Below are 55,692 nucleotides of genomic sequence, written 5' to 3'. Positions count from 1 at the left end.
CGAGATCGGCGGGCATGCCGTAGATCGGCACGTCATAGCCGGGCAGATGCTGGCGGGCGCCGGCAATCTCCGGCTCATAATAGCCCGTGGCGAAGCCGCGCCCGTCGCCGACTTTTACCGTCTCAAAATAGGTCTGGAAGAACTGCGTGGCACTGGCGCTGGGCCATTTCGCAGCGGCGGCACAGGCGGGCTGCCAGTCGGCGGGGCGGGTCAGGCCGCTGCTGTCGGTGCGTTTGGAAACGCTGGGGCAGCTTTCGCGGAAAGAGGCCAGCGCGGCGGCGCCATCGGCCGCGCCCACTTGCAGGCTGGCAATGGGCGGTCCAGCGCGCACGCCCAGCGCCACGGCATTGGCGGGCGGCGGCGGAGTGGGCGTGGTTGGCGAAGTCGGCGGCGAAATCGGCGGCGGGGCCACGCCCGGCCCGGTGCCACCGGGGATCACGCGCGCGCAGCCGGCCAGCAGCGCCATCGCCAGCAGAACCGCTCCCATACGAACCGGGAACGGGCGGATCGGCAAATCCGTCCCGCGTTTCACCAAAGCTGCCTGCAAGTCGATCCTCCGCACCACACAACAAGAGGCCGGACCTTTCGGCCCGGCCTCTCGATCCTTGTGGGATCAAATTCCTGAAATCAACCGACTAAGCGGCGTTTCGAACTTACCCTGCGTCCGTTTCGTCGAGCAGCCAGTCGGGGCCAACGGCATCGACGCGGCGGCTGAAGGTCCAGATGTCCACCGCCTCGATCGCATCGTCCAGCGAACCGGCGATCACGTGACCTTCGGCATCGCGCGTCACCGCCGCAATGTCCGAACGGAAGCGGATGGTGATGCGGGCAAGCCCGTTGTCGACACCGGCGCTGACGATCGCGGCTTCCTCGATGCGGATCAGGCGGTTGTCCAGCGTTTCGCCGGCTGCAAGCCGCGCATCGATGGCGCCGCTGAAGCTGTCGTAGACGTCGCCGTCGCACAGGGCGCGAAGCTCTGCCTTGTCGCCCTTCCAGAACGATTCCAGAATCAGGCGGTAGGCGCTGCGCGCACCTTCGACGAAAGCGAAAGCGTCGAAGCGACGGTCCGCATTGGCGATTTCGGCAAGACCACGCTCAACCGAGGGCGGCGCAAGGGGCATTTCCCGCTGGCGCGGCGCGAAGGGCTGCCGTTCGGCCTGCTTGGCGTCGGGCTTTACCTCGGCCTTGGGCTGCACGGGGACGCGCGGCGCACCGGGCTGGCCCTGGCGGCCCTCGAAGCGTCCCTGGATCGGCTCTTCCTCATGCTCGGCACGACGGCCGAGTACCGAATAGAGCCGCAGGCCAAGGAAGGCTGCGATCATGGCCAGGATCACGATTTCCGGTGTCACGTTCCTTTGTCCATCCTTTGCTTGGACGCTTCTTTTTCGGGTGGTGCGAGCCTCGGCAAAGTGCGGAGAGGGGGCGAATCGCCCAAGTCCACATAGAGGCCGGGCACGCGCCCGGAAGCGTCATCATAACCTCAGATAGGTACAGTTTACAAATGAACAACGTGTGAGCGGCGGAATCGGGGATTTTTTCGTCAATCCGCGCGGCGATCCCGCTTTTCCTTCCTTGTCCAACGCGCAGACCTGCAACGGGTTGCCCCTTTCGGGCCAAAAAAGCCCCCGCAACAAAATCCGCACCGTACCTTCCACCGCCCGCGAAAACGCGCTACGCGCCCCGCTGACTTTTACCAGACTTTCATCCGTATCCTTATAGACGGGACAGAATCGAAATGGCCGACGAAGGCAACGTCATCTCCGACATCAACCTCGGCAATGCCGACGATAATGCGCCGGCCGCCGGCATCATCTCGCAGTACGTGAAGGACCTCTCGGTAGAGAACCCGAATGCGCCGCAGAGCTTCTCGTGGCAGAACCAGCCGCAGGTGGACATCCAGTTCAACATCGGCGCCCGTCCGATCGACGGCGAAGTGCACGAAGTCGAACTGAAGATCACCGTCGCCGCCAAGGCTGACGAAGGCACCGCCTATGTCGTGGATCTCAGCTATTGCGGCCTCGTCGGCATGCGCAATCTGGACGAGCCCAGCATGCACGCCTTCCTCTATGCCGAAGCGCCGCGCATCCTGTTCCCGTTCGCCCGCCGCGTCGTTGCCGACGCCGTGCGCGATGCCGGCTACCCGCCGCTGATGCTGGAGCCGATCGATTTCAACGGCCTCTACTTCCAGCAGCTCGCCGCCCGGCAGCAGGCCGAAGCCGAAGGCATGGGCGAACCGGCCGGCCACGCCTGAGCCGCGCGCCAAAGCCGATGACATTCAGGCCCGTCCGCACCCTGCCAGCAATGGCGAAGGGCGCGGGCGGGCCTTTTGATATTTGGGGACCCCGAGGGGCATGAATCTTACCAAGGCGCTTGCCAGTGTCGGCGGCCTTACGCTCGCCAGCCGCGTGCTCGGGCTCGTGCGGGACAGTCTGTTCGCGCGCTTCGTCGGTGCGGGCTTCGCCTCGGACGCGTTCCTGATCGCCTTCCGCCTGCCCAACATGTTCCGCGCACTGTTCGCGGAAGGGGCCTTCGCATCGGCCTTCATCCCGATGTTCAACCAGAAGGTGGCGGACAAGGACGGGCCCGGGCTTCCGGCAGGCATCACCTTTGCCGAACAGGCGCTTTCGGTGTTGTTGCCGATCCTGGTGGTGATGACCATCATTCTGGAAGTCTTCGCCTGGCCGGTGACCTTGGTGCTCTCCGGCGGCTTCAACGGCGTTTCGCATGACCAGTTCGCCTTCGCGGTCATGCTCAGCCGCCTCACCATTCCCTATCTGGGGCTGATCAGCGTCGTTTCGCTGCTAGGCGGCATCCTGAACTCGCTCAACAAGTTCTGGGTCAACGCCGCCGCGCCGATCCTGCTGAACGTGACGCAGATCGTTGCGATACTGGGCTTCCACTCCGCCGATCCGTTGGTGACGGCGCGCAATCAGGCCATCGCCGTCTCGGTCTCGGGCGTGTTGCAGCTGATCTGGCTCTACTTCGCCTGTCGCGCCAACGGTGTACCGATGCGCCTGCGCGCGCCGGTCTGGAATCCTGACGTCAAGCGGTTGCTGGCCTTGATCTGGCCCGCTGCCGCCGGTGCCGGCGCAGTGCAGATCAATCTTGTGGTCTCCACCTTCCTTGCCGCCACCTTCCTTGCCCACGGTTCGGTCACGTACATCTACATGGCGGACCGACTAAACCAGCTGCCGCTGGGCCTGATCGGCATCGGCCTTGGCACCGTGCTGCTGCCCACCATCTCGCGCCAGCTTGGCGGCGGGGAGGATGCCGCGGCGATGGACACGCAGAACCGCGGCATGGAACTGGCGCTGCTGCTCACCCTGCCCGCCTCGGTGGCGCTGATCGTCTGCGGCCAGCCGATCGCCGCCGCGCTGTTCGGCTATGGCAAGTTCGATGCGGGCGACGTGGCCCGCACTGCAGAGGCGCTGGCCGCCTTCTCGGTCGGCCTGCCCAGCTATATCCTCGTCAAAGTGCTGACGCCGGGGTTTTACGCCCGTCAGGACACCCGCACGCCGGTGCGCTATGCGATGATCTCGATGGCGGTGAACCTCGTGCTCAACCTCGCGCTGATCATGCCGCTGCAGCACATGGGGCCGCCGCTGGCCACCGCCATCGCCTCCACCGTCAACGTCGCCATGCTCTACTGGACGCTGGTGAAGCGCGGCCATTTCCAGGTCGACGCCCGCCTGAAGCGCCGCGCGCCGCGCCTTGCGCTGGCCGCCATCGCCATGGGCGTGGTGCTGTGGTTCGGGGAGGACATGCTGACGCCCTACCTCCACGGCAGCTGGCTGATGCGCGGCCTTGCGCTGGCAGTGCTCGTTTCGGCAGGCGGCGTGGTCTACGCGCTGGCAACCTTGGTGACCGGCGCCTTCACCCGTGACGATCTGGCCCTGCTGCGCCGTCGCAAGGCGGCGTAAAGCGCACCGAATGGGCTCCTTCGGCAGCCATGACCTAAAACTCCGTCGCCCCCGCGAAGGCGGGGGCCCCGCTTCCTATTGGCCCAGCCGAAAGAACAAGCGGGATCCCCGCCTTCGCGGGGATGACGGGGTGGGTATTGGCAACGGGACGGACGCTCTTCCCTCAGCGGTCAACTATGCTATGAGCCACGCCCATGCAGAGCCTTTCGCATCCGAAGTCTGCCGAAACCCGTCGCCTCTCGTGGCGATGGCGGAGTGTCGCGCGCGTTTCGCGCTGACCCTGCCTGCCTGCGCGCCCCAACCGGCGCACCCAAACCACACATCTGACAACCCATAAATCGCGAAGGACGCGTCCATGCGTATCGTCTCCGGCATTCAGCCCACCGGCAACCTGCACCTCGGCAACTACCTGGGCGCCATCCGCAACTGGGTCTCGATGCAGGACGACGCCACCGCCAGCGGCGGTGAGTGCCTCTACTTCCTGGCCGATCTTCATGCGATCTCGATGCCGCACACCCCGGCCGACCTTTCGGCCAACACGCGCGAGATGGTGGCCGCCCTCGTCGCCTGCGGGATCGATCCCGATCGCTCGATCCTGTTCAACCAGGCGCAAGTGCCCCAGCACGCGGAAATGCAGTGGCTGCTGAACGGCACCGCGCGCATGGGCTGGCTGAACCGCATGACGCAGTGGAAGGACAAGGCCGGCAAGAACCGCGAAGGCCAGTCGGTCGCGCTGTTCACTTATCCGGTGCTGCAGGCCGCCGACGTGCTGATCTATCAGTCCACCCACGTGCCGGTGGGCGAGGACCAGAAGCAGCACCTGGAACTCGCGCGCGACATCGCGCAGAAGTTCAACAACGACTTCTGCGCCGAAGACGCGCCGCTGTTCACGCTGCCCGCGCCGTTCATCCCGCCCGAAGCCGCCCGCATCATGAGCCTGCGCGACGGCACCTCGAAGATGAGCAAGTCCGACCCTTCGGACATGGGCCGCATCAACATGACCGACGACGCCGACACCATCATGCAGAAGGTGAAGAAGGCCAAGACCGATCCCGAGCCGCTGCCTTCGGAAAAGGCCGGTCTGGAAGGCCGTGCGGAGGCGAACAACCTCGTCTCGATCTATGCGGTGATGGCCGGCACCACGGTCGATGCGGTGCTGGCGCAGTTCGGCGGCCAGGGCTTCGGCGCGTTCAAGCCGGCACTGGGCGAACTGCTGGTGGAGAAGCTTTCGCCGATCAACGCGCGCTTCGTCGAACTGCGGCAGGACCGTGCGGCGCTGGACGCGATCCTGAAGAAGGGCGCCGAAAAGGCCCGCGCGCTGGCGATCCCGACGCTGGAGAAGACCTACGAAGCGCTGGGTCTGGTTCGCGGCTGATCGCGTTATGGTGGGGGCGGTCCGGCATGGATCGCCCCTCCACCCTATCCTATCGCGCCATGGTCGCAGGCGCGGCGATCGTCATCGCCAGATGCGACTGCGGCCCACCCGGACCGATCGCGGCCATTCGCGGCGTGACCGACGCGTAAGTATCGTGAAAGCAATCCAGCCTCGCACGCTCCGGCGCGGCGACCTGCTGGTGCCGGGACGGATCGAACACGGCATAGCTGCATAGCACCCTGACGCCGCGCCGCACGCGCGACGCCATTTCCGCCTGCCCCGCTTGCCCGTTCAGGTCGAGGCCGGTCAGATCGATCCGCGCGGAGTAGATGCCATCGCTGCCGGGCCCGTAGATGCCCAGCCATTCCGGCCCCTGATTGCGTTGACCGATGGCGGTGATCTCGCTTTCAGCCGGCGCCGAAGCCGCAGGCGTCGCCGGCGCACATGCGGCAGCCAGCGCCAGAACATATCCCAATCTGACCATGAAGCCCTCCACCTTAGAGTCACTTTCCGATCCCACATCGAAAAGTGCGGTGGCGCCGATGCCGTGAAGTCGGGAGCTGTAGGTCACAGCAAGACTTCGCCCGGCCATCACGCAGGGGCGTCGGACGAAGCGGCTACGCCCGCCCGAAGGGAGGTCAAACGGATATTCTTAAGTCGTTATTCCGGGATGGAATAAAGCGTCGATGGCGTATCCATTTAATTTCGCGAGATATTATTGGCCACTCGCACCCAACACCTTGATGGAAAATGGGAAGCTGACACCGGCCATTCCGCCGTGACAGGTCAAGCCAAAAGCTTTGCCCGCCGCCGCGCCCACGACTCGGCCAGCGCGTCCACTTCGCCCAGTGCCTCCAGCCCTTCGCGGTCCTTCTTGTGGTCCCCGGCGATCAGCAAACCGAACACGCGCTGCACATTCCATTCGGGCCATGGCCGCGCGACCAGCTGCATCGCATCCCCGGCGGCGACGTCGCCTTCCTCGATCACCCGGTAGTACCAACCCGCGCGGCGCGATTTCACTACGCCGGCGTTGACCGCCGCTCCATCGAATCGATGGTCCAGCTTCCAGCACGGCTGGCGGCCCTGGCTCACTTCCACCAGCGCACTGCCCAGCCGCCAGCGATCGCCAATGCAGATCGCATCCTCGGTCAGGCCATCGGTGGCGATGTTCTCTCCAAAGGCGCCATAGTCTGCCAGCAGCGGGTGATCGCCCAGCACGCCGCGCCAGAAGGCATAGTGATCGTGTGGATAGTGATGGATCGCCTTGTCCGGCCCACCGTGGACCGTCAGATCCGCCTGCGCGTCCCCCTCCAGACCCAGCCGATGGACGCGCACCGGGCCGATCACCGAATGCTTGCCGATGGCGCTGGGCTCGTCCGCCCCGCGAAAAGGCGCGACCGGGCCGCATTGAACCGAACGAATCGGCACGGAAATTAAGGGGGTGGCACTGGTGGTCATGCCCGATGAGTCCTACATAGCGGTAGCTAACTCAAGCCGGGACCGATCCCCTGACCGGCGAATGAACGCAGCAACGGTCCATCACAGTTGTGCCACCATTCAACCGCTATTCAGGGCATTGATAATAAGGCAGAGTCGCAAGGAATCGCGGGCCGCGCTTGGGAAAGGGCGTTTCGGGCCTAAGGGTTCATGGAGTAAGACCAATGACAAACAATCCCGGAACGCACTTCGGCAGGCTTAGGGTCGCAGCCGTCGCCGTGCTTCTCATGGCGCTGGCCGCTTGCGCCACCCCCTTCAATGCCAACGTTTCGCGTTTCCGGACGCAGCTTCCGGCGCCGGAAGGGCAATCCTTCGTGGTCGTCGCCGATGATCCCAAGCTCGCCGGCGGCCTGGAATTCGCCACTTACGCCGCGCTGGTGCGCGATCGCATCGCCAAGCTGGGCTACACGCCGGTGGACGATCCCGCCAAGGCAACGCTGATCGTGCGCTTCGACTATGGCGTCGATACCGGCCGCGAACGCGTGCGCTCCACCCCCGGCATGGGCGGTTTCTGGAGCCCGTGGTACGGCCCGGGCTTCTACGGCCGCGGCTTCTACGGACGCGGTTGGGGCGGCTGGGGCGGTGGCCCCTGGGCGATGGGCTGGTACGATCCGTTCTTCTCGGGCGGCGTGGATAGCTACACCGTCTTCACCAGCGGCATCTCGCTGAAGATCGACCGTGCGGTGGACAACCAGCGCCTGTTCGAAGGCAAGGCCGAGGCGGTCTCCACCTCGAACCGCCTGCAGTATCTGGTGCCCAACCTGATCGAGGCGATGTTCACCAACTTCCCCGGCAATTCGGGTGAGACGCTGCGCATCTCGGTGGCGCCGGAAAAGAAGTGATCCGATAGGACTGCCCCCGCCGCGACGTGGCGGGAGGTAGTCCGGAACGGGGCAGAAGCGGGCTCGCCGGGCAACCGGTGGGCCCGTTTCTGCTTTATGGGGCTATCTCCCCTAGGCCGTGCCGGATATAGCCCCCCACGAATGAATACCTTCATGGCCATCATGTCGCAGCTCTTCTGGGGGGTGACCGTAGGAGCGCTGACATCGGCCTTCTCAGCCCTTGCCAAAGGCTTGGCGGCCATTGCGGGGGTCGGCGGCGTGGGCTGGTACAGCCTCAAACGCCACCGCGAGAGGCGCGCGCGAATCAATCGCGAGGATTGAGAGCGAGGATTGGTAGCGGCGAATTTTGCCGATCGCGCCGGTTTGCTTCAAACAAATTAGCTTCAAACACCCTGTTAGCCTCAAACATTTCGTCGCCCCCGCGCAGGCGGGGGCCCCGCTTCCTCGCGCGCTAAAGAAAAGCGATCCCCGCGTTCGCGGGGATGACGGGATTGGTTTGTGGAGGTCATCAGACAGAGAACAACGCCCTGACCTTTCAGTGCTTTCACTTGCCAATCCGCGCGGAAAGCAGAACGGGTCGCGCATGGTCGACGACATTCTTGGACAGATCGCCGGTGGCGTCGCCGAAGCTGCGATGGATGCAGCCTCAGACGAAATTCAGCGCCGTTGGGGCTGGAAGGGGTGCCTCAGTACCATCGCAGCGCTAGCGCTGATCATCATGCTGGGGCTGTGGGCGCTCGGCGTCTTCTCGAACGCCTGAGCCCCCACCAAAGCCGGGAAATCAGTTCCCCAGTGCCACCACGCCGCCGGTCGAGCCGAAGCCGCCCTCACCGCGCAGGGTTTCGTCCAGTTCCTCCACCTGCAGCCACGAGGCGCGGGTGACGGGGGCCAGCACGAGCTGCGCCACGCGGTCGCCGCGGCGGATATCGAATGCCTCGGCACCGTGGTTGATCAGGATCACCTTCAGCTCGCCGCGATAGTCGGAATCGATGGTGCCGGGCGAATTCGGCACCGAGATGCCATGCTTCAGCGCAAGGCCCGAACGCGGGCGCACCTGGATCTCGAAGCCTGCCGGGATCGCCATGGCAAGGCCGGTGGCGACGGCATGGCGGCCGCCGGGGGCCAGCGTCACATCCTCGGCCGAGACGATATCCATCCCTGCCGCGCCGTCGGTGGCATAGACCGGCAGCGGCAGGCCCTCTCCGTGCGGGAGGACCTTTACGGCAACGGGAACGTCATTGTCGGGGGAGTGCATCGGTGAACCTTTCGACGAGGAGGCGCGCAACCTCCTCCTTGGGCATTTCGGGAAGAGAAATCACATCGTCACCGCGCACGATGTGCACGGCATTGACATCGCCGCCCATCACATCGCCGGAAACGTCGTTGGCAATGATCCAGTCCGCGCCCTTGCGCTTGCGCTTTTCCTTGGCGTAGCGGATCACGTCTTCGGTCTCGGCGGCGAAGCCGATCAGCAGCGGCGGCCGGTCTGGCCGCGCGGCAACGCTGGCGAGAATGTCGGGGTTTTCGGTCAGCAGCAGTGCCGGCGGGGCCGATCCGCGCTTCTTCAGCTTGTCCTTGGCAACGCTGATCGTGCGCCAGTCCGCCACGGCGGCGACCATTACCGCGATGTCTGCCGGCAGCGCCTGCTTTACCGCATCGGCCATCTGCTGCGCGCTTTCCACGTCCACCCGGTCCACGCCCGGCGGCGTCGGCAGATGGACAGGGCCGGCCACCAGCGTGACCCGCGCGCCGGCCTGCGCGGCAGCGGCGGCGATGGCGAAGCCCTGCTTGCCGGAAGAACGGTTGGCGATGTAGCGCACCGGATCGATCGGCTCCCACGTCGGGCCCGCCGTCACCAGCACATGGCGGCCCGAGAGCGGGCCATCGGCCGGCTTTTCGAACGGCACTTCGGGCGCGGCGCCGAAAGGCTGCGGCACGGAGGCCTGCGAAACGGTGTGGTTGATCGCATCGGGATCGGTCGGCGGGGCTGACCGCGCCGCGCCCTTCTTGACGACCAGCAGGCCTGCCGCCGGATCGGCAATCGCGCCGCCATCCGCGAGCGGGTCGAACATTGCACCATCATTGTCCGGCGCGCCGAAACTGATCGCGCGCTTGGCCTTCTGGAGGCCGCGGCTGATCATCGATCCGCTCAGCCCGCCAAGGCCGTAGCCTTCGCTTTCGGAGGGGCTTTCCTCGGCGGTAGGCTCCGGTTCCGGCGCGGCGAACTGCGGCTGCCACGGGAAGGGATTGGCGAGATCGAGGCCCACCTCGGGCTGCGGCAGCGATGGCACCGAACCGGGCAATGGCGCCACTTCCACCGGGCCAAGCCCCAGCGCCCAGGCAATGCGCTGCCAGATCGCAATGGGATCGGGCAGGCGGCCGGGGCCGAACTCACCGCATGCCATGGTGCCCTCATCGGGCTCCATCACATCCACGCCGGCATCGCGCAGCGTCTGCACGTTGCGCACGGTGGCGGCGTGCTGCCACATGCGCACGTTCATCGCCGGCACGGCCATGACCGGCTTGTCGGTCGCCAGCATCATCGTCGTGGCCAGATCGTCGGCAATGCCGGAGGCCATCTTGGCCATCAGGTCCGCCGTCGCCGGGCAGACCACCACCAGATCAGCCTCCCGGCTCAGCTGGATATGGCCCATCTCGACCTCGTTCTTGAGGTCGAACAGCGAGGTGTAAACCGGCCGTTCGGACAGCGCGGCCAGCGCCATCGGGGTGACGAAATGCGATCCGCCCTCGGTCAGCACGCAAGTCACCTCGCCGCCTTCCTTGCGGATATGGCGCACCAGTTCGCAGGCCTTGTAGGCCGCGATACCGCCGCCGATGACCAGAAGAATACGGGGACCACTCATGGTCCGGGCTTGTGCAACAGCGTTCATGGGTGCGCAATCAGTTTAGGGTGTTTGCCGGAGATTTGGCGAGCTTTGCAGCAACCACAAGCCCTGCCACCGCACGTGGCGCGAAGGCGATGCCAGCGAACATGGCAGGCGCGATCATCGCCCCCCAGTAGAAATTGTCCCACCGCCCCGCCGCCATGAACAGCACGCCGTAGCCCGCCGCCAGCAGGAAGGCGAACGCGCCCTCCGCCCGGTTCCAGCCGAGCCAGCCGAAGGTCATCAGCACCACCGCCGGGCCCGCCAGCCAGTGCGGCAGCCAGCGCAAATTGCTGGACTGGACGACATTGGAGAGCCAACCCGGCAGCCCGCGCATGACCAGCCAGGGCGCGGAGTGCGCATCGCTGGGCAGCACCTGCTGCGCAATGACCGAAAGGTGCCAGGCGAGCACAGCGAAGAACACCGCGATCAGCGCGCTCCAAGCCGCCGCCTCGCGCCAGTTGCGCTGCCATAGCGCGGTCGCGGCCATCAGCGCGACGAAAGGCAGCGAATGCTCGCGGATCGCCAGCGCGAGCGCGGCGGCAGCGAAAGCGGCATGCCAGCGGCCGCCCTGCCCTCGCGTGCCGATCCGATGCAGGCCCAGCGACAATGCGATCAACCCGCCCGCCCAAAGCTCGTGCAGCGGGAAGTAATGCCGGTTCAGGCCCAGCGACGCGCCGACGAAGGCCAGCGCCACGGCCATGCGCTTGAGGCGAGGCGAGACGCCCGCCTCGCCCAGCTTGCGCCACCATACGACGATGATGCCCACCATCAGCGCGACGGCGGCGGCGATCTGCCCCGCGCTGCCCAGCCAGGCATCGAGATAGGCCAGCGTCGGCAGGCGCACCGCGATGGCCGGATTCACCGGATAGTCGCGCGCGCGCTGTTCGGGGACGATAAAGCTGTAATAGTTCTCACCCTTGGCCACGCGGGCGATCGCCACTTCGTAGAGGGCGATGTCCTCGTCATAGGGCTTTGCCGCAGCGGGATTGCCCGCAGCACCCGGCTTTGCGGATGTCGAGACCGGCCCTTCCACCGGTCCGGCCCAGGGCGAGCGATTGCCGGACTTGGCCACCGGCACCATGGCCGAAGCCACCAGCAAGGCCGCCAGCAAAGCCAGCGCCAGCCGCGCCAGCCAGACCGGCCATGCCGCAAAGCGGGTCACAGAGGCGGGTGTAGGAGCGGGCACAGGCGCCGCTCCTTCGGAAAGGCTCAATGCCCCAGCAGAGTCCAGTACGTCAGCGCCCATGCAGCAACACCCCCAAGGATTGCCGCCAGACCATAGCCTAACCAGTGGTTACTTTCGGGTTTACGAGATTCCCCCAGGCCGAGAATAAGGTCGACATCCGGCAGCGGCGCCTGTTCGGGCGCGCCGCCCTTGGGCGGGAACTTCTCCTCGATCCGCCGCACCAGCGCGGGCAGGCGGAACAGGGTGCCCAGGTCTTCGCGCAGACGGTCGGCAATGACCGCCTCCGGCCCCAGTTCGTCGCGAATCCAGCTCTTTACGAAGGGCGCCGAGACGTCCCACATGTTGATGCCGGGATCGAGCGCGGTGGCCAGCCCTTCGACCATCACCATGGTCTTCTGCAGCAGCAGCAGGTGCGGCTGCACGGCCATGTCGAAATCGCGGGTGATCGCGAACAGCCCGTCGAGCATCTGGCCCACCGAGAGTTCGGACACCGGCTTGCCGCGCATCGGCTCGCCCACGGCGCGCAGTGCGGTCGCGAACTCTTCCACCGTGTGGTAGCTCGGCACGTATTGCGCCTCGAAATGGATCTCTGCCACGCGGCGATAGTTGCCGGTGGTCAGGCCATAGAGGATTTCCGCCAGCCACAGCCGCGCCTGCCGGTTGATGCGGCCCATGATGCCGAAATCGATGGCGACGATCGTGCCGTCCTGCTCCACGAACAGGTTGCCCTGGTGCATGTCGGCATGGAAGAACCCGCAGGAAATCGCCTGCGTCAGGAAGGTGAGCACCAGCTTGTGCGCCAGCTTGGGCAGATCGTGCCCGGCCGCGCGCAGCCCCTCGATATTGCTCATCTTGGTGGCGCCGATCCATTCGATCGTCAGCACCTGACCGTTGGTACGGTCCCAGTCGATATCCGGCACGCGGTAGCCATGCGTGCCCTTCATCGCATCGGTCAGTTCCGATGCGGAAGCGGCCTCGCGGCGCAGATCGAGTTCGCGCAAGGTCCAGCGCTTCAGATTGGCGACGACCGCGCGCGGGCGCAGGCGTGCGGCCTCCCCGCCCAGCGCTTCGAGATGCGCGGCGGCCCATTCGTAAGTCTCGACATCGCGCGCGAACTGCTCGCGGATGCCGGGGCGCAGCACCTTTACGGCCACCTCGCGGCCATCGGGCGTGACTGCGCGGTGGACTTGCGCGATCGAGGCGGCGCCTACCGGATTCTCGTCGATAGAAGCGAAGATCTGTTCGAGCGGACGGCCGAAGCTGCTCTCGATCACATGGCGGATTTCGGAGAACGCCACCGGCGGCAGGCTGTCCTGCAAAGTCAGCAGATTGTGCGCGGGGCCTTCGCCGACCAGATCGGGCCGGGTGGCCAGCGCCTGCCCCAGCTTGATTGCCGCCGGGCCGATTTCCTGAAAGGCACCGGCATAGTCCGGCTCTACCGGCTGCCGCGCGCCGAAGCGGGCGATCCGGCACAGGCGCTTCACTTGCGCCGGGGCATTGCGGTCATTCTCGATCCCGCGCAGCGCCCCGTGGCGCGCAAGGACGCGGCCCCATTTGAGGAGCCGCAGGATATGCGTCGTCGAACCCGTCACGCGCCTGGTTACACTTTCCAGCCCGAATGGATTGCGACCAGGCCACCCATGATCGGCTCCACCTTGGTGTGCTTGAAACCAGCCGCGCGGATCATCTTCTCGAATTCCGGCATCGGCGGGAAGCGGCGGATCGATTCGATCAGGTAGCGATACGATTCGGCGTCCCCGGCAATGGCCTGCCCGATCTTCGGCACCAGATGGTGCGAATAGACGTCGTAGACTTCCTTGAAGCCCGGCCATTCGGTGGTTGAGAATTCCAGGCAGAAGAAACGCCCGCCGAACTTCAGCACGCGGTGCGCCTCGGCCAGTGCCTTGTCGATATGGGTGACGTTGCGGATGCCGAAGGCGATCGTATAGGCATCGAAGTGGCGCGCGGGGAACGAGAGTTCCTCGGCATTCTGGCGCGACCAGACGAGGCCGTCGATGCCGCGCTCCATCGCGCGTTCGATGCCGACGTCCAGCATGTCCTGATTGATGTCCGACACGGTGATCGAGGCGCCCTGCGCGGCCATGCGGAAGGCGATATCGCCCGTGCCGCCCGCCATGTCGAGGATCTGCTCGTCGCGATGCGGCTTCACGCGGCGCACGAACTTGTCCTTCCAGAGCCGGTGCATGCCTGCCGACATGGCATCGTTCATCACGTCGTACTTGCGTGCAACGCTGGAGAAGACCGCGCCGACGCGCGCCTCCTTCTCGTCGGTGGCCACATCCTCGTAGCCGAAGGAAACCGTTTCGCTCATGGCGCAGTCCTCTAGCCGTCCGGCCGCGCGGGCGCCACCGGAGTTTTGAAGTCAATTTGTCCTATTGGGGGTTCCGCGAAGCGCCAGCGCCGAGAGCACGATCCCGGCGAGAATCAGCGCCATGCCCGCGAAGTGGTAGGGCATCAGCCGCTCGCCCAGCAGCAGGGCTGAAAGCAGCGCGCCGAACAGCGGCATCAACGTGATCGCCTGCCCCGCCCGCGCGGCGCCGAGTTCGCCCGTCGCGCGGTTGTAGATGAAGTAGGCGATCGTCGAAGGGAACAGGCCGACATAGGCGAAAGCGGCCAGCACGGCCGGGCTCCAGTGCACCACCTGCCCGCTCGCCGCCTCCATCGCCGAAAGCGGCGCCATCGCCAGCGCGCCCAGCGTAAAAGTCAGCAGCAGGAAGACCACCGGCGGCACCGGCGGCCGCTTGCGCAGCAGCACCGTATAGAACGACCAGGCCACCACCGCGCAGAAGACCAGAATATCGCCGCGCCCGAAGCGCAGGCCCATCAGTGCGGCCGGATCGCCCTTGAAGACGATGGCGACGACACCCAGCGTCGAGACGAGCACGCCCAGTCCGTGCAGCTTGCCCGGCCGCCCGCCGAACAGCACGCGGTCCAGCACCGTCACCACGGCCGGGATCGCGGCTTGGAGCAGCAAGGCATTGGCGGCGGTCGTGTAGTGCAGGCCCTTGTAGATGAAGCCGTTGAAGCAGACGACACCCAGCACCCCCAGCACAACGATCCAGCGCCAGCCGGCCAGCACTGCGCGCCATTCGCGCCGCAGCGGTTTCCAAGCAAAAGGCAGCAGCACGGCCACCGCGATCAGCCAGCGCCCGAAGGCCAGCGTGAACGGCGGAATATCGTCGCGCACCGCCCGCCCGGTGATCGAGTTGCCCGCCCAGAACAGCATGACGAGGCCCAGCATGGCAAAGGCGCGAAGATGGGAGCGGTTCTCTTCCATGCGAGGCACTTAGAGGCCGTGTGCGAAATGCGCAAAACTGCATTTGCACTAGCGGGCGAGAGCCTCCACGCACAATCCCGTCGTCCCCGCGAAGGCGGGGACCCCGCTTGTTCTTCTTGGCGCTCCCAAGCTGGGTGTGCTCGTTACGGTCTGCGTGCTCTCCAAAGAAAAGTGGGGTCCCCGCCTTCGCGGGGGCGACGAGGGATCTATGGATAGCCTCCATCTATAGCCCCCCATGCGAAGCCCGCCCCTCATCTTCCCGCGCTCGCTTTTCTTGGCGGCCCCGACACCCTATCTCACACCCACGATGCCAGAACTTCCAGAAGTCGAAACCACCGTACGCGGCCTTGCCCGCTATCTTGAGGGCGAGCGGATCGCGCGCGTGACGCTCAACCGTGCGGACTTGCGCCGCCCCTTCCCGCCCGATCTGGTGCAAGTGCTGACCGGCGCGCGCGTCACCACGATGGGGCGGCGCGCCAAGTATGGCCTGATCCATACCGACCGCGACCAGACCATGGTGTTCCACCTGGGCATGTCCGGCCGCTGGCGGATCGAGCCCGAAAAGCCGGAGAAGCACGACCACCTCGTGCTCGAAACCGGATCGGGCCACGTGCTGGCGCTCAACGACGCGCGGCGATTCGGATCGGTGGACCTCGTGCCGACCGGAACGCTCGATTCGTGGGGCGCTTTCGCCGCGCTGGGGCCGGAGCCACTGGGCGACGGGCTGACCGCGGCGCATCTCAAGCCGCATTTCGCGGGCCGAATCGCCCCGATCAAGCAGATGCTGCTCGACCAGCAAGTGGTTGCCGGGCTCGGCAATATCTACGTCTGCGAGGCGCTGTTCCGGTCCGGCATCCGGCCAGACAAGGAAGCGGGCCGCGTCACCCTGCCCGCACTGAAGAAGCTGGTCCCGGCGATTCGCGAGGTCCTGTCCGAATCGATCGCGGCGGGTGGATCGACGATCCGCGATTACGCGCAACCCAACGGAGAACTGGGCTATTTCGCGACTTCGTGGCAGGTCTATGGACGCGAAGGGCAAGCTTGCCTATGTGGCGGGACGGTTCGGCGCTTCGTTCAAGGTGGACGCAGCACGTTCTGGTGCCCGCGCTGCCAAAGGTAGCGGTAGCCCGCGCGGCGCTTGAGCGAAGCCTTTCCATCCGAAAATGCCAGAAATAGGCGGTTTCGGAGGCGTCTCGCGGGTTGACGGAATAGCGTCACACCGCTAAGGGGCGCGCTTTCCGGCGAGTCCGCTCGCCAAGCAGATTCGTTAGGCATTGGGCCGCCATCACCGCTGCGTGGGGGGCCAGACAGAGGAAATTCGATGGCCAATACGCCGCAAGCCCGCAAGCGCATCCGTCGCAACGAGCGCCGCGCCGAGATCAATACCAACCGCGTCAGCCGCATCCGCACCTTCATCAAGAAGGTCGAATCGGCAATCGCCGGTGGCGACAAGACCGCTGCTGCGGCCGCTCTCAAGGAAGCCCAGCCCGAGCTGGCCCGCGGCGTTGCTCGCGGCGTGCTTCACAAGAACACGGCTGCGCGCAAGTTCTCGCGCCTGACCAAGGCCGTCTCGGCTCTCTGAGACGCGCCTGACAGTCCGGCCTCGATGCCGGACTGATGCATCGGCCCAAGCTGCCGTCCGACCATCCGCGATAACGCGGAAAAATCGGACGGGATGCTTGGGCCGATGGCGTTTCAGGGGCCGACGCTCTGCGAACCCCGAGCGCCCGCATGGCGCGTGCACGGGGCGACCACCGCATGACAGGGGCGGAACGGTTCAATCCGGAGGCATCTGAGCGATCCGCACGGGCCGCGATGCATGTGCCGCGATCTAGCCTCCCCCTTGACCTCTCCCGCACGCTACCGGCGTTGCCAACGCCTGCCTTGCCGCGCCCTCGTCCTACGGCCGAGTGTCGCAAAAGGAGACAGGCGCGCAGGAGCCATGGGGCGGTGCGAGGGTCATCCCGATTCGCGGTGCCGGCCATCCATTTGGACAAGCGCGTGCCGACTCGAATTCCGATTCGGAGCGTGGCCGACAACGATGCCAAGTACGGAACAGGAACGAAGCTGGCGCTCGCGCGTTTGGCTTTCGGGCCCGTTCAGGTGCGCGCAGGCAAGGCCGTGCGATGAAATGACGGAAACCTTGCGATTCGCACGAGGCGCTTTTGCGCGGGATCGACAAGTTGCTGATTTTATTCATGAAATTCAATTCATGACGGAAATTGGGCACTGAGAGCCGAGTCAACAGGCATAATTTTTTTTATTTGGGGAGGAGCGTATTGCACCGCGACCAAACCCGTTTCTAAAAGGGTCCTCGGCCGTTGCGGAACCGGCCGGGGAACATCGACAGCGACGAAGCACCCGCTGCAAACATGCGTTTGCGGTTGGGGGATTTTTATGTGTGGCGACGGTGCCTATCCGGTTGCGCGACAGCCCGTTTCGGGGCGGCAGCCAACAAGGGGGGTTGGTCTAATGTCAGGTAATTCTGCAGGTCAGGGCGCTAACGGCGTGAGCAAGAAATCGAAGGCGGTAAAATTGGTGATGGAAGAGGATCAGGAAGCCGTGAATTTGGCGGCCGACTGGGCGGACATCAGCCAGGGCTTGCGCAAGGACCTCGGTCAACAGGCGCACAGCCAGTGGATCAAGCCGATTCAGCCCGGCAATTATTGCAAGGAAACCGGTACGCTTGACCTCTATCTGCCCACCGAGTTCTCGGCGAACTGGGTGGCGGATCGTTTCGCGGACCGTCTTTCGCTGGCGTGGAAGATCGCCCGGCCCGACGTGCGCCATGTGCGCATCCTCGTGCATCCGGGCCGCCGCCAGCTTCCCGAACTGCGTCTGGGCGGCGGCGGTGGCCGTCCGTCGAGCGCGCCGGCCAACGATTCGGCCCAGGGCACGCCCGATCCGATCTCGGCCGCACTGTCGGGCGATTCGTTCGCGGCGCTGGGTCAGGGCCCTGCCGGCATCGATGCCTCGCAGACTTTTGCCAGCTTCGTGACTGGCCAGTCGAACGTGCTGGCCTGCAACGCGGCGCAGCGCATGTCGGCCACCGAAACGCCGCAGTTCTCGCCGCTCTACCTCAAGGCCGCCACTGGCCAGGGCAAGACGCACCTGCTGCACGCGATCGGCCATGCCTATCTGCAGCACCACCCGCATGCGCGGATCTTCTACTGCTCGGCAGAGCGCTTCATGGTCGAATTCGTCCAGGCGCTGCGCCAGAACCAGATGATCGAGTTCAAGTCGCGCCTGCGCGGGTTCGATCTGCTGCTGGTGGACGATATCCAGTTCATCATCGGCAAGGCTTCGGCGCAGGAAGAACTGCTCTACACGATCGATGCGCTGCTGCAGGAAGGCAAGCGCCTGGTCTTCGCCGCCGACCGTGCGCCGCAGGCGCTCGACGGGGTCGAGCCGCGCCTGCTCTCGCGCCTGTCGATGGGTCTGGTGGCGGATATCCTGCCGGCGGACATCGAACTGCGCCGCTCGATCCTGGAAAACCGTCTGGGTCGCTTCGCTTCGGTGGACGTGCCTTCGGACGTGATCGAGTTCCTGGCCCGCACCATCAACCGCAACGTGCGCGAACTGGTCGGCGGATTGAACAAGCTGATCGCCTATGCCCAGCTTACGGGTCAGGCGGTTTCGCTGCAGCTGGCCGAAGAACAGCTGACCGATATCCTGTCGGCCAACCGCCGCCGCATCACGATCGACGAGATCCAGCGCACGGTCTGCCAGTTCTACCGGATCGACCGGACCGAGATGAGCTCCAAGCGCCGCGCCCGCGCCGTCGTGCGTCCGCGTCAGGTGGCGATGTACCTTGCCAAGGTGCTGACGCCGCGCTCCTACCCGGAAATCGGCCGCAAGTTCGGCGGCCGCGATCACTCGACCGTGATTCACGCGGTCCGTCTGATCGAGGAACTGCGCACCCGCGATGCCGATATGGACGGCGACGTGCGCTCGCTGCTGCGCCAGCTCGAATCCTGAGCCAGCCATGATGTGAGGGCCCGGAGTTCTGCTCCGGGAACCCACAAAGGCTTTCACACGTTTTGCCTGCAGGGTCGCACCTGATCGCGCGCGAGAACTTCGGTTCTCGCGCGCGACATCGTTCTGGGCCATCGTTTCTGGAGCCGGATTTTGGAGATGGCGAAGAGCACCGCCGGAATAGAGCGGACGGGGATCGCACCGCAACCTGCGCCACGTTAAAAGTAATACCGCTGTATCCGTTGTAGAATTACTTGTAACCAGCACCCAATACTTCCGAATCGATTTTTCACCTTTCGGCAACAAGTGTAGATTCTGCGACGAATGGTAAAATCTTAACCATTGAATAAGGGTCTCTCCCTAGCCTGTCTCCAGATCGGGAATGTCCCGGTTGCACGAGAGGAGCATCCCCCCATGCGCTTCTACCGGGCCACGTCCTTCCTGTTTCCGCGCCACTACGAATGGCGCATCCTGCTGGCCTGCCTTGCCGCCGTTCACCTGCCGCTGCTGGCGCTGGCTGGCTATCAGGCGGCGAGTGGGCAATGGCAGGCGAACCTCCTGCTGGCCCTGCTGGCGGCATCGCTGGTGGCCGGTCTGCTGGGCCTACTGGCGATCCGGGCGCTGCTCGCACCGCTGGCACGCGCCATTGCCACGCTAGGCGCCGCGCAGCGAGGCGAGAACGTCCTGCCACTGCCGCGCGGCGGTGACGATCTGGTGGGCCGGCTGCTGCGCGGCGTCGCCATTACCGCCAGCGAGACCGCGCTGCGCCACGCGCCCCACGCCGGCACCGGCGACCGCGACGCGCTGACCGGTCTGCATAGCCGCCATGCCTTCCTCGATACCTCGGAAAAGGTGCTCTCGGGCGAGAGCAATTCGGTGATCGCGCTGATCGACATCGATCATTTCCAGTCGATCAAGGATCGCTTCGGCCGCACCGCCGGCGACGCCCTGCTACGCGCGGTAGGCCACCGGCTCGAACGCGGTATCCGCCGCAGCGATCTGGCCGCGCGCTGGAGCGGGGAGGCTTTCGTGGTGCTGCTGCCCGATACCCAGCTGGACGAGGCGCGGCTGGTGCTGGAACGCCTGCGCGCCAGCATCGCGCTCGATCCGCTGCTAGGGCCCGAAAGCACCGGCAATGCCTGGCCGGTGACGTTTTCCTGCGGACTGGCGCCGGTGCGCGCCTTCTCCCACCTGGGCGAGGCCACGCATCGCGCCCATGCCGCCTTGAATGCCGCCAAGGATGGCGGTCGCAATCGAGTGCGGATCGCCGGCAACGGCTAAACTGCCCCGCTGCCCTGATGCGGGGACGTTCATCCTCCCCCCTTACCGAACGCCCCCGCATCTTCGTCTTTTGCACTTTGCCCGCAGCGGCGCGATGCTGTAGGCGCTGGGCCATGACGCTTCCCGCCACTTTCGGGCAGGCCGCGCTGCGCGGCATTCGCTGCCGCTGCCCGCGCTGCGGCGAGGGCCGGCTTTTTCGCAAGTGGCTGAAACCGCTCGAACGCTGCCCGACCTGCATGCTTGACCTGACGCCCCAGCGCGCGGACGACTTTCCCGCCTATATCGCCATGCTGGTGACCGGCCACCTGATGGCGCCGATCATCATCATGCTCTCCAAGGATTTCGCAATGGGGCCGCTGGGCATGTTCGCGATCGTGGTGCCGCTGGCGCTGGTGATGATGCTGGGCATGCTTCAGCCCGCCAAGGGCGGCGTGATCGCCACGCAGTGGTGGTTCGGCATGCATGGCTTCGTGAAGGAACGTGTACCGGCGCCCGAAACCGGCGAAGCGGGGCGGGAATGACACTGACTCCCGAACGCCTGGCGCGATTCGCGCGGCATATCGTGCTTCCGGAAGTGGGCGGGGCCGGTCAGGTCGCGCTGGCGGATGCCCATGTGGTCCTGGTCGGCTGCGGCGGAATCGGCAGCCCTGCGCTCCAGTATCTCGCCGCAGCCGGGATAGGACGCCTGACGCTGATCGACGACGACACGGTGGACGTCAGCAATCTGCAACGCCAGACGATTTATACGCCATCGGATATCGGCAAGCCTAAAGCGGAAGCGGCAGCCGAGTGGGTGCGGCGCTTTGATTTTGGCCTTGAGATCCTGCCGCACGTTACGCGTCTCGGGGGTGACAACGTGGCAGAGATTCTCTCCGGCGCGAGCGTGGTACTGGACGGGTGTGACAACTTCGCGACTCGGCTGCTTGTGTCAGATTCCTGTGTGAAACTGGGCATTCCCCTTACGAGTGCGGCAGTTGGTCGCTTCCAGGGGCAGGTCGCCAATTTCGCCGGACATCTGCCGAATCACGCCTGCTACCGCTGTTTCGTGGGCGATGCTTTCGATGCGCAGGACTGCGATACCTGTGCGGCGGACGGCGTGCTGGGGGCAATGGTCGGCATGGTCGGCACCTTCGCGGCGATGCATGCGATGCGCGTGCTGCTGGACGGCAAGGCGGCGCTGGGCGTGCCGCAATACGGCACGCTCCAGCTGATCGACGGCATGACCCCGTCGATGCGGCCGCTGAAGATCGCCAAGGACCCCGGCTGCCGCACCTGCGGCGTGGAAGCGTCAGTTCAGGCCGATCTGCCGTCGTGACTGTAGACCGCTAGGCCGGCAAGCAGTTCGGGCGCGAACAGGCGCATGTTCACGCCCATGCGGTCCTCAGCCGGATCGACCGGGCTCCAATGCGTGGTGCAGCCGCACTGCGGGCAATGCCAGAAGGTCAGCACCCTGTCGCTGGTCTGATAGCCGACGAGTTCGCCCTCGATCCGCAGCTTCGTGGGGCTGTGGTAGGACCACAGCGTCCCCAGCCGGTGGCAGATCGAGCAATTGCAATCGCAGACCGCGTGCGGCTGATCCGCCAGTTCCAGCGTGACCGCGCCGCAGTGGCAGCTTCCCCGATGGACGCTCATGCGCTGAGCACCTCGTCCACCCATGCCGTAACCAGTTCGGTCGCCGGGCCATGGCGCGCCTCGTCGAACCACGAAGTGCCTTGCGAGGGTTCGAGGTTCAGTTCCAGCGTCTCCGCCCCGAACTCGCGCGCGTTGCGCACGAAACCGGCGGCGGGATAGACCGCGCCCGAAGTGCCGATGGAGACGAACAGGTCCGCCCGCTCCAGCGCCTCGAAGATTGCGTCCATGCGGTAGGGCATTTCGCCGAACCAGACGATATCGGGCCGCAGCGCCGCCGCGCCGCATTCGGGGCAAGCCGGGCGGTCGATCAGCGGCCCGGTCCAGGGCACGCGCTCGTCGCAGGCGGTGCACCAGGCATTGAGATGCTCGCCGTGCATGTGGAGAACGCGTTTGGCCCCTGCCCGCTCATGCAAGTCATCGACGTTCTGGGTGACGATCAGCAGTTCGCCCGCCCACTCGCGGTCCAGCTTCGCCAGCGCGTGGTGGGCGGCGTTGGGCTGCTTGGTCTGGATCGCCTCCCGCCGCATGTCGTAGAAGCGCAGCACCAGATCGGGATCGCGGGCGAAAGCCTCGGGCGTCGCCACGTCCTCCACGCGGTGCTGCTCCCACAACCCGCCGCCCCCGCGAAAGGTATCGATGCCGCTTTCGGCGCTTACGCCCGCGCCGGTGAGGATGACGATGTTGCGGATGTCCTTCATCCCGGCCATGAGACCAGCCTTCAACGGAGACGGCAAGTGGCACGAATCGGAATTATCGGCAGCGCGGGACGCATGGGGCAGGCCATCGCAGAGGCCATTGTGGCCGCGGGCGAGGAACTTTCCGGCGGCGTGGACCGCGATGGCGACATCGGCGGGCTGGTCGCGCATTCGGACGTGCTGATCGACTTCTCCAGCCCGGTCGCGCTCGAAGCCAATCTCGATGCTGCCGTGGACGCAGGCATTCCCATCGTCGTCGGCACCACCGGCCTTGAGGAACGTCACCACTGGCTCATCGATGCCGCCGCGCAGCACATTCCCGTGCTCCAGACCGGTAACACCTCGCTGGGCGTCACCCTGCTCGCCCACCTCGTGCGCGAAGCCGCCAGCAAGCTGGGTGAGGACTGGGATATCGAGATCGTCGAGACCCACCATCGCATGAAGGTGGACGCCCCCTCCGGCACCGCGCTGCTGCTGGGCGAAGCCGCCGCCAAGGGCCGTGAGGTCAGCCTGTCGAACGCCGCCGTGCGCGCGCGCGACGGCATCACCGGCAAGCGCGAGGCGGGCACCATCGGTTTCGCAGCCTTGCGCGGTGGCACCGTGGCGGGCGATCACACCGTGCACTTTCTGAGCGATAACGAACGCCTCTCGTTCTCCCACCTCGCCGAAAACCGCACGATCTTTGCCAAGGGCGCGGTCAAGGCGGCGCAGTGGCTGAAGGACAAGCACGCCGGCCGCTACACGATGCCCGAGGTTCTGGACCTTTGAACAAGGCCGAAATCTTCGAATTCTTCCGCCGTCTCGCCGAGCTTAACCCCTCGCCCGAGACGGAGCTGGAATTCGGCAACAACTACCAGTTGCTGGTCGCCGTGGTGCTTTCCGCGCAGTCGACCGACGTGGGCGTCAACAAGGCCACGCGGGCGCTGTTCCGCGAAGTGAAGACGCCCGCGCAGATGGTCGAACTGGGCGAAGAGGGCCTGAAGCAGCACATCAAGACGATCGGCCTGTTCAATGCAAAGGCCAAGAACGTCATCGCGCTCTCCGAAATCCTGGTCGAGCGCTACAACGGCGAAGTGCCGGAAGACCGCGATGCGCTGGTCGAACTGCCCGGCGTCGGCCGCAAGACCGCCAACGTGGTGATGAACTGCGCCTTCGGAGCGGAAACCTTCGCGGTGGACACGCATATCTTCCGCGTCGGCAACCGCACCGGCATCGCCAAGGGCAAGACGCCGCTGGCGGTCGAGAAGCAGCTTGAAAAGCGCGTGCCGCAGCCCTTCCGCGTGGGATCGCACCACTGGATGATCCTGCACGGCCGCTACATCTGCAAGGCGCGCACGCCCGAATGCTGGCGCTGCCCGGTGATTGACTTGTGCGACTACAAGGACAAGGTTCTGGAGAAGGGGGCAGGAAAGAAAGCCGCCTGAATTCAGGTGACCGCCATTCAGGTAAACGATCGGAAGGACGTTAACATGCGCCGCCGTCACATTGCCTTTTCAGCCATTCCCCTGATCCTCGCCGCCTGTTCACAGCAGGAAGCCAAGCCGCCACCGCCCGTCAGCCCCGCCGCCGAAGCGATCGGCCCCGCGCAGGACTGCCTGCCGCTAACGCAGTTCTCCAACACCCGCATTCGCGACGATTGGACGATCGATTTCATCGGCGGCGCGGGCAACCGCGTCTGGCGGGTGACGCTGCCGAACCGCTGCTCCGGGCTCAGGTCGGCGGACAGCTTTACCTATTCGACGTCGCTCTCGCAGCTGTGCCGGCAGGACATCATCTATCCGCTGATGCGCGTAGGCAGCGGCTTCCAGCGCGGCGGCGGATGCGGTCTGGCGCCGTTCGTGCCAGTGAAGTTGGCGCAGTAGCTATCAGTCAAATCCTCCCCCTTGGGGGGAGGTGGCAGCGCGGAGCGCTGACGGAGGGGTATCCACGCCAGCGGTGACACCCCTCCGTCAGCGCTCCGCGCTGCCACCTCCCCTTACAGGGGAGGAGTAGGAACCTCAGCTTTCGTACTGCTCCGGATCGATATTGAGCCCCCGGCGCCCTTCCGACGAGGTATGCGCGGGTGCCTTGGGCATCGCCTCCTCCGGATCGACCAGCGGCTGCAGCATGCCTTCACTGCGCGTGATGACCGCAGTCGCCACCGCGTTGCCGACCACGTTCGTGGCCGACCGCCCCATGTCGAGGAAGGTGTCGACGCCCAGCAGCAGCGCAATGCCTTCGACCGGCAGGCCGAACTGCGAGAGGGTCGCGGCGATCACCACGAGGCTGGCGCGCGGGACGCCGGCGATGCCCTTCGAACTGACCATCAGCGTCAGCAGCATCAGGATCTGCGTGCCGATGGGAACGTGGATGCCATAGGCCTGCGCGATGAAGATCGACGCGAAGCTCATGTAGATCATCGAGCCGTCGAGGTTGAAGCTGTAGCCCAGTGGCAGGATAAAGCCGGAGATGCGGCGCGGCACGCCGAAACGGTCGAGCTGTTCGAACAGCTTGGGCAGGCTCGCTTCCGACGATGCGGTCGAGAACGAGAGCAGCAGCGGCTCGCGGATGTAGCGGAACAGGGTGACGATCCGCCCGCGCAGGAAAATGCCGCCCACCAGGAACAGCAGCAGCCAGAGCAGCAGCATCGCGAAGTAGAACTCGCTGACGAGCACGCCATAGGTGACGATGATGCCAAGGCCCTGCTTGGCGATCACGCTGGCGAGCGCGCCGAACACCGCGAACGGTGCGAAGCGCATCACGTAATCGGTGATCTGCAGCATCAGTTCGGACAGCGCCTCGCTCACCTTGACGATGATCGCGCCCTTCTCGCCGATGGCGGTCAGGCCGACGCCGACGAAGACCGAGAAGACGAGGATTTGCAGGATGTTGTTCTGCGCCATGGCATCGACGGCGCTGCTCGGGAAGATTTCGAGGATGAAGTGCCGCAGCGTCAGTTCACCCATTTCCAGCTTGCCGAGGTCCGAGCCGGTGGTGAGGCCCGCGCCGACGCCCGGCTTGAACAGGTTGACCAGCACCAGGCCCAGGCCCAGCGAGATCAGGCTGGCCGAAATGAACCAGCCCAGCGCCTTGCCGCCGATGCGGCCCAGCGCGGCACTATCGCCCATGCCCGAAATGCCGGTGACGATCGTCGCGAAGACCAGCGGCGCGATGATCATCTTGATCAGCTTCAGGAAAACGTCGGGCAGCAGCTTGAAGTAGTCGGCCCACTGCGCAAGGCGCGGATCGTCCGCAGCGATGGTCGCATGCAGCAGCCAGCCTACGGCGATGCCCAGCACCATGCCGATAATGATATAAAGCGTCAGCCGCCGGCCCATTCCCACCTCGCAATAAAATTGCTGGCGAGACTAACAGCGTGACCCGCCCGGTCAACGCCGGGCGCGCCCTTATTCTTGAGGTTGTCCGCGAGAATCAGCGGATTCGGGGGCGATTGAAAATCCGCCACAGGCGGATTTTGACGGCGCCGGCCCACTCCCGTCCCGAAGAACACGAAAAGGTCCGGGGGACCTTTTCGCTGAGGGGGCCGACCTCCCACGAAAGTATCCTGATGGAAGGTCGGATGGGAGAGTGGGCCGGTGCCGCATGAAAATGCCCATCCGGGTATTTTCAATCAGACTTTCAGCGCGGCTTCGGTGACCCGGCGATAGATGCGAACCAACGCTTCCAGATCAGCCACCGCCACCGCCTCGTCGCGCTTGTGCATCGTCGCGTTGCACAGGCCGAATTCGATAACGGGCGACAGGTCCTTGAGGAAGCGCGCGTCGGAGGTGCCGCCGCTGGTCGAAAGCTCCGGCTCCACGCCAGTCTCCGCGCGGATCGCGTCGGCCAGCAGGGCGGAGAAATCGCCGGGCTCGGTCAGGAACGCCTCTCCGGAGATCACCGGGCGCGCGGTGCCGCCGTGGCGCTGGGCGATCTCGGAAACGCGCTGCGACAGGCCCTCGCCCGTGTGCAGATCGTTGAAGCGGATCGAGATGCGCGCCGATGCCTTGGCCGGGATCACATTGGTGGCCGGGTTGCCGACGGTCAGGTCGGTCACTTCCAGATTGCTCGCCTGGAACCAGTCGGTCCCCTCGTCCAGCACCAGCGCATCGAGTTCGGCCAACATGGCGACCAGCTTGGTGATCGGGTTGTCGGCCAGATGCGGATAGGCGACGTGACCCTGCACGCCGTCGACTTCCAGCCAGATGTTCACCGATCCACGGCGGCCGATCTTCATCACGTCGCCCAGACGGTTCACCGAAGTGGGTTCGCCTACAAGACAGAGGTCGGGAATCGCGCCCACTTCACGCATATGGTCGATCAGCGCGAGGGTGCCGTAGCGGGCCGGGCCTTCCTCGTCCCCGGTGATGACGAAGCTGATCGTGCCCGCCTCGGCCGGGATCTGCGCGGCGGCGGCGACCATCGCCGCGATCGAGCCCTTCATGTCCACCGCGCCGCGGCCGTAGAGCAGTTCGCCCCGCACTTCCGGCGTGAAGGCGCCGCTGGCCCAGCCCTCGCCCGGCGGCACCACGTCCAGGTGGCCGGCAAAGGCGAAGTGGCGCGATCCCTCGGGCCCCTTGCGGATAGCGAAGAGATTTTCGACCGGTCCGTCCGGCGCCTCGCCCGAAAGCGCGCGGTGTACCTCGAAGCCTAGCGGCAGGAGCTGCCCCTCTAGGCAATCGAACACCATGCCGGTGGCCGGCGTGACGCTGGGGCAGGCAATCAGCGCTTCGGCAAGCGCGAGGACATCGGCGGCGGTCTGCACGGTCTCGGTCATTCGGCGGCCATTGCACAGGTCTGCGCGCATGACCATAGTTTCGGCACAGGTCCACCAAGGGCCGGCGAGGGAGGGACTCGTGCCAAAGATCGATATCGACGCCATCGCGCCATCCAACCGCACCGGCTATCCGGCCCCGTTCGACCGGCCCGTGGCAGGCCGCTGGTACCGCCGACTGGCGCCAACGGGCGGCTTGACCGAAATGGGCGCCAGCCGCGTGGTGCTGAAGCCCGGCGCCTGGTCCAGCCAGCGGCACTGGCATGATGACGAGGACGAACTTCTGGTCATGCTCTCGGGAGAGGCGGTGCTGGTCGAAGATTCGGGCCGCACCGTGATCCGCGCGGGCGACATCTGCGCCTGGCCCAAGGGCGTGACGAACGGCCATCACCTGATCAACGAAAGCGATGCGGACTGCGTGTTCGTGGCCGTCAGCGCGGGCAATCCCGAGGGTTCAGGCGCCTATTCGGACATCGACATGAAGTTCGACGGAGACGGGTACTTTCACAAGGATGGCACGCCGTACCCCACCGAACGGATGCGTTAAGCCATCATCACGTCTCAACACTATCGTCATCCCCGCGAAGGCGGGGATCCCGCTTTTTCGTCTACCTCTACGCTGCGTCGCAAGGAAGCGGGGCCCCCGCCTTCGCGGGGGCGACGAGATAGATTGGAACGGGGGAGCGGAGATGCTCAGCCCAGCGCTTCATCCAGCATCTTGGCCAGACGCAGGCCGGCCTGCTGGATACGCTGGTCCACGATCGGGATCGCCGCTTCGATCGCGGCTTCGTTCCACGTCGCCTTGGCGTCCTTCACGTCACAGGGAAGCTTGCCACCGTAGGCCGCCGGATAGATCACGTCGCGGCTGATCTCCCACGATTCGCGGGCCCAGTCTTCGGTCTTGCCGGTAGCGAGGCGGGCCTTCTCTTCGGCCGAATAGCGGCGCACCAGCGGCGGATTGGCGGAACTGATCGCGCGTTCGGCCATCAGACCGTCCCACACCGAATGCAGGTTGAAGCCGGTGGCATCGCCATAGCCGCTGTCCACCTTGTTGCCGCCCTGATCGGCATTCTCGCCCACGTGGAGCGGCTGGTGCACATCACCCACGAAGTGCGTGACGAGGATCAGTGCCTCAAGCCTCATCGCGGGGGCCAGCTTGCGGTCTGCCAGCAGGCGGGCGTTGCGGTCGATCTGTGCGGTGACGCAGTTGCCGTCGCGGCAGTCTGCCTTGAGGTCAAAGGTGCCGCAGACCGGCTGATCGTGATAGTGCCACGAGGACATGAACGCGAAGCGCCAGCGCTCGTCCTTGTTCTTGATGCAGTCTGGCCAGACGGCAGCATCCTCGAACGTCTTCGCGCTGCATTCGGGCGTATCGAGTTCGCCCTGATGGCGCAGCAGCGCGGCGATCTGCGCGCGGGTGGCGGGCTTCACGTTGTCCAGCGCGATGGCGGCAACGGTGCGGTGCCCCAGCGCGCCCCAGGCCATGGCGGGCGTGGCAAGCGCAGAGGCGGCAAGGCCAGCCATGGCGGCCAGCGTCATTACGATCTTCTTCATGGGGAATTTCACTTAATCGGCGTTTCGTACTGTTCGATGACCCATTGCTCGGTCTGGGCGGCATTGATCCACTGCTGCATCCACTCATGCTCCCACACGGCCTCCATATAGGCCTGTGCGAAACCGGGGACGCCGATGCCATAGGTCAGGAAACGGCTGACGACCGGGGCGTAGAACACGTCGGCCGCGCTGAAGGTGCCGAACAGGAACGGCCCGCCGCGCCCGAAGCGCGCGCGCGCCTCTGCCCAAAGGGTGAGGATACGCACGATGTCCACGCGCACGTCATCGCCCAGCGTCACCCCCTCCACCCGCATGCGGATGTTCATCGGGCAGGCGCGGCGCAGCGCGAAGTAGCTGGAATGCATTTCGGCAACCATCGATCGCGCCATGGCGCGGGCATCGTCGCCCTTGGGCCAGAAGCGGTCGCGGCCCACTTTGTCGGCCAGGTATTCGACGATGGCCATGCTGTCCCACACGACCGCGTCGCCATCCCACAGGATCGGCACTTTGCCGTGGCTGGGGGCAAGATCGTCGGAAGTGCGCTGCACGTCCCATTCCTCGCCATAGAGCGGGACGGTGATCTCCTCGAAATGGAGGCCCGACTGCTTGCACGCCAGCCAGCCGCGAAGCGACCAGCTGGAGTAGTTCTTGTTGCCGATGATCAGCTTCACTTACGCGGATTCCCCATAGGTCCAAGTCCGAGGTCCAAACCCGGGGCCTATCGGTTCAGCCCCGACAAGTCGAGAATGAACAGCGACTCTTTTATCCGGACTGACGTCCGGAAGCGGCACCGGCCCACTCCCCCACCCGACCACCCACGAGTGTATCCTGATGGGTGGTCGGGTGGGGGAGTGGGCCGGTGCCGCTCAAAACGGCCGGATGGCCGTTTTGCCCGACCGCAAGGTCGGACAGGGACTTTATCGCAAGCCATTCGCGGATGCGAATGGCGCACCCATCAAAAGAGTCGCGTGATCTCGTAGAACAGCGCGCCGACGACGGCGCTAGCCGGGATCGTCACCACCCAGGCCACGATCACGCGGCTCGCGACCGACCAGCGCACCGCGCTGGCGCGGCGGGCGGCGCCGGTGCCGACGACGGCGCCGGTGATCGCGTGGGTGGTCGAAACCGGAATGCCCATGGCGCTGGCGCCGAACACCACGATCGAGCCCGCAGTGGAAGCGCAGAAGCCGGAGTGGTGGTTCAGCTTGGTCAGCTTCGAGCCCATCGTCTTGATGATCTTCCACCCGCCCGACAGCGTACCGATGGAGATCGCCGCGTAGCAGCAGATCACCACCCATTCGGGCACGTGGAAGCCGCCCTGAAGGTGGCCGGTGGAATAGAGCAGCACCGCGATGATGCCCATCGTCTTCTGCGCATCGTTACCGCCGTGGCTGATGGAATAGGCGGCGGACGAGAACAGGTGCAGCGTCTTGAAAATGCCGTTCGACTGGCGCGGGGTGGTGCCCCGGAACAGCCACGAGGTCACCAGCATCATCAGCATCGCGATCAGGAAGCCCAGCACCGGCGAGGCGACGATGGCGATCAGCGTCTTCACCGTGCCGTCCGATTCGACGACGCCCGGCCCGGCTGCGGCAACGCCCGCGCCCAGCAGGCCGCCGATCAGCGCGTGGCTGGACGAGGACGGAATGCCCTTGATCCAGGTCAGCACGTTCCAGAACATCGCGCCGACCAAGGCGCCGAACACCACGGCGGGCGTCACCGCATCCTTGTCGATGATGCCCTTGCCCACCGTTTCGGCGACGTGGAGGCCCATGATCCAGTAGGCGGCGAAGTTGCCGAAAGCGGCGAACAGCACCGCGACGACCGGCGAAAGCAGGCGCGTGGCGACGACCGTGGCGATGGCATTGGCGGCGTCGTGCAACCCGTTCAGGAAGTCGAACGCGAGCGCGAGCGCGACAAGGCCGATCAGCAGCGGCAGGGCAAGCGTGTGTTCCATAGGGGGATCTGACCGTCAGGCGTGATCGATGACGAGACCGTCGATCTCGTTCGCCACATCCTCGAAGCGGTCGACCACGCGCTCGAGGCGCTTGAACATCTCCTGGCGGACGATGAAGTGCAGCGCATCCTTGCCACTATCGGCCTTGAACACGCGCTTCAGGCCGGCGGCGTGGATCGCATCGGCATGGCCTTCCATGCGCACCAGGCGTTCGGTCAGCTCATGCAGGCGATGGCCGTTGTCGGCGATCTTGCGCAGCAGCGGCATGATCTCCGCCGTCAGGCGCGCGGCGTCGACGATGATCGCCGCCATGTCGATCATTTCCGGTTCGAATTCGGAAACTTCGTAAAGGTTCACCGCCGTGGCCACCTGCTGCATCTCGTCGATGGCATCGTCCATCGTCGTGATCAAGCTGGTGATCGACGAACGATCGAACGGCGTCAGGAAGGTGCGGCGCACGGTCTGCAGCACTTCGCGAGTGATATTGTCCGCGTCGTGTTCACGCTCCTCGATCTCGCGGATGTGCTGCGCGCGGCCGGCGCCGCCCTGTGCCAGACGCGCCAGCGCATCGGCACCGGCGACGAGCGTCGCGGCCTGCTGTTCGAACAGATCGAAGAAATTGCCCTGCTGCGGAAGCAGCTTCTGGAACCAGGCAAACATTGTATTGATCCCTGTCTTGTCGGCCATCCGGTCAGCCATCGCGCCGATCATGCGCGCGGGGCTGGCGGCGGCGCGGAACTCGCGCGCACCGAAGGACCGGATCAGCGCGCGAAGATCCTCTTCGTCGACCGCCTTAGCGGCGTCGGCGAGTGAGAACCAGCGGCGTTCGCGCTGATGCTGTTCGTCCCACGAGTCAAGTTCTTCGGTGACGGCGAAAGGAAATACGTCGACATCCGCCCAGACCGATGCGCCCGATGCCCGCTGCTTGCGATAGCGGTAGGATCCCAGCGGAACCGGACAGGCGGCGCCCAGCACGCCTGCTTCTTCCTCCGCCTCGGCAGCGGCAGCGGCATGGGGGAGGTAGCCCTTCATCAGCCCGCCCTTGGGAATCACCCAACGGCGCGTGCTGCGCGAGGTGATCAGCAGGATCTGGATCGGCGCATCGACCGCGGGGCCGACGGTGCGATAGGGAAGAACGGCGATCTGGCGCATGGCGAGTCTCCTTTCTTCTCTGACGCGCGACCGCGTGCCCCTAGGGGAAGCGGGCCGGTCACGCAATCGTCACATACCAGGTTTTCCGGAGTGTACCGGCCAGGGTCAGGCCAAGGTCAGGCCCTGGAGGGTCCGCAGATGCCGATGATGGCACGATAGTGCGATGGTATCTAGACGCCGCCACGGCGGCGCGGTTGAGGACAAGCGATTGATGTGAGGAGAAATCTTGGGCGGAGCGAAAACTCCATGCCCCCACTCAATCAACCGAACCGTCGCCCCCGCGAAGGCGGGGGCCCCGCTTCCTTTTTCCTCGCCGCCCAAAGAACAAGCGGGGTCCCCGCCTTCGCGGGGACGACGGAGTGGTATTGCGGAAAGTTCGCGTGCGGGGCCGGGCGAAACCCAACCCCGGTCCGATCACCAATCGTCAGATGAGCGAATCGGCGAAGACCGCCGCACGCAATTCGGCGATGCCGAGGCCCTTTTCCGAAGAGGTGACGTGCACCTCCGGATAGGCGGCCGGATGCTTGCGCGCCTCGGCAATGGTCTCGGCGTGAACCTTTTCCAGTTCGCTCGCCTTGATCTTGTCCGCCTTGGTCAGGACGATGCGATAGCCGACGGCGGCCTCGTCCAGCATCTTCATCATGTCGGCATCGACATCCTTCACGCCGTGGCGCGAATCGACCAGCAGCAGCGTGCGCTTCAGCTCTACGCGGCCGCGCAGATAGTCGCGCACGAGGCGGCGCCAGGTCTCGACGACCTTGGGCGGTGCCTTGGCGAAGCCATAGCCGGGCATGTCGACAAGGCGGAACTGCAGCGGCTCGCCCACGTCGAAGAAGTTCAGTTCCTGCGTGCGCCCCGGCGTCACCGAAGTACGCGCGATCGCCTTGCGGCCGGTCAGCGCGTTCAACAGCGACGATTTGCCGACGTTCGAGCGGCCGCAGAAAGCGATCTCCGGCTCACCCGATTCGGGCAGGAACTTCAGCGCGGGCGCGCTCTTCAGGAACGTTACCGGTCCTGAAAAGAGCTTCCGTGCCTGTTCGATCAGTTCTGCCTGTTCTTCTTCCATGTCAGCCTCAGGCCTTCTTCTCGCGGTCGCGGGCACGGGCCTTGTCCTGGGCTTCCTTTTCCTGCTGCGCCTTCAGCTGCGGATGCATCACGTAGAGCAGCTTCTGCTGACCGATCGCGAGCAGGTTGGAAGTGATCCAGTAGACCAGCAGGCCCGAGGCGAACGGCGCCATGATGAACATCATGAACCAGGGCATCAGGGCGAAGACCTGCTGCTGCGCCGGATCCATCTGCTGCGGGTTCAGCTTGAACTGCAGGTACATGGTCACGCCCAGCAGCAGCGCCAGCACGCCGATGCCAAGGAAGGCCGGGGGCGTGAACGGCAGCATGCCGAACAGGTTCAGGATGTGCAGCGGATCGGGCGCCGAAAGGTCCTTGATCCACAGCACGAACGGCTGGTGGCGCATTTCGATCGCCAGGTTCAGCACCTTGTAGAGCGCGAAGAACACGGGAATCTGCAGGAACATGGGAAGGCAGCCGGCAAGCGGATTGACCTTCTCCTCCTTGTACAGCTTCATGATTTCAAGCTGCTGCTTTTCCTTGTCGTCCTTGTAACGCTCCTGGATCGCCTTCATCTTCGGCTGGATGGCGCGCATCGCGGCCATCGAGGCGAAGCCGCGCTGGGCCACCGGGAACATGATGCCGCGCACGATGGCGGTCAGCAGGATGATGGCGACGCCGAAGTTGCCGACGAGCGCGAACAGCTTCACCAGCAGCCAGAAGATCGGCTTTTCGAACCAGCGGAACCAGCCCCAGTCGATGGCGAGGCCGAAGTTGGCGACGCCCGCCTTCTCATAGGCGTCGAGCACCGCGTGCTCCTTGGCGCCGGCGAACAGCATGGTCTGGCGGCTGAGCGTCTGGCCCGGCTGGACCACGCTCTGTTCGTAGACGGCGTCGGCACGGAACAGCTGGTTGCCCAGCGAACGGAACGAGCCGGTGGCCTTGCCATTGTTGGCGGCGTTCACCGGGATCACGGCCGACATCCAGTAGACGTCGGTAAAGCCGATCCAGTCCACCTTGCCGGCCGGGTCCTGCGTGCCCGCGCCGACGAGATCGTCGTACTTGGGTCCGAACACGACGGAGCCGTCGAACGCGCCGATGCCGCCGGTGCGCAGCGTCCACGCATAAGCGGCGGCGGTGCGGTTGGTGCGGTTCACGAAAGCGAAGGGCTGCACCGTGACCGGCGCCTGGCCCTTGTTGATCACCTGCTGGTCGGCCGTGATCATGTAATTGTCGTCGACCTTGAAAGTCAGCGCATAAGTCTGGCCCTGGCCGTTGTCCCAGGTGAGCGTGACGGGCGTGGCCGGCGTCAGCTTGGCGCCTGCAGGCGCGGTCCAGACGGTCTGGGCATTGGGCGCGGCGTTACCCTGGCCGACCCAGCCGAACTGCGCATACTGCTGCGCCGGCGTGCCGGAGGGCGAGAACATGCGGACCGGGCCGGAATCCTTCTCCACCGTCTCACGATGGCGGTTGAGCACCAGATCGTCGAGCAGCGCGCCGGTCAGGTTGATCGAACCCGAAACGCCCGGCGCCTGGATCGGCACGCGGCCGCCCTTGGTCAGTGCGGTCTTCAGGTCCTGCCGTTCCAGCGCAACGTCGTCCGCGTTCAGCAGGCCGCCTTCGCGGGTGGGCTTGGCGGCGTTGGTCGGGGCCGGGTTCGCGGCGGTCTGCTCGACCTTGGCGGGCTTGTTGGCGTTCGGATAGAAATGATTGACGCCGGCCTGCCAGCCGAAAAGCACGAGCGCGGTCAACACGACCGCCAGAATGATGTTGCGCTGGTTATTCACGAAGGCTTTCCTGTCGTAATCCCGTCGAAGGCGGCGGCCGCGCGAGGGCTTTGGCCGCTACCTCAATTCATGTCAGTCCGGCACCGGGTCGTAGCCGTGCCCACCCCAAGGCTGGCAGCGCAATAGACGCTTGAACGCCAGCCAGCCACCCTTAATCGCACCGTGCTTGCGCACCGCAATGATCGCGTACTGCGAGCACGAGGGCGAATAGCGGCACGACGGCGGCAGCACTTGCGAAGGGCCCAGTTGCCACGCCCGGGCGATACCGATCAGCAGCAGCCCCGGAAGACGCGCGAACAAGGCGAACACGCGCTTCACTTGCGGGGCTTGCCCTTGCGGCCGCGATGGCTGCGCGGCGGATCGCCCTTCCCGGCCTGAGCCCGGCCCAGCGCCACCCGCAATTCCTCGCGCAGCAGCGCGAAATCGCGCTCCACCCCGCCTTCGCGTCCGATCAGCACGTGATCGGTATCGGCAAGGCCGAGTTCGGGCAGAAGTTCGCGCAGCAGTGCACGAAAGCGCCGCTTCATGCGGTTGCGCACCACCGCATTGCCGATCTTCTTGGTGACGGTGATACCCGCCCGCTGCCCCTGGCCGTCGTTACCCTTGGCCAGGAGCACGAATCCGGGCCGCGCCACACGAAGGCCGCCATTGGCCGCAACGAAGTCGGCACGGCGGGTCATGGTGGAATAGGCGGCGGTCATGTCAGCCGGCAGATAGGGTGCGGGACTGCAAAGTACAAACGGCGGCGGCCCGTGCCGCTACCCGATTCCTCACCACGCAACACAGCATGCGAGGGATCGGATAGCGGCACGGGCCGGTGCCGCATCCAGCCGTTAAGCTGGAAAAGTCTCGATTAGGCCGAGAGCTTCGAACGGCCGCGGGCGCGGCGCGCACGAAGAACCTTGCGGCCACCGACGGTCGCCGTGCGGGCGCGGAAGCCGTGACGGCGGGCGCGGACAAGGCGGCTGGGCTGGAAAGTGCGCTTCATGACGGTCCTCGAAAATCCGAACAAAAGAGGCCGCCCGACCGGGACGACCGCAAAACAGAGCGCGCCGATACTGGAGCGCCGAAGCAGAGTCAAGCAAAGCCAGCCTCTTTCGGCCGTCAAACCGGGCGGCACCGCGATTCTTTTCATGCGGCGGCTATTCGGCAACTACCTCCTATGGGGATCGCCGGATAGCCATGCGTGCCCAAGCCTTGCGGGCAAGGGGCATGATAGACTCGGTCCGTCAGATCAACCGGAGCGGCGGAAACGGGGCAACGATGAAGGAAGACGATCAGGTCGGCGTGTTGGTGGGGTGGTCGTCGCAGACCTTCGGGCCGAATCTGATCCTCGACCTTCAGACTTTCGAGCGTTCGTCATGGGATAGCGGCGACGAACCCGAAATCGCGCGGATCTACATGACCCGCAATCAGGCCGCAGTCCTTGCCAATCACTTGTTCGCAATCAGCGGAACCTCACCCCCGAAGCGACCGCAAGGTCGATTCGGCCGGCTCTTTGGCTAGGCGGCGAATCAACCCGGTCCAGCGAGACCCAGCGATTCATTTCCCCCGCGCCGAACCACAGCGCCGATTCGAACGGCACCGAATTGGTCATCGCGTAGAAGGCCCGCGCCTCGCCTTCGTCCATGCCCATCTGGCGATAATAGTCCAGATATCGGCGGTTCTCCGGCCCATCAGCCGAATAGTCCTTCGCCTCGCGCCCCGAATCGTCGATCCAGGAATGGACCGCGAACTCCGCGCCGTCGTCGGCATACCGCCGGGTTCCGGCCAGAAACAGTTCGACCGCGCCGGAGCGGACCGAGCCGCCATCGGGCACATGGGTGGCAATGCCGCGCGCCCGGATCATCCGGCCCAAGCGCAGATTGGCGAAGTCATCCTCGGTACCCGGGCATTCGATCATCTCGATTTCGGCGATTGCCGGCCAATCGCGCAGCATGGCGGCGAACTGGGCGGGGCTGCGCGAATCGGTGACGTCCACCAGCGCGACATGGCGCGCATCGATCACGCGGAACGGACCGTAGCGGGCAACGCCGCGCGGGATAGGGGCGGGCTGGGCCTGCTGCCAGGCGATATCGACCAATCGCTCGCCGCCGACGAAAGGCTCCGCCTCGTCAGCGATCACCGCCACGGGCTGCTGCACGTAGCCCGGCTCCTCGAAGAGTACCATTTCGTAAGGCAGCGTGGGCGCAAGTGTGGGCGCCGAGGCCGCCTCCTGCGCGCAAACGGAAACGGCGCCCAGCGGCAGCAGGGCCATGAGCGGTGCAAGCAAGGCAGCTACGATCGTACGCATGTGCCAAAACTGCGCCGCAAGTCCTTACCCAAGCCGTGAGACTTGCGGTTAAAACGGTGTAACGATTGGCCTGGGTAGCGCTTTGAATATCGACAGTGCCGGGGGGCAGTGTCATTCGGTGGATGTACCTAGTTCATCCGTCGTTTTTCCTGAGAGCCAAGGGTCCTTCGTGGTCGCACTCGTTTCGACCGTCGCCTACCTGGGGTTGGAGGCGCGCCCGGTCGAAGTTCAATGCCAGGTGGCGCCGGGAATGCCCGCGTTCACCCTGGTCGGCCTGCCCGACAAGGCAGTGGGCGAAAGCCGTCAGCGCGTCAGCGCGGCGCTGACGGCGATGGGCCTTGCCCTGCCGCCCAAGCGCATCACCATCAACCTCTCCCCCGCCGATCTGCCGAAAGAGGGCTCACATTACGACCTGCCCATCGCGCTTGCCCTGCTGGCGGCGATGGGCGTGGTCGATGCCGAGCAATTGGCCGATTTCGTGGCGGTGGGCGAACTCGCGCTGGACGGCCGCGTTATCCCTTCCCCCGGCGTGCTGCTCGCCGCGATTCACGCCAGTTCGTTGGAGAAGGGACTGATCTGCCCCGCCGCGCAAGGGACAGAGGCGCGCTGGGCCGAAGGCGTGCCGGTGGTGGCGACGCCCAACCTGATCAGCCTGCTCAATCACCTGAAGGGCACGCAGGTCCTGCCGCCGCCCCCTGTCGGCCGCGCTGATCCGCCCGTCGGCGGCCCGGACCTGAAGCAGGTGAAGGGGCAGGAAGTCGCCCGCCGTGCACTGGAAATCGCCGCCGCCGGATCGCACAATCTGCTGATGAGCGGCCCTCCGGGCGCGGGGAAATCCCTGCTCGCCTCTTGCCTGCCCGGCATCCTGCCCGAACTGACGCCGGCAGAGGCGCTGGAAGTCTCGATGATTTCCTCGGTCGCCGGCACGCTGGAGGAAGGCCGCATCAGCCGCGCTCGCCCGTTCCGCTCGCCGCACCATTCGGCATCGATGGCCGCGCTGACCGGGGGCGGCCTGCGGGTGCGGCCGGGCGAAGTCTCGATGGCGCATCTGGGCGTGCTGTTCCTCGACGAACTGCCCGAATTCCAGCGCGCGGTGCTCGATTCGCTGCGCCAGCCGCTCGAAACCGGCGAGATTTCGGTGGCGCGCGCCAATGCCCATGTCACCTATCCGGCGCGCGTGCAGCTGGTGGCGGCGATGAACCCCTGCCGCTGCGGCTATCTGTCCGACCCGGCCCTCGCCTGTTCGCGCGTACCCAAGTGCGCGGCCGACTATCAGAGCAAGGTCTCGGGACCGCTGCTTGACCGCATCGACCTGCATGTCGAGGTCGATCCGGTGCGCGCCGTCGATCTGGCCCTGCCTCCGCCCAAGGAAGGCAGCGCCGAAGTGGCCCAGCGCGTTGCCCGCGCCCGCGCCGTGCAGACCGCGCGTTTGGACGGCACCGGCAAGCGCACCAATGCCGAACTCGACGGCGATCTGCTGGATATGCACGCCACGCCCGACGAGCCCGGCCGCAAGCTGCTGATGCAGGCGGCGGAGGCGATGCACCTCTCGGCACGCGGCTATACGCGCATCCTTCGCGTGGCTCGCACGATTGCCGACCTTGCCGGCGCCGCCGAAGTGGGGCGGGTGCATGTGGCCGAGGCCTTGAGCTACCGACGGCAGCCGCCGAGAGGCTGATCGGCGGCTGCGACCGGCATCCTGATACCCCGTCCTAATGCTTCGTCCTAATACCTAATCCCATGCTTCGTCGTCCCCGCGAAGGCGGGGATCCCGCTTTTCTGGCGCCGTGGAGACAAGGAAGCGGGGCCCCCGCCTTCGCGGGGGCGACGGATTTGGTGTTGCGCGGGTTTGGAGTTTCCCATGCCCTCGCAAACCCAAGCCCGCCTAAACGATCGTCTGCGTCGAATGTCCGCCAGCAACTTCCCTTCCCTTCTGCGCTCCCAACTGGCATCGCCCCGCACATGACCTCGCAGACCGACCGCACTGCCCTTCTTGCCGGCCTTTCGATCATCGTTGCGCAAAGCTCGATCAACCTGGGCGCCGCCTTCGCCAAGAGCCTGTTTCCACTGGTCGGGCCCGAAGGCGTTGCCGCTCTGCGCACGACGATTTCGGCGCTGATCCTGCTCGCCATCGCCCGCCCGTGGCGCGTGAAGATGACGGCGCGGCAGTTGAAGTGGCTGCTGCTCTACGGCGTGGTGCTCGGTTGCATGAATCTAGCGATCTACTGGGCGATCCGGCGCATTCCCATCGGCATTGCCGTCGCCATCGAGATCTGCGGACCGCTGAGCCTGGTGCTGGCAAGCTCACGCTCGGTGAAGGATTTTCTGTGGCTGGCGCTGGCGGTAGGCGGCATGGCGCTGCTGATCCCGTGGGAGGGCAGCGCGCACGCGCTCGATCCGCTGGGCATCCTGTTCGCGTTGGCGGCCGCGACTTGCTGGGCGCTCTATATCCTGTGCGGGCGGCGCGCTTCGGAAGTCGGTGGCGCCGTTGCAGTGTCGGTGGGCATGGTGGTGGCCTGCTGCATCACGATACCGGTCGGCCTCGCCTCGGCCCCGCACAGTCTGCCCTTGCACGCCTTGGCGCTCGGCGCGGTCGTGGCGGTCCTCTCCAGCGCGCTGCCCTATGTGCTGGAAATGCGGGCGATGCGCCAATTGCCCAGCCGCATCGTCGGCCTGCTGAGCAGCATGGCGCCCGCATTAGGCGCCATCGTCGGCTATCTGGTGCTGGATGAGCGTCTGAGCGCCCTGCAGTGGCTGGCCGTCGCGATGCTGATCGGCGCCAGCGCAGGCTGTTCGCTGGCCTCGCGCCCGCCGGTCGCGCAGGCGCGCGACGATGTGATGGCTTAATCTTCGAAATCGAGCTGGCGCAGCACTTCCGCCACCACGCGCGGATCGCTGGCAAAGCCCAGGTGCGAACACCGGATCGCCACGGCCCGGTCTCGCTCGCCCGGCCAGCCGCAGGCCGAGCGCGGGTGAATCACGCCATCGCGCGGGCTCCACAAGGCGACGGTTGGCACCGGCGGCTTGGCGGTGAAATCGCAGTCGATCGGCGGCGCGCTGACCGAGTGGCCGGTGACCATCTGATAGGCACGCCAGGCATTGTTGGCACGCGGATCACCTGAGAACGGCGTGCCCATGGTGATGACCTTGGACACGCAATCGGGCTCCCGCCGCGCAATCTCCCGCGCGAACAGGCCGCCAAGGCTCCAGCCGACCAGCGCGACCGGGCGCTTGTGCTGACGTGCCAGCGCGCCCACGCGGCGCATCAGGAACGTAAAGTTCTGCTGGTTCGGGCCGAGATTGAGGCCAAGGCCCCATTCGTGAACATCATGCCCGGCCTCGGCCAATGCCTCCGCCATCGGGCGCATCCGGTTGGGATGCGCGCCGAAGCCGGGCAGGAGCATGATCGGCTGCGGATGCAGCGCCTTCTCCACCGCGATCCGTTTCTTCCCGCCGCGCCGCAACGACGCGAGTTCGGCCAGGAACAGACGCAGCGAAGGCTTGCGCACGCCTTCGGGATGCGGCTCACGCGCCAGCGCTGCGCGGCGCGCGATGGCGCTGCGCATCATGTCGATCTGTCGCGGAGCGGATCCGTTCACTTCAATCCTTCAACTTGCTGTCGGCCACTCTATCGGCAATCGCCCACGCGAGCGGTCTTCATATGCATCGCCATCGTCATCTCGCCCATCGGCGCGGTGCCGCCGGACATGTTCATGTTCACCGTCACGTCGGAACCCTGCTCGCCCACCGTGCCGGCCAGCTTGATCGTGGCCGTTCCCTGATCGGCGGACTTGCAATCCATCTGGGCATCCAGCCTGCCGCCATCAACCTCGAACCGCGAATAGGAGCATTCACGGCCCTTGCCGATATTGTCGAACATGTCGCGATAGCCTTTGTCGGCCTCCGCCTGGGTCAGGCAAAACTCGTTGACCTGCCCCTTGGCCATCATCGTCTTCATCTGCGCGGCCGCCTCGCTGGGCATGCCGGGTACGTCCATCTTCGTGATCTCTACCGTCTGCCGGTACTGGCCGGGCTTCGGGCGCTGCAACTGGGCGGCTTCCTGCTTCACTTCGTCCATCGACTTCGCCTCGCCGGACTTGCCCTGTTCCTTGGAGCCACAGGCAGCCAGAGCCAGCGCCGCGCATACAACCGAAACCGCCATGATCCGCTTCATAGAGTCGAGACCTTTCGCACCAGACCAAAGAGGTGAGGAAGTATCATCGACGCGCCCTTCCCGCGAGTCCCCTCCCACGAGACATTGCGGGCACGGGCGATATACCCCATATGTTCTCCCATGGCAGAGCTGATCATCCGCCGGGGCCTTGAGGAACCGGACACTTCGGGCACGTTCGTCCCCCACAAGCCGGCACGTCCCGACAAGTCGATGCCTGGCAGGCCCTTCAAGGTCGTCTCCGAATACGAACCCAACGGCGACCAGCCCACCGCCATTGCCGACCTCGTCTCCACGGCGGGAGAAGGCGAGAAGACGCAAGTGCTGCTGGGCGTCACCGGATCGGGCAAGACCTTCACGATGGCGAAGGTGATCGAGGAGCTGCAACGCCCGGCGCTGATCCTGGCGCCGAACAAGATCCTGGCCGCACAGCTCTATGCCGAAATGAAGGACTTCTTCCCCGAGAACGCGGTCGAGTACTTCGTTTCCTACTACGATTACTACCAGCCCGAAGCCTATGTCGCCCGGTCGGACACCTACATCGAGAAGGAAAGCTCGGTGAACGAGGCGATCGACCGCATGCGCCACTCGGCCACGCGCGCGCTGCTGGAGCGGGACGACGTGATCATCGTCGCCTCGGTCTCATGCCTTTACGGCATCGGCTCGGTCGAGACCTATTCGGCGATGATCTTCGACCTGAAAACCGGGGACACGCAGGACCAGCGCGAGATCATCCGCAAGCTGGTCGCCCTCCAGTACAAGCGCAACGATGCCGCCTTCACGCGCGGCACCTTCCGCGTGCGGGGGGACAATCTGGAACTGTTCCCCTCCCACCTTGAGGACACTGCCTGGCGCATCTCGTTCTTCGGGGACGAGATCGAGGAGATTGCCGAGTTCGATCCGCTCACCGGCAAGAAGGGCTCGGTGCTCGAAAAGGTGCGGGTCTATGCGAACTCGCACTACGTGACGCCCGGGCCGACGATGAAGCAGGCGAGCGAGGCGATCCGCTTCGAACTGACCGAGCGCCTGAAGGAACTGGAAGCCGAAGGCCGCCTGCTGGAAGCCCAGCGGCTGGAACAGCGCACCAATTTCGATCTTGAGATGATCGCCGCCACCGGCAGCTGCGCGGGGATCGAGAACTATTCGCGCTTCCTCACCGGCCGCCTGCCCGGCGAGCCGCCGCCGACTCTATTCGAATACCTGCCAGACAACGCGCTGCTGTTCGTGGACGAAAGCCACCAGACGGTGCCGCAGATCGGCGCAATGTCGAAGGGCGACCACCGCCGCAAGATCACGCTGGCCGAATACGGCTTCCGCCTGCCGAGTTGCATCGACAACCGCCCGCTCCGCTTCAACGAGTGGGACGCGATGCGCCCGCAGACCATCGCCGTCTCTGCCACGCCCGGCCATTGGGAGATGGAAGAATCGGGCGGCGTCTTCGCCGAACAGGTGATCCGCCCGACCGGCCTGATCGATCCGCCGGTGGAAATCCGCCCGGTCGAGGATCAGGTGCAGGACTGCATCGTCGAGTGCAAGACGACGGCGGAGCGCGGCTATCGCACGCTCGTCACCACCCTCACCAAACGCATGGCGGAGGATCTGACCGAGTTCATGCATGAGGCTGGCGTGCGCGTGCGCTACATGCACAGCGACGTCGAGACGCTGGAACGCATCGAACTGATCCGCGATCTGCGCATGGGCGTCTATGACGTGCTGGTGGGCATCAACCTACTGCGTGAGGGGCTGGATATTCCCGAGTGCGGGCTCGTCTGCATTCTCGATGCCGACAAGGAAGGCTTCCTGCGCAGCGAAACCTCTCTGATCCAGACCATCGGCCGCGCCGCGCGCAACGTGGATGGCCGGGTGATCCTCTATGCTGATCGCATGACCGGCAGCATGGAACGCGCGATCGCGGAAACCGACCGTCGCCGCGCCAAGCAGGAAGAATACAACACCGAGCACGGCATCACCCCGCAGACGATCAAGCGGCGCATCGCCGACATCGTGGCGGATACCGCCAGCCGCGACGGCGTGCTGGTGGACATCGATGCCGAGGGCCAGAACAACCTCGTCGGCCACAACTTGCGCGCCTATATCGAGGATCTGGAAAAGAAGATGCGCGCCGCCGCCGCCGATCTGGAATTCGAGGAAGCCGGCCGCCTGCGCGACGAGATCCGCCGTCTGGAAGCCAGCGAACTCGGCATACCGGACGATCACAAGAAAGCACCCATCGTCGGCCGCAGCAATGAGGGCAAACCCGGCACGCGCAAGACGCGGTATGGCAAGATGCAGAAGAAGTGGGGGAAGTGACCGGCTACCAGCCGTAAACGCCCGCCTTCGCTTCGCGATCGATGTCCCCTAAAACAAGACGCCCGGGGCCTGCCGTGGCAGGCCCCGGGCCAGTCTCAGGATCGAATTTCGCCGATCCCTCGGGTCGCAAATCCGTTTTGGACGGAATGACCTGCGACGGCATACCACGTTCATGGTAGCCGCTCTGAGCACGAGTGCTCGTTAACAGTACTTGTTAAGTAGTTTTACAGGCGGCATGAAGGTGTTGTGCCGGGAAACAGGGAATTCCGCAGTGACGCGGAAGTGGTGGGCAGCCTCTTCGCGCGTGCACCCTTCGAAAAGGAAGGCTGGGACATTGCGCTCCAGGCTTTGCGTGACGCTACGGGCTCTTCGCGGGCACAGTTGCTGGCCTTGGGCAGTCGATTCCAAGCCTTCAATTGGGCGACCGACACCCCTCCCGAATACGAAGCGGAGTTCATAGCGGCCGGCGGATTGCGTCCCGATATTAACTACCGCGTCGGCGCCACCCGACCGCCGATGGAACTAACCTGGGAGGCGCATTATGATCAGGTGCGCCAAAATGGGACAGGCGAAGCCTACCTGGAGCACGTGCGCAAGTACGATGCGGAATTCGGCGCGCAGATCGTGCTCAGCCAGCGGCCCGGTGTCTTCTTCGGCCTTGCGGTGCTGCACGGGCCGGCGGAAGGCCGCACGACCGAGGCGCAGCGCGCCGTGCTGGAGGCGGTCGCGCCGGACGTGCTGGCCGCGATTCGCATGCAGGACGCGATCGAGCATCAGGGAATAGCGCTGCTGCGGGGATCACTGGAGGCGTTCCACAGCCCGGCGATCCTGCTCGATGTGTTGGGCAAGGTCTGCGATGCCACCGAATCGGCGCGCAACCTGCTCGGGCCCGGCACCCTGCAAGTACGCGGCGGCATGTTGCGCGCACCCAGGCCCGATCTGGACCGTCTGCTGCAAGGCCGCATCGCCGCCGCGCTTGCCGGCAAGGGCGATGACCCGGCCGACCTCTGGCTTCGGTCCGATAACGGGTTGCTGCTGGTGGATGTGCGCACGCTGCCCCGGCAGGACTGGAGCTTCGGCTTCGCGCCGCGCGTGATCGTCACCCTCCGCGCCCCGCTAGGCCCCGCGCGGGCGCAGGCGCGCACGATCGGATCGGCCTTGGGGCTGACGCTGGCCGAAGGCGAAGTGGTGGCGCTGCTGGCCCATGGCCATTCGCGCCAGCAGGTTGCGAATCTGCGCGGCGTCAGTGTGCAGACAGTCATCAGCCAGTTGCGCACGATCTTCCAGAAGTGCGGCGTCAATCGTGAGGCCGAACTCGTCGCACTTGCACGCGCCGTCATGGAAATGGGGCCGCGCTAGAAGCACTTGCGCCTTCCGTGTTACTTGTCATGCGCTGGCCGCAATCGCTTCTGTACACTTTGCACTGTACGCGGCGAGCGGACGGCGCGACTGGCTCGCTCGGAAAGTCACAATTGAAGAGGTTGCCATGCGGATCGAATGCCCGGAAATGCGTTCCAAGATCATGCCTGCCGAAGCGGCTGCCCGCCTCATCACCAGCGGTTCCACCGTGGGCATGAGCGGCTTCACCGGTTCGGGTTACCCCAAGGCGGTTCCCCTCGCACTCGCGGCCGAGATCGAGGCCGAACACGCCGCCGGACGCCAGTTCCGCGTGCGCATGTGGACCGGTGCCTCCACCGGGCCGGAGCTTGACGGGGCGCTGGCCAAGGCGGACGGCATCGAATTCCGCCTGCCCTACAACTCCGATCCCATCGCCCGTGAACGCATCAACAAGGGCGAGATGAACTACTTCGACATGCACTTGTCGCAGGTGGCGCCGATGGCCTGGCAGGGCTTCCTCGGCCCGCTGGACACCGCCGTGATCGAAGTGGCCGGCATCCGCGCCGACGGCAGCCTGATCCCGTCCTCCTCGGTCGGCAACAACAAGACCTGGCTGGACCGCGCCTCCAAGGTGATCCTCGAGGTGAATTCGTGGCAGAACGAGGCGCTGGAGGGGATGCACGACATCTACTACGGCACCGCCCTGCCCCCCAGCCGCGTGCCGATCCCGCTGGTGAAGCCCGATGACCGTATCGGTTCGCCCTACCTCAAGGTCGATCCCGCCAAAGTCGTCGCCGTGGTCGAGACCGACCGGCCGGACCGCAACGCCCCGTTCAGCCCGCCGGACGAGAAGGCCAAGGCGATCGCCGGCCACATCCTGGAATTCCTGCAGCACGAAGTGAAGCTGGGCCGCCTGCCTTCGGCGCTGCTGCCGATCCAGTCGGGCGTGGGCAATATCGCCAATGCCGTGCTGACCGGCCTTGTCGACGCGCCGTTCGACAGCCTGACCTCCTACACCGAAGTGATCCAGGACGGCATGCTCGACCTGCTGGACTCGGGCAAGCTGCGCATGGCCTCCGCCACCGCGTTCTCGCTGAGCCCCGAGGCGGCCGCCCGCGTCAATGCCGATATGGCCCGCTACCGTGACAAGATGATTCTGCGTCCGCAGGAAATCTCCAACCACCCCGAACTGATCCGCCGCCTGGGCTGCATCGCCATGAACGGACTGATCGAGGCGGATATCTACGGCGCGGTGAACTCCACCCACGTCATGGGTTCGCGCATCCAGAACGGCATCGGCGGTTCGGGCGACTTCGCGCGCAATGCCTATATCTCGATCTTCATGACGCCCTCCACGGCGAAGGGCGGCAAGATCTCGGCCATCGTGCCGCAGGCCAGCCATGTCGATCACATCAATCAGGACGTGCAGGTGATCGTCACCGAGCAGGGCCTAGCAGACCTCCGCGGGCTCAGCCCCAAGGAACGCGCCGCGGTGATCATCGCCAACTGCGCGCACCCGGACTATCGCCCGCTGCTGGAAGACTACTACGCCCGCGCGCTGAAGGGTTCCTACGGCCTCCAGTCGCCCTCGCTGCCGGGCGAAGCGCTGTCGTGGCACCAGCGGTTCATCGAAACGGGTTCGATGCTGCCGTAACTATTTGAAAACAGAAATCCCACCGATCCCGCTCAGGCTGAGCCTGTCGAAGCCCCATAGGCGTGGCGCAAGGCTGCCATCCTTCGACAAGCTCAGGATGAGCGGGCGGTGGGAACGGGGGTGGCCGGTTGAACCGCCAGTTACCCAGGAGATGTGACCGCCTATTTTTAGGTAGTCACACTCTTGCCGTATACTATTTACCCGTTCTAAGCATCGGCCCCATCGGCGCCCCGATCGCGGGCGCGAACAACAAGGGGTCGTACTTCCCGATGCGTACCGTTTCCCTCGCTTGCGTGGCGCTTTCGCTCGCCCTCGCCGCAGGCCCCGCCGCCACTTACGCGGCCGACAAATCCGACAAGCCCGCCGCCGACGCCAAGGATGAGAAGAAGGACGATAGCCAGCTCGCCCCCTTCCCCGAGGCGAAGTCGATCAAGCAGTCGGCGGTGATCGGCGGCAAGACCGTCAACTACGTCGCCACTGTCGGTTCGCTTCCGGTGAAGGACGAAAAGGGCAAGACCATCGGCGAGGTGGTCTACACCGCCTATACCGTGCCCGGCGCCCCCACCAATCGCCCCGTCACTTTCGCCTTCAACGGCGGCCCCGGCGCGGCCTCGGTCTACCTGAACCTTGGCGCCATCGGCCCCAAGCGCGTGCAGTTCGGCGCGCAGGGCGATGCCCCGTCCGACCCGGCCGTGCTGCGCGACAACCCGAATTCGTGGCTGGACTTCACCGACCTAGTCTTCATCGATCCGATCGGCACCGGCTTCTCGCGCAGCCGCGTCGATGCGGAGGCGACCAAGAAGGCGTTCTACACGTCCGAGAACGACATCAAGTACCTCAGCCGCATCGTCTATGACTGGCTGAACGCAAACGGCCGCCTGACCAGCCGCAAGTATCTGGCTGGCGAGAGCTACGGCGGTTATCGCGTGCCGCGTCTCGCCTATTATCTGCAGACGCAGATGGGCGTGGGCATCAATGGCATGACCATGGTCTCGCCCTACCTCGATCCGCCGGCGATCGGCCAGGACGACGCGCTTTCGCCGCTGCCGTGGATGATCAACCTCCCCGCGATGGCCGCCGGCCACCTCGAGCGCGAAGGCAAGCTGAGCGCCGAGAACATGGCGCCGATCGAGCAGTACCTGAAGACCGAGTTCGTGGCCGACTTCCTCGCCGGCCCGAAGGACAAGGCCGCGACCGACCGCCTTTCGGCGAAGGTTGCCGAGATCACCGGCCTCGACCCCGCACTGGTCCGCCGCATGGACGGCCGCGTCGACATCGGTACCTATCTGCGTGAGATTCGCCGCGATCAGGGGCTGGTCGGTTCGGTCTACGATTCGAACTTCACCGCGTTCGACCCGTTCCCGGCCAGCGCCCGCGCGCAGTACGGCGATCCGCTGCTGACCACGCTGATCGCGCCCACCACGTCCGCCATGGTCGATTTCGTGACGCGTCAGGTCGGCTGGAAGGTCGACGCGCGCTACAACGCCCTGTCGTTCGAAGTGAACGAGGCGTGGGACCGCGACAACAGCGACAACCCGGTGAAGGATCTGCGTCAGGCGATCTCTATCGACCCGAAGATGACCGTGGACATCGTCCATGGCTGGGACGACCTTTCGTGCCCCTACTTCGGATCGCGCCTGATCGTCGGCCAGATGCCCGAATTCGGCCGCGCGGACCGCGTGCGCCTGCACATGTACCCCGGCGGGCACATGTTCTATTCGCGCACCGACAGCGGCGCGGCACTGCGCCACGACATCATGGAAAGCTATCGCGCCGGGGCGTAAGTTTCAGGAGCGGCCTTCGCGCCGCTCCTTCCAGCCACGAAAAAGGGGCCGCGCCAGCGAAGGCACGGCCCCTTTTTGTTGCCAGGCCAGCCGATCAGAGCTTGCCGAACTTCGCCTCGTAATCGCCGGTGTCACCGCTGGCGAGCAGCCGGGCCTGTTCCACCCAGTTGTCGCGGCGCGGGCGGCCGGCGAAAGCGCCAAGCTTGCCGTCCAGCGCATCCAGATCGGCATCGCTCCACGCGGCGATCTGGTCGTAGCGGGTGATGCCCATCGCATTCAGCAGGGTCAGCATCTTCGGGCCAAGGCCCTTGATCTTGCGCAGATCGTCCGTAGCGCCGGTCACGATCGGCGACGTCGGCGCGGCGGCAGGAGCCGGAGCCGGTTCCTCAGCCGGTTCGGCAGCGATGGTCTGCGGCGGCGTATGCGGCTGGGCGTCATCCACTTCGGCCTGCGCGGCGACGGCGATCACTTCGCCGATCCCGGCCATCGTGCCGGCCATTGCCGGCGGATCGATATGCACGGGCGCCGTAAACTGCGCGGCGGGCGGGGCATCGTCTATCAGGGCTTGATTGCGCTGCGCGGGCGCGGCGCCTTCGTCCAGCACGTCCGGCCGGCGATCGCGGGCGACGGGTTTCGAAGCCCGCGCAAACAGCCAGTAGGCGACGACGATGCCGATCAGCAGGGCGGCGATGAAGACCAGCCAGTTGGCCTGGATCATTTGCAGCACGAAACTATCCCTTCCGGTTCCATACGAGCCAGCCGATGCCGAACCCCGCAAAGTAGGTCAGCAGCACCGAAACGGCCATTTCAAGCCATAGCGGCATGGGCGGCTCCTTTCATAGTCTTTCCCGTGCCCGGAAGCATCAGCTGGGCCATCAACTGGGGCCAGGCGTATCGATCGGCGTCGGCTTTACCGGGGCCGATGCGATCACGGAAAACTCGATGCGGCGATTGGCCGGGTCGTGCGGATCCAGTCCGGGGATCGGCGATTTCGGGCCGACGCCTGTCGCGCGCAGCCCGTCGGCCGGAATGCCGCGCCCGATCAGCGCCCAGCGCACCGCCTCTGCCCGCGCGCGCGATAGCGCCACGTTGGCCTCCGGAATGCCGCCGGCATCGGTATGGCCGGTCACCGCGATGATGCTGCCCACGCAAGGGCGCAGCGCCTGCGCCACTTCGTCCAGCAGGCGCACGCTGGCCGGATCGATCTGCGCGCTCGCCTCGGTAAAACGGATGGACCGGGTGGCGAGGATCGCCTCCACATCGTCCTGGCAGCGCAATTTGGTGGAGCCCTTGTCCTGCCCGGCCCAGCTGATCCCGCCGATCCCCGGCACTTCGGAGACGGCGGCGGCCACGCGTGTTCGGGTGGCGTCGTCCAGCCCCTGACCGCCCGACAGGACCGGATGGCGGGTGATCCAGCCGTAGCGGTCACGGAAGTTCAACACCACACCGCGCCCACCCGCCGCATCGCGCACGGCCACGGCCTGCTGCTCAAGCCCGCGCACGAAATCCGGTCCTTCCATGCGGGTGGCAATGAAGGACAGGGCAAGGCTGAATGCGGCGCCGGCGGCGACGATGGAAGCACGGCGAGGATTCATGGGATCAGCTTAGGCCGTCTTCGCCTTCTGGAACAGCTTGCGGTCTTCCGGTCCGAACGCCTTTTTCCAGATCACCAGGAAATAGGATCCCAGGATCGCGGGAATGCCGAAGGCCAGTTCCGCCCATTCGGGCAGGAATTCGGTGGCGAGGTAGCCGATGATCACCGCCGGAACCGCCGCCCAGACCAGCGCCCAGCGCCAGTTGTTGATCGGTTCGCCCAGGAACTTGGCCAGCATGTTCGATTTCACCAGCGAGGCGAAGCCCAGCGAGACCATCAGCGCCGCCGCCGCCGTCGCCGCCTGATAGAGCGAATTGTAGCCCCAGTGCTGCATCAGCAGGATGCCGCCGAAGGTCAGCACCGCCTGCACGCCGATGGTGACGATGGAGACGATCAGGTTGCGCATCTTCGCCACGTAGATCAGCGCCGCTTCGCTGACGACAGCCGTGGCCGCCACCACTTCGGCCGCCAGCAGGAACGCCAGTGCGCCGGTGCCGCCCACGAATTCGCGGCCCACAAGGCCCATCACGCCCTCGCCCGGAAGCCCCAGCGCCAGTGCGATCCCCGCCTGCGCGGCAGTGATCCAGAAGCCCACCTGACAGACCTGCCGGGCAATCGCGGCATAGTCCTTTTCCTTCAGGTTGCGGGTGATCACCGGGCCCAGCACAGGTTCGAAGCTGGTTTTCAGCTTCTGCGGCAGGCTGGCCACCTGTTGCGCGGCGTAATAGACACCGACCGCCGAGGACGGCGCCAGAAAGCCCAGCAGGAACAGGTCAACGCGGCGCGTGCCCCATTCGATGGTGTCCGCCAGCGCAATTGGCGCCGAACGCAGCGCCAGCTTGCGCATCTCACGCGGCTTCGGCCGCCAGCCTCGCGGCAGCCCATATTCGCGCACGAAGGGAATGAACGCGGTGAGCGCGGCGGCAAAGATCGAGCCGATATAGGCGATCGACAAGCCGCTGTGCGGGGCGATCCAGATCATCGCGCCAGCCAGGATGGAGATCGTCCACGGCTCGACAATCGCGCGCGACCACACGGTGGGGGTCACCCGCAGGCGATAGGCCAGCGCCGCAAGCCAGATTTCCGTCATCGTCAGCGGCGGGATGGCGATCACCATCATGCGGTCGATCTCGGTATAGTGGCCGCCCGGGAACATCGGTGCAGGCACGAACCAGAAGAACACCGCCGCCGCCACGCTGGCCAGCACGGCCAGAATCGTGCCATCGGCAATCACATTGGCCGGCTGTGTCTGGCCATCAATGTTCGAAAGGCGCAGCGCCAGACCGCGCTTTTCACCCATCGTGCAGATCATCGAGGTGAGTTCGATCACCACCAGCGCCGAGGCGAAACGGCCCAGCGCGGCCGGGCCGTAGACCGAAGCGCGGCCGGCGATGAACAGGAACGGGATGCGCGCGGCTAGGCGAAGGAAGAAGCCGAACAGGTTCGTCCGCCCGCCCTTGGCAAGCGCGGCGATATCGTCGCGCTCTTTTTCCTGCCGGATGACGTCGTCGTGGGCGGTAATGCCGTCGGTCAAAGAATCGGCTCCTGCTCGGCACGCAGGGGGCGGGCGAGGATGCCACTGACCACTTCGGCGGCGGGTGCCTTGCCTTCCAGCAGGCGGCAGACGGCTTCGGCAATCGGCATTTCAATGCCATCGCGTCGGGCCAGATCGACCAGCACCGGCGCGGTGGCGGCGCCTTCGGCCACGGTGGCCTTGCCGGACAGCGCCTGCTGCGCGGTCTGCCCCTCACCCAGCGCAAGGCCGAGCGAGAAATTTCGGCTGGAAGTGGACGAACAGGTCAGCACAAGGTCTCCAAGGCCGCAAAGGCCCGACAGCGTTTCCGCCCGCGCGCCGCGCGCAAGGCCGAAGCGCAGCATTTCGGCATAGCCGCGCGCGATCAGCGCCGCGCGCGCGTTCTGGCCGAGCCGGAGCCCTTCCACCACGCCGCAGGCAATCGCCAGCACGTTCTTGATCGCCCCGCCGACTTCCGCGCCAATGACGTCGTCGGAATAGTAGGGCCGCAGTGCCGGCCGTGCGATCAGCGGCGAAAGTCGCTCCCACTGCGCACGACCGCCCGAACAGGCGAGGGTAACAGCGGTGGGCAAGCCCGCGGCCACTTCATGCGCGAAAGTCGGGCCGGACAGCACGGCGATCTCGGCGCCGGGCACGGCCTCTGCGGCGACTTGCGCCATCAGGCGGCCCGATCCGGCCTCGATCCCCTTGGCGCAGAGCACCAGATCGCGCTGAGCCCCGGTGAAGCCCAGCGCGGGAAGCTGCGCGAGTACGCCGCCCAGAAACTGCGCGGGCACGACGGCCAGCAGCGCCGGCAAGGCGGCCAGTTCGGCGAGATCGGAAGTCGCCCGGACGCCGGGCGCCAGCGTGGCGGCGGGCAGATAGACGTCGTTGCGGCGGGTGTCGTTGATACGCGCGGCGAGGTCCGGTTCACGCGTCCAGAGCAGCACTTCGCTGCCGTCTCCGGCTGCAGCCTGCGCCAGCGCGGTGCCCCAGGCGCCCGCGCCGATCACGCCGATAGGCGCGCTCATGCCTTCACCCCCGCACCGCGCACGGCGCCGGCTTCGGGATCGAGCGGCCAGCGCGGCCGTGCAGCGACATCGAGCGGGTCGGACTGGCCGAGTGCGAAACGCTCCACCCCGGCCCAGGCGATCATCGCTGCATTGTCGGTGCAGAGCGCCATCGGCGGCGCCACGAAATCGAGATCATGCCCGGCAGCCAGTGCTTCCAGCGCGCCCCGGATCGCCTTGTTGGCGGCGACACCGCCCGCCACGACCAGTGCATTGACCTTATCAACGGAAGCCAGCGCCCGCTTGGTACGGTCGATCAGGCAGTCGATCGCCGCCTGCTGGAAAGAGGCGGCGATATCGGCATCGCTGTACTGGCCCGACTGCTTGGCGCGCATCACCGCGCTCTTGAGCCCGGCGAAGGAGAAGTGCGGCTCGTCCGAACCCTTCAGCGGGCGCGGCAGCGGCACTTTCTTCGCATCGCCCTCCAGCGCCAGCCGCTCCATCGCGGGGCCGCCCGGATAACCGAGGCCCAGCAGCTTGGCGGACTTGTCGAAAGCCTCGCCCAGCGCATCGTCGATGGTGGTGGCCAGACGGCGGAACTTGCCGACGCCTTCCACCAGCAGGATCTGGCAGTGCCCGCCCGAAACGAGCAGCAGCATGTACGGATATTGCAGATCGCCATCGGCCAGACGCGGTGAGAGGGCATGACCTTCAAGGTGGTTGACCGCGATCAACGGCTTGCCCGTCGCCATGGCCAGCGCCTTGGCAGTGACGAGGCCTACCATCACGCCGCCGATCAGGCCCGGCCCGGCGGTGGCGGCAATCGCGTCCACCTGGTCCAGCGTCATGCCGGCATCGGCCAGCGTCGCCTCGATCAACGGCGCAAGACGCTCGGCATGGGCGCGCGCGGCGATTTCGGGCACGACACCGCCATAAGGCCGGTGCGCCTCGTCCTGCGAGGCGATGCGCTGCGCAAGGATCGTGCGGTCGCTGGTTACCAGCGCTGCCGCAGTCTCGTCGCACGAGCTTTCGATGCCCAGTATCGTGGTCATTATCGTATTACCCTGAACGGCCCTTCCACTGGACGACATTGGCGGGTAGCACAACCCGCCGATGACGACGCCAACCAAAACGCATGAGACCCATTTCCGCCTTGGCACCCGCCGTTCGCCGCTGGCGATGGCGCAGGCCGAGGAAGCGCGCGACCGGCTTGCTGCCGCGCATGGAATCGATGTTGCGCATATAGAGATCGTGGCCGTCACCGCCAGCGGCGATCGCATCCAGGACCGGGCCCTCGCCGAAATCGGTGGAAAGGCGCTCTGGACCAAGGAACTGGACGCCTGGCTGGCGAGCGGAGAGATCGATTTCGCGGTCCATTCGGCCAAGGATGTCGAGACGATCCGGCCCGAGGCGTTCGCCATCGGTGCGATTCTGCCGCGGGAAGACGTGCGCGATGTGCTGGTCGGCGCCGAATCGATCCGCGCGCTACCACAGGGCGCGATTGTAGGCACCAGCGCCCCGCGCCGCGCCGCCCAGCTTCTCCATGCCCGCCCGGACTGCAAGGTGGTGACGTTCCGCGGCAATGTCGCCACCCGCCTTGCCAAGCTGGCGGCGGGCGAAGCCGACGCGACCTTCCTTGCCTCCGCCGGCCTCAAGCGCCTTGGCGAAACCGGCACCGGCCATCCGCTCGACGAGAACGACTGGCTGCCCGCCCCCGCGCAGGCAGCGATCATGATCGAATGCCGCGCCGACGATGCCCGCACCATGGCCTTTCTGGCCGAAGTCGATGATGCCCCCAGCCGCGCCGCCGTAGAGGCCGAACGCGCGCTGCTGGCCGGGCTCGGCGGCAATTGCCACAGCCCCATCGCGGTGCTGACACGCCACGAAGGCGCCGAACTGGTCATGCGCGCGGCACTCTACAGCCCCGATGGAGCCGAAAAGGTCGAAGGCGAAGCACGCTTCCCAGCCCATGACGCGAAAGGCCCGGCCGCTCTCGCCGCCGATCTGCTGGCCCGCGCGGTTCCGGCCATTGCCGTGCATTTCGCCGGTGTCGGAGCGGAGAGCTGACCGCCACCGCGCTCCCTCTTATCGTCATCCGCCCCGAGCCCGGCGCGCAGGCGACTTGCGCGGCGGCACGAAACGCGGGGCTGGGCGCCCTCTCGTTCCCGCTGTTCGCCGTGCGCGCGCTCGATTGGCAGCCAGTGGCGCGCGAGACAGTCGATGCCCTCCTGCTCGGCAGCGCCAATGCCCTGCGCCATGGCGGCCCGGCGCTCGATCTCTATCGCGGATTGCCGGCCTATGCCGTGGGCGAGCGGACCGCAGAAGCCGCGCGCGAGGCCGGCCTCGACGTGGTGCTTGCCGGCAGTGGCGGGTTGCAGGGCGTGCTGGGTCGGATAGATCCTGCGCACCGCCGCCTGCTGCGCCTGGCCGGGCGCGAACGGATCGTGCTGGACGTGCCGAACGACCTCTCGATCGCCACGCGGGAGGTCTACGCCAGCGAGGCGCTGCCGCTGCCCGCCGAATTGGCCGAACTGCTGGCCAATCCCGCCGTGGTGCTGCTCCATTCCGGCGAGGCCGCCGCCCATTTCGCCCGCGCCTGCGATCAAGCCGGGATCGACCGTGCCGCCATTCGCCTTGCCGCCCTCGGCCCGCGCATTGCCGAAGCGGCTGGCGCCGGATGGGCCGCCGTCGCCATTGCCCCCGAACCCAACGATGCCGCATTGCTGGCCTTGGCCCGCGACTTGTGCCAAGGCTTTACGCCGGGATCGTGATCTTACAGAAACGAGCGTGATGCAGGACCTGACCTCGCAGCCTTCCTTGATGCCACACCGCCCGCGCTCCCGCGCCGGGGCGGTTTTCGTTGCGCTGCTCGCCTTCCTGCTGGGGGGTGCCCTGGCCCTGTGGGGCGCGCAGGAGGGCTATTTCGATCGCCTGCTGCCCGGCCACGAGGCGAACCCGCCTGCCGTGCAGACCCCCGCCCCGCAGGCCGCCGCGCCGCTTCCCGCCCGCGCGCCCTCGCCGCAGGACATGGCCGCGCTCAGTTCGGTGGAAGGGCGCGTGGCGCTGATCGAGGATCGCCTTTCGCGCATCGATTTCCAGACGGACGCGGCTTCCGGCAACGCCGCCCGCGCCGAGGGGCTGCTGATCGCCTTCGCCGCGCGCCGCATG

At 65.8% G+C, this 55,692-nt stretch carries 56 protein-coding genes (2 of these 56 running past the window's edge); 25 read left to right on the top strand and 31 right to left on the bottom strand.

Features of this window, described 5'->3' with window-relative positions:
- Both mltA and ACZ1JV_RS11000 read right to left on the bottom strand, forming a co-directional pair.
- A protein-coding gene (gene mltA / locus ACZ1JV_RS11005) for a murein transglycosylase A (RefSeq protein WP_465152548.1) crosses the window boundary here: on the bottom strand, positions 1-487 show its 5' portion. It extends 719 nt beyond the left edge of the window; the window shows 487 of its 1,206 coding nt (coding positions 1-487); its start codon is at positions 485-487; its stop codon lies off the left edge, out of view.
- 166 nt (positions 488-653) lie between these two features.
- A complete protein-coding gene (locus ACZ1JV_RS11000) occupies positions 654-1,349 on the bottom strand; it encodes a Tim44/TimA family putative adaptor protein (protein WP_465136337.1) in 696 nt (231 codons plus the stop codon).
- A gap of 386 nt (positions 1,350-1,735) precedes the next feature.
- On the opposite strand from ACZ1JV_RS11000, the gene secB reads away from it, so the two are divergent.
- The 3 genes from secB (at position 1,736) to trpS (ending at position 5,295) form a co-directional block, all read left to right on the top strand.
- On the top strand, positions 1,736-2,251 hold the full coding sequence (gene secB / locus ACZ1JV_RS10995; RefSeq protein WP_465136338.1) for a protein-export chaperone SecB: 516 nt from the start codon (positions 1,736-1,738) through the stop codon (positions 2,249-2,251).
- A 100-nt stretch (positions 2,252-2,351) separates the two neighbouring features.
- Positions 2,352-3,920, top strand: coding sequence for a murein biosynthesis integral membrane protein MurJ (murJ, locus tag ACZ1JV_RS10990; protein ID WP_465136339.1), 1,569 nt, complete (start codon positions 2,352-2,354; stop codon positions 3,918-3,920).
- A gap of 355 nt (positions 3,921-4,275) precedes the next feature.
- A complete protein-coding gene (trpS, locus tag ACZ1JV_RS10985) occupies positions 4,276-5,295 on the top strand; it encodes a tryptophan--tRNA ligase (RefSeq protein WP_465151588.1) in 1,020 nt (339 codons plus the stop codon).
- Positions 5,296-5,344: 49 nt separating this feature from the next.
- Here trpS and ACZ1JV_RS10980 read toward each other — a convergent pair whose 3' ends face one another.
- Positions 5,345-5,866: a hypothetical protein gene (locus ACZ1JV_RS10980; protein WP_465151587.1), complete on the bottom strand. Its 522-nt coding sequence runs from the start codon at positions 5,864-5,866 to the stop codon at positions 5,345-5,347.
- Positions 5,867-6,081: 215 nt separating this feature from the next.
- Positions 6,082-6,753: an MOSC domain-containing protein gene (locus ACZ1JV_RS10975; RefSeq protein ID WP_465151586.1), complete on the bottom strand. Its 672-nt coding sequence runs from the start codon at positions 6,751-6,753 to the stop codon at positions 6,082-6,084.
- Between the two features lie 203 nt (positions 6,754-6,956).
- Between ACZ1JV_RS10975 and ACZ1JV_RS10970 the strand changes: the two genes are divergently transcribed.
- From ACZ1JV_RS10970 to ACZ1JV_RS10960, 3 genes are all read left to right on the top strand, one after another.
- Positions 6,957-7,634 carry a DUF4136 domain-containing protein gene (locus tag ACZ1JV_RS10970; protein ID WP_465136343.1) on the top strand — a complete coding sequence of 226 codons (678 nt, stop codon included), beginning with the start codon at positions 6,957-6,959 and terminating at the stop codon, positions 7,632-7,634.
- Positions 7,635-7,775: 141 nt separating this feature from the next.
- Positions 7,776-7,955 carry a hypothetical protein gene (locus ACZ1JV_RS10965; RefSeq protein WP_465151585.1) on the top strand — a complete coding sequence of 60 codons (180 nt, stop codon included), beginning with the start codon at positions 7,776-7,778 and terminating at the stop codon, positions 7,953-7,955.
- A 262-nt stretch (positions 7,956-8,217) separates the two neighbouring features.
- On the top strand, positions 8,218-8,394 hold the full coding sequence (locus tag ACZ1JV_RS10960; protein ID WP_465151584.1) for a hypothetical protein: 177 nt from the start codon (positions 8,218-8,220) through the stop codon (positions 8,392-8,394).
- A 21-nt stretch (positions 8,395-8,415) separates the two neighbouring features.
- Here the strand turns inward: ACZ1JV_RS10960 and dut are convergent, their stop codons facing one another.
- The 6 genes from dut to ACZ1JV_RS10930 are packed head-to-tail and all read right to left on the bottom strand — an operon-like array spanning position 8,416 to position 15,006.
- A complete protein-coding gene (gene dut, locus ACZ1JV_RS10955; protein WP_465151583.1) occupies positions 8,416-8,889 on the bottom strand; it encodes a dUTP diphosphatase in 474 nt (157 codons plus the stop codon).
- Positions 8,870-10,498 carry a bifunctional phosphopantothenoylcysteine decarboxylase/phosphopantothenate synthase gene (locus ACZ1JV_RS10950; protein ID WP_465136347.1) on the bottom strand — a complete coding sequence of 543 codons (1,629 nt, stop codon included), beginning with the start codon at positions 10,496-10,498 and terminating at the stop codon, positions 8,870-8,872. The genes dut and ACZ1JV_RS10950 overlap by 20 nt, the downstream gene beginning before the upstream one ends.
- A 37-nt stretch (positions 10,499-10,535) precedes the next feature.
- Positions 10,536-11,708, bottom strand: a complete 1,173-nt coding sequence (locus ACZ1JV_RS10945; RefSeq protein ID WP_465151582.1) for a hypothetical protein — start codon at positions 11,706-11,708, stop codon at positions 10,536-10,538.
- Between the two features lie 23 nt (positions 11,709-11,731).
- The gene (gene ubiB / locus ACZ1JV_RS10940; RefSeq protein ID WP_465151581.1) at positions 11,732-13,300 is read right to left on the bottom strand and encodes a 2-polyprenylphenol 6-hydroxylase; all 1,569 of its coding nucleotides are present in this window, start codon (positions 13,298-13,300) and stop codon (positions 11,732-11,734) included.
- 8 nt (positions 13,301-13,308) lie between these two features.
- Positions 13,309-14,040 (bottom strand): class I SAM-dependent methyltransferase, encoded by a 732-nt coding sequence (locus ACZ1JV_RS10935; RefSeq protein ID WP_465136350.1) that lies wholly within the window; start codon positions 14,038-14,040, stop codon positions 13,309-13,311.
- 51 nt (positions 14,041-14,091) lie between these two features.
- Positions 14,092-15,006: a DMT family transporter gene (locus tag ACZ1JV_RS10930; protein WP_465151580.1), complete on the bottom strand. Its 915-nt coding sequence runs from the start codon at positions 15,004-15,006 to the stop codon at positions 14,092-14,094.
- Between the two features lie 307 nt (positions 15,007-15,313).
- On the opposite strand from ACZ1JV_RS10930, the gene mutM reads away from it, so the two are divergent.
- The 6 genes from mutM (at position 15,314) to ACZ1JV_RS10900 (ending at position 21,577) form a co-directional block, all read left to right on the top strand.
- Positions 15,314-16,126, top strand: coding sequence for a bifunctional DNA-formamidopyrimidine glycosylase/DNA-(apurinic or apyrimidinic site) lyase (gene mutM, locus ACZ1JV_RS10925; RefSeq protein ID WP_465151579.1), 813 nt, complete (start codon positions 15,314-15,316; stop codon positions 16,124-16,126).
- A gap of 201 nt (positions 16,127-16,327) precedes the next feature.
- Complete coding sequence (gene rpsT, locus ACZ1JV_RS10920; RefSeq protein ID WP_465136353.1) at positions 16,328-16,588, top strand: 30S ribosomal protein S20; 261 nt, start codon at positions 16,328-16,330, stop codon at positions 16,586-16,588.
- Positions 16,589-17,547: 959 nt separating this feature from the next.
- Positions 17,548-18,984 (top strand): chromosomal replication initiator protein DnaA, encoded by a 1,437-nt coding sequence (gene dnaA / locus ACZ1JV_RS10915; RefSeq protein WP_465138599.1) that lies wholly within the window; start codon positions 17,548-17,550, stop codon positions 18,982-18,984.
- Positions 18,985-19,395: 411 nt separating this feature from the next.
- Positions 19,396-20,262 (top strand): GGDEF domain-containing protein, encoded by an 867-nt coding sequence (locus tag ACZ1JV_RS10910; RefSeq protein WP_465151578.1) that lies wholly within the window; start codon positions 19,396-19,398, stop codon positions 20,260-20,262.
- Between the two features lie 113 nt (positions 20,263-20,375).
- A complete protein-coding gene (locus tag ACZ1JV_RS10905) occupies positions 20,376-20,783 on the top strand; it encodes a DUF983 domain-containing protein (protein ID WP_465151577.1) in 408 nt (135 codons plus the stop codon).
- Positions 20,780-21,577: a HesA/MoeB/ThiF family protein gene (locus ACZ1JV_RS10900; protein ID WP_465151576.1), complete on the top strand. Its 798-nt coding sequence runs from the start codon at positions 20,780-20,782 to the stop codon at positions 21,575-21,577. Before ACZ1JV_RS10905 ends, ACZ1JV_RS10900 begins: the two co-directional genes overlap by 4 nt.
- Here ACZ1JV_RS10900 and ACZ1JV_RS10895 read toward each other — a convergent pair.
- Positions 21,556-21,894 carry a GFA family protein gene (locus tag ACZ1JV_RS10895; protein WP_465151575.1) on the bottom strand — a complete coding sequence of 113 codons (339 nt, stop codon included), beginning with the start codon at positions 21,892-21,894 and terminating at the stop codon, positions 21,556-21,558. The two genes, ACZ1JV_RS10900 and ACZ1JV_RS10895, sit on opposite strands and share 22 nt — an antisense overlap.
- Entirely contained in the window at positions 21,891-22,592 is a 702-nt protein-coding gene (locus tag ACZ1JV_RS10890; protein WP_465152547.1) for an NAD-dependent deacylase, read from the bottom strand. The genes ACZ1JV_RS10895 and ACZ1JV_RS10890 overlap by 4 nt, the downstream gene beginning before the upstream one ends.
- A 36-nt stretch (positions 22,593-22,628) precedes the next feature.
- On the opposite strand from ACZ1JV_RS10890, the gene dapB reads away from it, so the two are divergent.
- From dapB to ACZ1JV_RS10875, 3 genes are read left to right on the top strand one after another with little or no spacing between them, the layout of a single operon-like run.
- Positions 22,629-23,357, top strand: coding sequence for a 4-hydroxy-tetrahydrodipicolinate reductase (gene dapB, locus ACZ1JV_RS10885; protein WP_465151574.1), 729 nt, complete (start codon positions 22,629-22,631; stop codon positions 23,355-23,357).
- Positions 23,354-24,013, top strand: a complete 660-nt coding sequence (gene nth / locus ACZ1JV_RS10880; RefSeq protein ID WP_465136359.1) for an endonuclease III — start codon at positions 23,354-23,356, stop codon at positions 24,011-24,013. The genes dapB and nth overlap by 4 nt, the downstream gene beginning before the upstream one ends.
- 45 nt (positions 24,014-24,058) lie before the next feature.
- Positions 24,059-24,451: a hypothetical protein gene (locus ACZ1JV_RS10875; RefSeq protein WP_465151573.1), complete on the top strand. Its 393-nt coding sequence runs from the start codon at positions 24,059-24,061 to the stop codon at positions 24,449-24,451.
- A gap of 135 nt (positions 24,452-24,586) precedes the next feature.
- Here ACZ1JV_RS10875 and ACZ1JV_RS10870 read toward each other — a convergent pair whose 3' ends face one another.
- Both ACZ1JV_RS10870 and dapE read right to left on the bottom strand, forming a co-directional pair.
- Positions 24,587-25,906, bottom strand: coding sequence for a dicarboxylate/amino acid:cation symporter (locus tag ACZ1JV_RS10870; protein WP_465151572.1), 1,320 nt, complete (start codon positions 25,904-25,906; stop codon positions 24,587-24,589).
- 293 nt (positions 25,907-26,199) lie between these two features.
- Positions 26,200-27,345 carry a succinyl-diaminopimelate desuccinylase gene (gene dapE / locus ACZ1JV_RS10865; protein WP_465151571.1) on the bottom strand — a complete coding sequence of 382 codons (1,146 nt, stop codon included), beginning with the start codon at positions 27,343-27,345 and terminating at the stop codon, positions 26,200-26,202.
- Positions 27,346-27,424: 79 nt separating this feature from the next.
- On the opposite strand from dapE, the gene ACZ1JV_RS10860 reads away from it, so the two are divergent.
- Positions 27,425-27,889, top strand: coding sequence for a cupin domain-containing protein (locus ACZ1JV_RS10860; RefSeq protein WP_465151570.1), 465 nt, complete (start codon positions 27,425-27,427; stop codon positions 27,887-27,889).
- 146 nt (positions 27,890-28,035) lie between these two features.
- Here ACZ1JV_RS10860 and ACZ1JV_RS10855 read toward each other — a convergent pair whose 3' ends face one another.
- From ACZ1JV_RS10855 to ACZ1JV_RS10810, 10 genes are all read right to left on the bottom strand, one after another.
- On the bottom strand, positions 28,036-28,896 hold the full coding sequence (locus ACZ1JV_RS10855) for a S1/P1 nuclease (RefSeq protein ID WP_465151569.1): 861 nt from the start codon (positions 28,894-28,896) through the stop codon (positions 28,036-28,038).
- Between the two features lie 8 nt (positions 28,897-28,904).
- Positions 28,905-29,567, bottom strand: a complete 663-nt coding sequence (locus tag ACZ1JV_RS10850) for a glutathione S-transferase family protein (protein WP_465136364.1) — start codon at positions 29,565-29,567, stop codon at positions 28,905-28,907.
- Positions 29,568-29,851: 284 nt separating this feature from the next.
- Entirely contained in the window at positions 29,852-30,853 is a 1,002-nt protein-coding gene (locus ACZ1JV_RS10845; RefSeq protein ID WP_465136365.1) for an anion permease, read from the bottom strand.
- Between the two features lie 15 nt (positions 30,854-30,868).
- Entirely contained in the window at positions 30,869-32,005 is a 1,137-nt protein-coding gene (locus tag ACZ1JV_RS10840; protein WP_465136366.1) for a DUF47 family protein, read from the bottom strand.
- A gap of 424 nt (positions 32,006-32,429) precedes the next feature.
- Positions 32,430-33,071: a ribosome biogenesis GTP-binding protein YihA/YsxC gene (gene yihA, locus ACZ1JV_RS10835; protein WP_465136367.1), complete on the bottom strand. Its 642-nt coding sequence runs from the start codon at positions 33,069-33,071 to the stop codon at positions 32,430-32,432.
- A 7-nt stretch (positions 33,072-33,078) separates the two neighbouring features.
- Positions 33,079-34,857: a membrane protein insertase YidC gene (yidC, locus tag ACZ1JV_RS10830; RefSeq protein ID WP_465151568.1), complete on the bottom strand. Its 1,779-nt coding sequence runs from the start codon at positions 34,855-34,857 to the stop codon at positions 33,079-33,081.
- A 72-nt stretch (positions 34,858-34,929) separates the two neighbouring features.
- Positions 34,930-35,166, bottom strand: coding sequence for a membrane protein insertion efficiency factor YidD (gene yidD / locus ACZ1JV_RS10825; protein ID WP_465151567.1), 237 nt, complete (start codon positions 35,164-35,166; stop codon positions 34,930-34,932).
- Positions 35,167-35,171: 5 nt separating this feature from the next.
- Complete coding sequence (gene rnpA / locus ACZ1JV_RS10820; RefSeq protein WP_465136370.1) at positions 35,172-35,558, bottom strand: ribonuclease P protein component; 387 nt, start codon at positions 35,556-35,558, stop codon at positions 35,172-35,174.
- 152 nt (positions 35,559-35,710) lie between these two features.
- A complete protein-coding gene (gene rpmH, locus ACZ1JV_RS10815; protein ID WP_086494189.1) occupies positions 35,711-35,845 on the bottom strand; it encodes a 50S ribosomal protein L34 in 135 nt (44 codons plus the stop codon).
- Between the two features lie 459 nt (positions 35,846-36,304).
- Positions 36,305-37,150, bottom strand: a complete 846-nt coding sequence (locus ACZ1JV_RS10810; RefSeq protein ID WP_465151566.1) for an alpha/beta hydrolase — start codon at positions 37,148-37,150, stop codon at positions 36,305-36,307.
- A 169-nt stretch (positions 37,151-37,319) separates the two neighbouring features.
- Here ACZ1JV_RS10810 and ACZ1JV_RS10805 point away from each other — a divergent pair, with 169 nt between their 5' ends.
- Positions 37,320-38,828 (top strand): YifB family Mg chelatase-like AAA ATPase, encoded by a 1,509-nt coding sequence (locus ACZ1JV_RS10805; protein WP_465151565.1) that lies wholly within the window; start codon positions 37,320-37,322, stop codon positions 38,826-38,828.
- A 284-nt stretch (positions 38,829-39,112) separates the two neighbouring features.
- Complete coding sequence (locus tag ACZ1JV_RS10800; RefSeq protein ID WP_465151564.1) at positions 39,113-39,997, top strand: EamA family transporter; 885 nt, start codon at positions 39,113-39,115, stop codon at positions 39,995-39,997.
- Here the strand turns inward: ACZ1JV_RS10800 and ACZ1JV_RS10795 are convergent.
- Positions 39,994-40,719, bottom strand: a complete 726-nt coding sequence (locus ACZ1JV_RS10795; RefSeq protein WP_465152546.1) for an esterase/lipase family protein — start codon at positions 40,717-40,719, stop codon at positions 39,994-39,996. The genes ACZ1JV_RS10800 and ACZ1JV_RS10795 overlap by 4 nt on opposite strands.
- Positions 40,720-40,778: 59 nt before the next feature.
- Entirely contained in the window at positions 40,779-41,312 is a 534-nt protein-coding gene (locus ACZ1JV_RS10790) for a DUF3617 domain-containing protein (RefSeq protein ID WP_465151563.1), read from the bottom strand.
- A 132-nt stretch (positions 41,313-41,444) separates the two neighbouring features.
- Here ACZ1JV_RS10790 and uvrB point away from each other — a divergent pair, with 132 nt between their 5' ends.
- The 4 genes from uvrB to ACZ1JV_RS10770 all read left to right on the top strand — a co-directional run bounded on the left by uvrB (position 41,445) and on the right by ACZ1JV_RS10770 (position 48,407).
- A complete protein-coding gene (uvrB, locus tag ACZ1JV_RS10785; protein ID WP_465151562.1) occupies positions 41,445-43,631 on the top strand; it encodes an excinuclease ABC subunit UvrB in 2,187 nt (728 codons plus the stop codon).
- A 246-nt stretch (positions 43,632-43,877) separates the two neighbouring features.
- Positions 43,878-44,990 (top strand): helix-turn-helix transcriptional regulator, encoded by a 1,113-nt coding sequence (locus ACZ1JV_RS10780; RefSeq protein WP_465151561.1) that lies wholly within the window; start codon positions 43,878-43,880, stop codon positions 44,988-44,990.
- A gap of 127 nt (positions 44,991-45,117) precedes the next feature.
- Positions 45,118-46,623 (top strand): acetyl-CoA hydrolase/transferase family protein, encoded by a 1,506-nt coding sequence (locus ACZ1JV_RS10775; RefSeq protein WP_465151560.1) that lies wholly within the window; start codon positions 45,118-45,120, stop codon positions 46,621-46,623.
- Between the two features lie 269 nt (positions 46,624-46,892).
- Positions 46,893-48,407, top strand: coding sequence for a S10 family peptidase (locus tag ACZ1JV_RS10770; protein ID WP_465151559.1), 1,515 nt, complete (start codon positions 46,893-46,895; stop codon positions 48,405-48,407).
- A gap of 94 nt (positions 48,408-48,501) precedes the next feature.
- Here the strand turns inward: ACZ1JV_RS10770 and ACZ1JV_RS10765 are convergent, their stop codons facing one another.
- The 5 genes from ACZ1JV_RS10765 to tsaD all read right to left on the bottom strand — a co-directional run bounded on the left by ACZ1JV_RS10765 (position 48,502) and on the right by tsaD (position 53,576).
- Entirely contained in the window at positions 48,502-49,125 is a 624-nt protein-coding gene (locus ACZ1JV_RS10765) for a hypothetical protein (RefSeq protein WP_465152545.1), read from the bottom strand.
- 157 nt (positions 49,126-49,282) lie between these two features.
- Positions 49,283-50,002 carry an OmpA family protein gene (locus tag ACZ1JV_RS10760; protein ID WP_465136380.1) on the bottom strand — a complete coding sequence of 240 codons (720 nt, stop codon included), beginning with the start codon at positions 50,000-50,002 and terminating at the stop codon, positions 49,283-49,285.
- Between the two features lie 9 nt (positions 50,003-50,011).
- Positions 50,012-51,535, bottom strand: coding sequence for a lipopolysaccharide biosynthesis protein (locus ACZ1JV_RS10755; protein WP_465151558.1), 1,524 nt, complete (start codon positions 51,533-51,535; stop codon positions 50,012-50,014).
- Entirely contained in the window at positions 51,532-52,545 is a 1,014-nt protein-coding gene (locus tag ACZ1JV_RS10750) for an NAD(P)H-dependent glycerol-3-phosphate dehydrogenase (RefSeq protein WP_465151557.1), read from the bottom strand. Before ACZ1JV_RS10750 ends, ACZ1JV_RS10755 begins: the two co-directional genes overlap by 4 nt.
- Complete coding sequence (gene tsaD / locus ACZ1JV_RS10745; protein ID WP_465151556.1) at positions 52,542-53,576, bottom strand: tRNA (adenosine(37)-N6)-threonylcarbamoyltransferase complex transferase subunit TsaD; 1,035 nt, start codon at positions 53,574-53,576, stop codon at positions 52,542-52,544. Before tsaD ends, ACZ1JV_RS10750 begins: the two co-directional genes overlap by 4 nt.
- Positions 53,577-53,637: 61 nt before the next feature.
- Here tsaD and hemC point away from each other — a divergent pair, with 61 nt between their 5' ends.
- The 3 genes in view from hemC to ACZ1JV_RS10730 are tightly spaced (at most 49 nt apart) and all read left to right on the top strand, a layout consistent with a single transcriptional unit that may run on beyond the window.
- Positions 53,638-54,591: a hydroxymethylbilane synthase gene (gene hemC / locus ACZ1JV_RS10740; RefSeq protein ID WP_465151555.1), complete on the top strand. Its 954-nt coding sequence runs from the start codon at positions 53,638-53,640 to the stop codon at positions 54,589-54,591.
- Entirely contained in the window at positions 54,588-55,295 is a 708-nt protein-coding gene (locus ACZ1JV_RS10735) for a uroporphyrinogen-III synthase (RefSeq protein WP_465152544.1), read from the top strand. Before hemC ends, ACZ1JV_RS10735 begins: the two co-directional genes overlap by 4 nt.
- A 49-nt stretch (positions 55,296-55,344) precedes the next feature.
- A protein-coding gene (locus tag ACZ1JV_RS10730; protein ID WP_465151554.1) for a hypothetical protein crosses the window boundary here: on the top strand, positions 55,345-55,692 show its start. Its footprint extends 543 nt past the window's final position; the window shows 348 of its 891 coding nt (coding positions 1-348); its start codon is at positions 55,345-55,347; the stop codon falls past the right edge of the window.

The sequence above is a fragment of the Novosphingobium sp. BL-S-19 genome, assembly GCF_055521675.1.
This window is presented reverse-complemented; position numbering and strand designations above follow the sequence as displayed.

What these genes read in the sequence shown, in the direction of transcription:
- secB (WP_465136338.1), top strand. Translation starts at nt 1,736, where the DNA reads ATGGCCGACGAAGGCAACGTCATCTCCGACATCAACCTCGGCAATGCC.
- trpS (WP_465151588.1), top strand. Translation starts at nt 4,276, where the DNA reads ATGCGTATCGTCTCCGGCATTCAGCCCACCGGCAACCTGCACCTCGGC.
- yihA (WP_465136367.1), bottom strand. Translation starts at nt 33,071, where the DNA reads ATGGAAGAAGAACAGGCAGAACTGATCGAACAGGCACGGAAGCTCTTT.
- ACZ1JV_RS10960 (WP_465151584.1), top strand. Translation starts at nt 8,218, where the DNA reads ATGGTCGACGACATTCTTGGACAGATCGCCGGTGGCGTCGCCGAAGCT.
- ACZ1JV_RS10870 (WP_465151572.1), bottom strand. Translation starts at nt 25,906, where the DNA reads ATGGGCCGGCGGCTGACGCTTTATATCATTATCGGCATGGTGCTGGGC.
- ACZ1JV_RS10910 (WP_465151578.1), top strand. Translation starts at nt 19,396, where the DNA reads ATGCGCTTCTACCGGGCCACGTCCTTCCTGTTTCCGCGCCACTACGAA.
- ACZ1JV_RS10770 (WP_465151559.1), top strand. Translation starts at nt 46,893, where the DNA reads ATGCGTACCGTTTCCCTCGCTTGCGTGGCGCTTTCGCTCGCCCTCGCC.
- hemC (WP_465151555.1), top strand. Translation starts at nt 53,638, where the DNA reads ATGACGACGCCAACCAAAACGCATGAGACCCATTTCCGCCTTGGCACC.
- ACZ1JV_RS10900 (WP_465151576.1), top strand. Translation starts at nt 20,780, where the DNA reads ATGACACTGACTCCCGAACGCCTGGCGCGATTCGCGCGGCATATCGTG.
- ACZ1JV_RS10950 (WP_465136347.1), bottom strand. Translation starts at nt 10,498, where the DNA reads ATGAGTGGTCCCCGTATTCTTCTGGTCATCGGCGGCGGTATCGCGGCC.
- tsaD (WP_465151556.1), bottom strand. Translation starts at nt 53,576, where the DNA reads ATGACCACGATACTGGGCATCGAAAGCTCGTGCGACGAGACTGCGGCA.
- dnaA (WP_465138599.1), top strand. Translation starts at nt 17,548, where the DNA reads ATGGAAGAGGATCAGGAAGCCGTGAATTTGGCGGCCGACTGGGCGGAC.
- ACZ1JV_RS10760 (WP_465136380.1), bottom strand. Translation starts at nt 50,002, where the DNA reads ATGAATCCTCGCCGTGCTTCCATCGTCGCCGCCGGCGCCGCATTCAGC.
- ACZ1JV_RS10765 (WP_465152545.1), bottom strand. Translation starts at nt 49,125, where the DNA reads ATGATCCAGGCCAACTGGCTGGTCTTCATCGCCGCCCTGCTGATCGGC.
- ACZ1JV_RS10775 (WP_465151560.1), top strand. Translation starts at nt 45,118, where the DNA reads ATGCGGATCGAATGCCCGGAAATGCGTTCCAAGATCATGCCTGCCGAA.
- ACZ1JV_RS10810 (WP_465151566.1), bottom strand. Translation starts at nt 37,150, where the DNA reads ATGCGTACGATCGTAGCTGCCTTGCTTGCACCGCTCATGGCCCTGCTG.
- dapE (WP_465151571.1), bottom strand. Translation starts at nt 27,345, where the DNA reads ATGACCGAGACCGTGCAGACCGCCGCCGATGTCCTCGCGCTTGCCGAA.
- rpmH (WP_086494189.1), bottom strand. Translation starts at nt 35,845, where the DNA reads ATGAAGCGCACTTTCCAGCCCAGCCGCCTTGTCCGCGCCCGCCGTCAC.
- ACZ1JV_RS10975 (WP_465151586.1), bottom strand. Translation starts at nt 6,753, where the DNA reads ATGACCACCAGTGCCACCCCCTTAATTTCCGTGCCGATTCGTTCGGTT.
- ACZ1JV_RS10875 (WP_465151573.1), top strand. Translation starts at nt 24,059, where the DNA reads ATGCGCCGCCGTCACATTGCCTTTTCAGCCATTCCCCTGATCCTCGCC.
- mutM (WP_465151579.1), top strand. Translation starts at nt 15,314, where the DNA reads ATGCCAGAACTTCCAGAAGTCGAAACCACCGTACGCGGCCTTGCCCGC.
- rpsT (WP_465136353.1), top strand. Translation starts at nt 16,328, where the DNA reads ATGGCCAATACGCCGCAAGCCCGCAAGCGCATCCGTCGCAACGAGCGC.
- ACZ1JV_RS10800 (WP_465151564.1), top strand. Translation starts at nt 39,113, where the DNA reads ATGACCTCGCAGACCGACCGCACTGCCCTTCTTGCCGGCCTTTCGATC.
- ACZ1JV_RS10840 (WP_465136366.1), bottom strand. Translation starts at nt 32,005, where the DNA reads ATGCGCCAGATCGCCGTTCTTCCCTATCGCACCGTCGGCCCCGCGGTC.
- ACZ1JV_RS10970 (WP_465136343.1), top strand. Translation starts at nt 6,957, where the DNA reads ATGACAAACAATCCCGGAACGCACTTCGGCAGGCTTAGGGTCGCAGCC.
- ACZ1JV_RS10790 (WP_465151563.1), bottom strand. Translation starts at nt 41,312, where the DNA reads ATGGCGGTTTCGGTTGTATGCGCGGCGCTGGCTCTGGCTGCCTGTGGC.
- ACZ1JV_RS10845 (WP_465136365.1), bottom strand. Translation starts at nt 30,853, where the DNA reads ATGGAACACACGCTTGCCCTGCCGCTGCTGATCGGCCTTGTCGCGCTC.
- dut (WP_465151583.1), bottom strand. Translation starts at nt 8,889, where the DNA reads ATGCACTCCCCCGACAATGACGTTCCCGTTGCCGTAAAGGTCCTCCCG.
- rnpA (WP_465136370.1), bottom strand. Translation starts at nt 35,558, where the DNA reads ATGACCGCCGCCTATTCCACCATGACCCGCCGTGCCGACTTCGTTGCG.
- ACZ1JV_RS10750 (WP_465151557.1), bottom strand. Translation starts at nt 52,545, where the DNA reads ATGAGCGCGCCTATCGGCGTGATCGGCGCGGGCGCCTGGGGCACCGCG.
- ACZ1JV_RS10890 (WP_465152547.1), bottom strand. Translation starts at nt 22,592, where the DNA reads ATGAAGGACATCCGCAACATCGTCATCCTCACCGGCGCGGGCGTAAGC.
- ACZ1JV_RS10905 (WP_465151577.1), top strand. Translation starts at nt 20,376, where the DNA reads ATGACGCTTCCCGCCACTTTCGGGCAGGCCGCGCTGCGCGGCATTCGC.
- ACZ1JV_RS10930 (WP_465151580.1), bottom strand. Translation starts at nt 15,006, where the DNA reads ATGGAAGAGAACCGCTCCCATCTTCGCGCCTTTGCCATGCTGGGCCTC.
- ACZ1JV_RS10795 (WP_465152546.1), bottom strand. Translation starts at nt 40,719, where the DNA reads ATGATGCGCAGCGCCATCGCGCGCCGCGCAGCGCTGGCGCGTGAGCCG.
- murJ (WP_465136339.1), top strand. Translation starts at nt 2,352, where the DNA reads ATGAATCTTACCAAGGCGCTTGCCAGTGTCGGCGGCCTTACGCTCGCC.
- uvrB (WP_465151562.1), top strand. Translation starts at nt 41,445, where the DNA reads ATGGCAGAGCTGATCATCCGCCGGGGCCTTGAGGAACCGGACACTTCG.
- ACZ1JV_RS10965 (WP_465151585.1), top strand. Translation starts at nt 7,776, where the DNA reads ATGAATACCTTCATGGCCATCATGTCGCAGCTCTTCTGGGGGGTGACC.
- ACZ1JV_RS10935 (WP_465136350.1), bottom strand. Translation starts at nt 14,040, where the DNA reads ATGAGCGAAACGGTTTCCTTCGGCTACGAGGATGTGGCCACCGACGAG.
- ACZ1JV_RS10895 (WP_465151575.1), bottom strand. Translation starts at nt 21,894, where the DNA reads ATGAGCGTCCATCGGGGAAGCTGCCACTGCGGCGCGGTCACGCTGGAA.
- ACZ1JV_RS10855 (WP_465151569.1), bottom strand. Translation starts at nt 28,896, where the DNA reads ATGAAGAAGATCGTAATGACGCTGGCCGCCATGGCTGGCCTTGCCGCC.